The organism is Chitinimonas sp. BJB300 (assembly GCF_002735695.1).
Classification (GTDB): Bacteria; Pseudomonadota; Gammaproteobacteria; order Burkholderiales; family Chitinimonadaceae; genus Chitinimonas.
This window is the reverse complement of the sequence record NZ_PDZH01000021.1, coordinates 1-47,116: the sequence shown is the minus strand read 5'-3', so window position 1 is coordinate 47,116 and position 47,116 is coordinate 1. Positions and strand designations below refer to the sequence as shown.

Genomic DNA, 47,116 nt, shown 5'->3' with positions numbered 1-47,116 from the left:
CCATCGCCGACAAGCCCGTTGCTGTCGCCGCACCAAACGTGCTCAGCAAATAGTCGGTGTACAAATCGAGTTCTTTGTTCTTCATGGCGACAGGTTATCGTATGCACTGCGTAACATCAGTTATTAAGGTGGTCGAGGTATTCTTTCCACCCATCTAGGATGTTTTGCTCTTTACTGCTTCTACGGTGGATACCAAGAGTTTGTTCACCATAGAATACGAGGTCGATCATATTTAGAGCACGCACATGCTCTGGCGCAATTCGTCCAGCTCTGGTAGCCATAAGTGTTCCAAATAGTTTGATTTTTCTAGCTCTTTTTACTCGGAATGTCTCTACTGCCTTTTGTGCTTGAACCGCTAATATTGGGCCTAGAAGCGTTGCGATTAATACAGCCCAGTCTTTAATCTCTAAATTGAAAAGCAGCGTTGATTCCATGTCAAGCAGCCTCTATAAGTTGGTTGCAGATTGGAACTTAGCGCATTAATCCAGAGCATTCGTCAAAGCTCTCAATCTCTAGATAGACTATTGCGTGGTATTTAGGCCCTTGGGCAGCGAGAACACAATGCCTTCAATCCGGCCATCCATCTCGCGTACGTCCTGAGCGCCAAACTCACTAATACGGGCAATGACTTCCTTGACCAACACTTCAGGGGCAGAGGCCCCCGCTGTGACGCCAATCCGGCTTTTGCCGGCAAACCATTCGGGCTTGAGTTCGCTGGCGTTGTCGACCAGGTAAGCATCAAGCCCGGCATTGCTGGCAACTTCGCGCAGGCGGTTGGAATTGGAGCTGTTGACCGAACCCACCACGACCACAACGTCGGTTTCCGTAATCAACTGTTTGACGGCATCCTGGCGGTTTTGCGTGGCATAACAGATGTCGTCTTTCTTCGGCCCGACGATATTGGGAAACCGTTTCTGTAAGGCATCGACTACGATCGCGGCGTCGTCCACACTCAAGGTGGTTTGGGTGACGTAGGAGAGCTTGCTCGGGTCGGTGACGACCAGCTTTGCCACATCGGCCACGTCTTCCACCAGGTACATGCCACCGTTGGACTGGCCCATGGTGCCCTCGACTTCCGGGTGCCCTTTGTGGCCGATCATGACGATCTCAAAGCCGGTTTCGCGTAGCTTTTTGACTTCCAGATGCACCTTGGTGACTAAAGGACAGGTGGCATCGAATATCTTGAGGCCGAGCGCTTCCGCATCGCGCCGCACTGATTGGGGCACACCGTGGGCCGAGAAAATCAAGGTTGCACCGGCGGGTACCTCGGCCAGGTCTTCGATGAAAATGGCCCCTTTTCGTTTGAGGTCTTCCACCACAAATTTGTTGTGCACCACTTCGTGACGCACATAAATGGGTGCGCCGAACTGCGATAGGGCGCGCTCTACAATGGCGATGGCGCGATCCACCCCGGCGCAAAAGCCGCGGGGATTGGCGAGAATGACTTGCATGGTGCGCATGGCAGTATTTGGTTGATTGGCCTCGAAAGGACTGATTTTACCGGATAGTCTGGCATGGCTCGCATCAAAGTCGGCCAAAATCTGCAGATACCCATGCGGATGGTTGATTCCCATGGCGTTGCATACCGCCCCAAACCCTTGACGAAAGGAGCACTACACCGATCGAACCTGTATTTCCAGTAGTACCTGAAGCCAATAAAAAAATTAATCAAAACAACAACGACATGAGTGACAACATGAAGCTGCAACACATCCTGCTTGCCAGCCTGCTGGCAGGTGCATTACCCGGGTTTGCCGCCACGGAGCAAGCCAAATCCAGCACTGCCGTATTATTCCAGAGCTTCCATTGGCATTCAGCCAATGGCGCGTTTTATGGCGATTTACAATCGAAAGCGGCCGACCTGAAAGACCTGGGCATCACGCACGTTTGGTTTCCACCGCCCTCCGACGCCGGCTCGCCGGAAGGCTATCTGCCCCGCCAATTGAACAAGCTTGACTCTAGCTACGGCAGCGAAGGGGCGCTCACGTCGGCAATTTCAGTACTCAAAGCCCAAGGCATAGAGAGCGTGGCTGACATCGTCATCAACCATCGCATCGGTTCAACCGACTGGGGCGACTTTACCAACCCCACTTGGGACTGCCGCGCCGTGGTTAAGGAAGACGAATGGACCGGCAAGTGCGGCAACAAGGATTCGGGCGATGGTTTTGACGCAGCCCGCGATATCGACCATAGCCAAGCCTTTGTACAAATCGATATCAAAAGCTGGCTGGGGACGCGGCTCAAGGGCGTGGGTTTCACCGGGATACGGTTCGATTACGCCAAGGGCTATGCGCCGCGTTATGCAGGTGGCTATCACGACGCCATGCGGCCCAATTTCTGTGTGGGCGAGGTGTGGACTGACCTGGATTTCAATGCGGTCGATGCGCATCGGCAGGGCTTGCTGAAATATGTTGAAGGTACCGGTGGCAAATGCGGGGTATTCGACTTCACTACCAAAGGCCTGCTGAACCAGGCGTTGCGTTACAACGAATACGGTCGGCTGCGCGACAGCGCCGGCAAGCCCGCGGGTGGCATAGGCCGCAATGCGCAGAAAATGGTGACCTTTGTCGATAACCACGACACCGGCCCATCCGAAAGTTGTGGCGTGGGCCAGAACCATTGGCCGGTACCGTGCGACAAGGTGATACAAGGCTATGCCTATGTGTTGACCCACCCAGGGATTCCCAGTGTATATGCCCCACATGTGTATCAATGGCGGCTGCGTGACGCCATCAAAGCCTTGATTTTGCTGCGCAATGAACAAAGCATCACTTCAACCTCAGAAGTAGCGATTCAGCGTGCTGAAAGTGGCCTTTATGCGGCGATTGTCGACAATAAGGTTGCTGTCAAGATCGGCCCGGCCGATTGGTCACCCGGCGCAGGTTGGACGTTGCGTACGTCTGGCAACCAATATGCTGTGTGGACCAAGGGCAAGCTGGCGGAATGCACAACGGTGCCCGTCAGCTTCAGCATTGCCAATGCCGCAACACTGGCTGGGCAAAATCTCTATGTGGTTGGTAACCAAACGATATTGGGCGACTGGACACCTGCCCAGGGATTCAAGCTCAGTAGCCAGGGCGGCGACAACAATGCCACGTGGCACGGTACTGTGGAGCTGCCGCCCGCTACGCTGGTGCAATACAAATACGTGAAATGGGACGGCAGTACGGCAAGCTGGGAGAGCCAACAAGCGTCAGCCAGTGGCAACCGGGAAGTCAGCACACCGGCTTGTGGCAGTTCGGCAGTGCCTAGTGCTGACAACTTCCGCTTCTAGCATTCGTTAGGTTGGTATTGATCGCCATCGGTGGGTAGAGGCAATGAAGGTTTGCCCACCGATGCGTGGCGATTTGAGTCGAGAGAATTAGTGGTTGGCTACTGCACCAGCTTTGCGTAAGCGCTCGGCCAGCGCTTCGGCCAGTTGGCGGTAGCCTTCGGCATTGGGGTGGATAGGGTCGCTCTTGAGCTTGTTGTCCGCCAGGATGCGCACCAGCGACTCTGATTCGAGAGGCAGCTGATATTCCTTGGCAAGCTCAGCGTAGAAGTCGGGCACTTTCAAACCCAGCGCCAGCTTGGGCGTCGCCACAAGTAACACGGGCAGATTGCGGCGTTTGGCTTCGTCCAGCATGGCACGCAGGTTGGCGATGGTTTCCTCTTGCGGCTTGCGCTGCAAGAAGTCATTGCCGCCTAAGCATAATATGACCAAGCGCGGTGGCGTGGCATCCAGCGTGGCAGCGAAACGGGTGAGGCCGTCGGCTGTGGTGTTGCCTGGTACGCCAGCATTGATGACAGGCCGTGCAATCAGGCTCGCCAGCATGGTGGGGTAACTGGTCTCCGGTGTGGCGCCGGTGCCAAAGGTCAGCGAATCGCCAAATGCCAGTATCGTCGCGTCGTTTGCAAGGCGGTTAAGCTTGGGCTGTTTGCCACAGCCAAATAGCAGCAGAAGGGCAATCAGTATCAGCGTGCTTCTTCGTGTCGTCATCTTCTCGATCTTTATCAGCGGTTCAGTCTCGATCGTAGCAGGCGGGCTGTCATCGTTTACAATCCGCTGCTCTTACACCATTGGATTGCCTGCGTGCGCCTTACCCACGTCAAACTTGCCGGCTTTAAAAGCTTCTGCGACCCAACAGCTATTCCAGTGCCGGGTCAGTTGGTGGCTGTTGTCGGGCCCAACGGTTGTGGCAAGTCGAATGTAATCGACGCGGTACGCTGGGTACTGGGTGAGTCTAGCGCCAAGCAGCTGCGTGGCGAATCGATGCAGGATGTGATCTTCAATGGATCGACCAGTCGTAAGTCAGTCAGTCGCGCCTCAGTCGAATTGGTATTCGACAATGCCGAAGGCCGGGCGGCGGGTGCCTGGAGCCAATATGCCGAGATCAGCATCAAACGCTTGCTGACCCGGCAGGGCGAGTCGTCTTACTACATTAACAACCTTCAATGCCGCCGCCGTGATATTGCCGATCTTTTCCTGGGCACGGGCGTGGGCACCAAGGGTTATGCCGTGATCGAACAGGGCATGATCTCGCGCATCATCGAAGCCCGGCCGGAAGAACTACGCGCCTTTTTGGAAGAAGCCGCGGGCATATCGAAATACAAGGAACGGCGCAAGGAAACCGAGGGGCGCATTGCCGACACGCGTGAAAACCTCGAACGCGTGGATGATATCCGCCAGGAACTCACGGGCCAGCTGGAAAAACTGGAAACCCAGGCCGGCGTCGCTGCCCAGTTTCATGAGATGAAAGCCCGCTTGGCCGAGAAGCAGAATCTGTTGGCCCTGCAACGTAAGCTCGATGCCGAGCGTGATGAAGCCACTTTCCGGGCCGAGATTGCTGCCGCCCAGACCGGTTTGGAATCGCAAACAAGCCGCCTGCGCGACACCGAAGCCACCATCGAATTGCTACGTGAGCAGCATTACGACGCGACCGACCGCGTCAGCGTCGCCCAAACAGCCCTGGCGGATGCCAGCGCCACGGTGGCACGTATGGAGCAAAAGCTGCTGCATCTGCGTGAAACCCGCCAGCGATTGACCCAGCAGCAGCAGCAGGCGCGTCAGCGCCTTGATGAGCTGGGACGTGCGCAGCAGACGGTAGCGTCTGAGCAGGAAGAATGGCAGTTCAAGCACGATGAAGCCGCATTGGCGCAGGAAGAAACCCAGGCTGATCTGCTGGCCGAGCAGGATGCGTTGCCGCGCCTCGAAGCCGATTACAAGTTGCACGACAACGCGCTGAGCGAAGCGCAACTGAGTTTTTCCCACGCACGTCAATCGCGCCAGCTGGCCGAGCAACAATTGCAACATCTGGAACGTAGCCTGGGCCAGTTGCAACTACGGCGTGAGAAATTGGCGACCGAAGCGCGCAACCTGCCGGTGCCCGACGCCGACGTCTTGGCGGACAAGCGCCTCGAATTGGAAGAGCTGACCCTGGCGTTGGAAGAAGCCCAGAACCGGCTGGGCCAATTGGAAGGGCTGCTACATGGTGTGGAAGCAGCTCGGACGGATCATCGCCACGAATTGGAAAAATTGCGTGCGGAGCGAGCAGAACTTAGCGCCCGCCACGATGCGTTGGACAAATTGCAGGCGCAAGCCGGTGCCGACAAAGCGTTGGATGCGTGGCTGGCCAGGCAGGGCCTTTCCGACGCGCCACGTTTTTTCCGCCAGTTAACCATTACGCCGGGTTGGGAAACCGCCGTCGAAGCAGTGCTGCGTGAACGCATGAATGCGGTGATAGGCCAGACTGCCGAAGCCGCTGCAATTGCACCGGCGCGTCTTACCGTATTGTCGGCGGGGGGCGGGGCGACGGCTGCCCAACCGTTGGCCAATACGTTGTTGCAACATGTGCATAGCAGCAATGTGGCCGTGCAAGCTGCGCTGCAGGATTGGCTCGCCATGGTGCACTGCGTTACCCAAGACGCCGAGTTGGCTGATATGCAAAGCCAACTCGCGCCGGGCGCATTGGTTGTGGCCCGTTCCGGGCATTCAGCCAGCCGGCACGCGATGCATTTCCATGCGCCCGACAATGCGCTCGCCGGGGTATTGCAGCGTGAAAAGGAGTTGGCGGACTTGGCAGCTAGGCTGGCGGTGATTGGCCCCGCTTTGGAAGCGGCGGGGCAGGCTTTGCATGCCGCAGAGCAACGGCTGGGTGAACTGCATAACGAATTGAAGCATGCGCGCCAGAAGCTGGATGTAATGCGCCAGCAGCGCGGCGAGCGGCAAGTTGAAGTTGCGCGCCTTATTCAGGCAGCCGAACAGGCCCGTGTCCGGCTGGCAGACCTAGAGCGTGAACAGGCCGACCTCGCAGAAGAGGCAGCTGAGTTGGCGTTGGAGCAGGAAGCCGTGCGTGACGAGGCGGAAGTCGCAGGCCGCGACCAGCCAGCCCTGGAACAACGTGTGCAATCAATCCGGCTTGCCAAGACGGAGGCCGAGACTGCGTTGGAAGCGCAGCGTGGGCGTTTGCGACAAGCGGAGCGACAAGCGCAGGAAACCAGCTTTGCCCGCCAGTCTGCCCATGCACGGCTTGCCGAGCTGCAACGACGCAGCCAAGAGCTGGCCAGCCAACTGGAAGAAGCGCACTTGCGGTTGGATGAGGTGAGCTTTGACCTGGAGGGCATCGACGAAGGTGAGTTTGATGTTGGTTTTCAAGATGCCGTCAACCAGCGCGCGGAAATGGAGCGTCAACTGGCTGCCACGCGTGATGCCGCGAATGCCACGACCAATGCCCTGCGCGAGAAGGAATTGGAAAAACAGCAGATCGAAACCGGTTTTGATCCGTTGCGCGAGCGAGTGGGCGAGCTGCGGCTGAAAGAACAGGAAGCGCGCCTGGCGCTGGAGCGGTTTGAGCAGGAGTTGTTGGAGGCGCAGGCGGATGTGGCGGCATTGTTGCCCCTGATCGGTAATGGCCTGAAAGTTACCAGTTTGGTAGCAGAAATTGGCCGGCTGGGGCAGGGCATCAATGCGCTGGGTAATGTAAACCTTGCCGCGCTGGATGAACTCAATGCTGCCCGCGAACGTAAGACGTACCTGGATGCCCAGGCAGATGACCTGACGCAGGCGATGGATACGCTGGAATCCGCCATCCGCAAGATCGACCGGGAAACACGCGTTATGCTGCAATCGACCTTTGATGCGGTAAATGGCAGCCTGCAAGAGCTCTTTCCCTTGCTGTTTGGTGGGGGGCACGCCGAGTTGATTCTGACGGGTGAGGAAATTCTCGATGCCGGTATCCAGATCATGGCGCAGCCGCCGGGTAAGAAGAACGCCACGATTCATCTGCTGTCGGGCGGGGAGAAGGCGTTGACGGCGCTGAGCCTTGTGTTCTCGTTATTCCAGCTTAACCCTGCACCGTTTTGCCTGCTGGATGAAGTGGATGCGCCACTGGATGACGCCAATACCGGGCGCTTCTGCGAAATGGTAAAACGCATGTCCAGCCGTACGCAGTTTTTGTATATCAGCCACAACAAGTTGACCATGGAAATGGCTGACCAGCTGATTGGTATCACCATGCAGGAGCAGGGCGTGTCTCGTGTGGTGGCCGTCGATATTCAAGAAGCGTTGCAAATGCGTGAGATGTCGGCTGTGCAGTAAGATCGTAAACGGGTTCTAAGCGCCTATTAGGTGGAAGCGGTTCGAACAATCGACTATATCGCTGTGGGCAGAATGCCATTTGGCTTGGCGCATGTCCCGTCATCCGCTAAGCTCGGGCTCCATGTCCCACAGGACTCTTTAAAAAGAGTTTGTTTACGATCTGTAGCAAGCGCCCTTCGGTGAAGTGCAATGCCTTCCCCGATGGCAGCGCAGCAAGATCTTAAGCAGGTTCTCTAAGCCACGCCCTGATCAGACAAGCAAACATGACCGAATTTCACTTCATCACCCTTGGCCTTGGCGTTGCCCTCGTTGTTTGTGTGTGGGGCTTCAATGCCTGGCAGGAATGGCGCTTCAAGAAGCGTGCCGCCGCCGCGTTTGCTCGCAGCCATCCTGACGTTTTGCTGGAAACGCCGAAAAACATGGTCCGCCAGGGCGAAGGCGGTGCGCGCATGGAACCCTCGCTGACCGGTGCCGCCGCATTTGTGCCTCCGCCGGCAGAGGTCGCCGCCAGCGCGCCCCCCGAATTGGAGTTGACTGATTCCCTGGCCTTGGCTGTGTCGATACTCGACCCCGCGCTGGACTATATTGCCGAGCTTCATCCCGGCGACACCATCGAATTTGCGGACATCACGGCGATTGAGGTTGGGAAACGTGTGAGGACATTGGGTTTGTCCACGTCGGACGAATGGGAAGTGATCCGCCCGGGCGGCAGCTATAGCGAGTTGCGCATCGGTCTGCAACTGGTTGATCGGCAGGGGTCGCTTAGTGAGGCGCAGATGATGATGTTCAGCGAGCAGGTGACGGCCTTGGCCGAACAGGCCGGGGGGGTTGCCACCTTCCCGCGCCGGGAAGACAAGCTGCGCGTCGCCCAGCAGTTGGATGCTTTTTGTGCCGAGGTCGATATGGTGATCGGGCTCAATATCGTTTCCAGCCGCAATCCGTTTGCCATCAGCCGTATATATGGCATGGCGGAAGCCGCCGGCATGGTGTTGGAAAGCGATGGGGTTTTTCACTTACGGTCTGAGTCGGGCAAGACCTTGTTCAAGTTGGCGGATCGCCATCATCGCCCACTCGATGCCCTGGAAGAGACACCCTCGATAACCCTGTTGCTGGACGTGCCGCGTGTTGCCGGTGGTGAGGAAGCTTTCGAGCGCATGACCGACCTTGCGCAACAAATGGCTCTTACCCTGGGTGGTGATCTTGTCGACGATGAAAACCGTTCCCTTAAACCAGCCGACCTGGCTGCCATCCAAAAGCAATTGATCGTGATCTACGACCGCATGGACGAACGCGGCATTGCCGCAGGCAGCATGGCGGCCTTGCGTCTGTTTGCTTAGATATGTCCTTACCGAACCAACGCGCAGCCGAGCTGCGTGAACTGCTATGCCGTTATGGGCATGAATACTATGTCCTGGATACGCCCAGCGTAACCGATGCCGAATACGATCGGTTGTTCCACGAGCTTGAAGCGCTGGAAGCTACCCACCCTGAACTGAAAACCCCAGATTCTCCTACCCAGCGCGTAGGGGGCCGTCCTGTCGCGGCCTTTGTACCGGTGCAACATGCTGTGCCGATGCTGTCGATACGCACGGAAACCGATGCCGGTCCTGCCGGCGCTGAGCATTACGATGCCAAGGTGCGCCGTGACCTGGGCTTGCCGGCTGATGCGCCGGCAGTGGTGTATGCCGCTGAGCTCAAGTTTGACGGCTTGGCCATCAGCCTGCGTTACGAACATGGCCTGTTGGTGCGTGCCGCGACACGGGGCAACGGCGAGACTGGTGAGGAAGTCACCCAGAATATCCGCACCATTGGCCAGATTCCTCTGCGCCTTACCGGGCAAGCACCTGCAGTGTTGGAAGTGCGGGGTGAAGTCTATATGCGCCGTGACGCATTCGATGCATTGAATGCCCGCCAGCGCGAATTGGGTGAAAAGACCTTCGTCAACCCGCGCAATGCGGCTGCCGGCGCGGTGCGCCAACTGGATTCGAAAATCGCCGCCAAGCGGCCATTACGCTTTTTTGCCTATGGGCTGGGTGAAGTAGTCGGTTGGGAGATCCCTCCAACCCATAGCGGCATGTTGGATGCATTGGGGGCTTTTGGCCTGCCGGTGTGCAGCGAACGGATTGTCGCGGAAGGTGCGGTGGGCTTGATCGCCTTCCATGCCAGCATTGCCGCCAAGCGCGATAGCCTGCCATTCGATATCGACGGCGTGGTCTACAAGGTCAATAGCCGTGAATTGCAACAGCAGCTCGGGTTTGTGAGCCGAGAGCCCCGCTGGGCTGTGGCGCACAAATATCCGGCTCAGGAAATGCTGACCACGGTGGAAGCCATTGATGTCCAGGTGGGCCGAACCGGCACCATCACGCCGGTCGCCCGGCTGGCCCCGGTGTTTGTCGGCGGCGTCACAGTGACCAATGCCACCTTGCACAATATCGACCGGATTCGCCAGTTGGACCTGCGTGTCGGCGACACCGTCATCGTGCGTCGGGCGGGCGATGTCATTCCTGAGGTCGTTGATGTCGTGCTCGATCGCCGGCCGATGCAAGAAGAAGCGGTTGACCTGATCGAAACCCGCCAAGTACCAAAGTACGCACCCTTCGAAATGCCAAGCAACTGCCCAGTGTGCGGCTCGCACGTAGTGCGCGAGGAAGGCGAAGCTGCGTATCGTTGCACGGGTGGGTTGGTATGTACCGCCCAACGTAAGCAGGCGCTATGGCATTTTGCCAGCCGGCGCGCCATGGACATCGAAGGCTTGGGCGACAAATTGGTGGACCAATTGGTGGACGTGGGCCTTGTACGCACGCCTGCCGATTTATACCGGCTGGGCATACTCAAATTGGCCGAGCTCGACAGGATGGCAGAGAAGTCGGCAGCCAATTTGCTTGCCGGAATCGACAAGAGCCGCACAACCACACTGGCGCGGTTAATTTTCGCTTTGGGCATACGCAATGTGGGCGAGACCACCGCTAAGGATTTGGCACGCTTCTTTGGCAAGCTCGATGCGCTGATCGACGCGGCTTGCCGCGAAGATGAGCTGGCAGCGCTGGCGGTATTGCAGTCGGTGCCCGATGTGGGCCCTGTGGTAGCGCAGTCGATTCGTGACTTCCTGCAGGAGCCGCATAATCGGGAGGTCATTGAACAGCTGCGTGCCAATGGCGTCAGCTGGTCTGAATTCGAGCCCAGCGAAGCCGTGCCAATGGGCCCCTTATTAGGCAAGACGCTGGTCATTACCGGCACGTTGCCCACATTGAGCCGCGATGATGCGAAGGCGTTGATTGAGGCGGCGGGCGGCAAGGCGGCTGGGTCGGTTTCCAAGAAAACCGATTACCTGGTGGCGGGGGAAGCCGCCGGTTCCAAGCTTGATAAAGCACAGGAACTAGGCGTCCGCATTCTGGATGAGGCCGGACTGCTGGCCTTGCTTGCAACGCAATCCGAACAATAAGAAGCCGGCCATGCCGGGTAGGAAGAACCTATGCAAAAGGTCACCAAGGCCGTCTTTCCGGTAGCGGGTCTCGGCACCCGCTTCCTGCCGGCCACCAAGGCCAGCCCGAAGGAAATGCTGAATGTGGTGGATAAACCGCTGATCCAGTACGCGGTGGAAGAGGCCGTAGCAGCCGGCATTACCGACATGATTTTCGTGACGGGCCGTAACAAACGCGCGATTGAAGACCATTTCGACAAAGCCTACGAGCTGGAAACCGAGCTGGAAGCCAAGGGCAAGCATGCGTTGCTGGAGTTGGTGCGTAATATCCTGCCCAAGCATGTCAGCTGCGCCTATGTTCGCCAGCCCGAAGCCCTGGGGTTGGGCCATGCTGTGCTGTGTGCCCGTCCGCTGGTGGGGGACGAGCCATTCGCTGTCATCCTGGGCGACGACCTGATTGCCGCCGAAAAACCGGTAATGCAGCAAATGGTTGAGCTGTACGACGAAACGCACAGCTCGGTGATTGGCGTACAGGAAGTGCCGCGTGAAGACACGGCGTCCTATGGCATTGTTGTTGCCAGCCGTAATGGTGGTGGTTACCTCAAAATCAGTGGTCTCGTCGAAAAGCCGAAGCCGGCAGATGCGCCATCTACCTTGGCTGTCGTCGGGCGCTATATCCTCAGCCCACGTATTTTCCGCCATCTGCAAACCGCGCAACCGGGCAAAGGGGGGGAAATCCAACTGACCGACGCCATCGCGGCCTTGCTGGAAGAGGAGCGCGTATTGGCGCTGCCGTTTGAAGGGATACGCTATGACTGCGGCTCCAAGCTGGGCTATTTGCAGGCTACCTTGGCGTTTGCCACCCAACACCCCGAAGTAGGCACCGATTTCCGCGCCTTCTTGCGCCAATTTTGTGCCAGTGAGGGTTTCTGATGCAGGTCTACCAACTGCAACCGGGTGATGACCTTGAGGAAGCCAGCCGGCTTTTTGATGCTTACCGACAATTCTACAAATTGACCAGTAACCAGAGTGCAGCGCGCACCTATTTGAGCATGCGCCTGCAATCCGGGCAATCCGCCGTGTTTCTGGCTGAAGCCCAGGGTAAGGCGGTGGGCTTTATGCAGCATTACCCAAGCTTCTGTTCACTCGCCATGGCGCCAATCTGGTTGCTGTACGACCTTTATGTCTCGCCCAGCGCGCGAGGAGCTGGTGTGGCTGGTACTTTGATGGATATTGCGCGCGACCATGGCAAATCCACGGGCGCAGCCTATCTGCAGCTTTCTACTGCGCATGCTAATCACACCGCCCAGGCTTTGTATAAAAAGCATGGCTGGCAGCTTGACGAAACATTTCGTTACTACACGCTTTCCTTAGAAACCGCGATATAACAGGCTTGTACCAGAGCCGCGGCTTGTGGATTTCGCCACAAGCCGCGGCCTGCTTGCTTCTCAGCCGGCTTTCACGCCTACAATGAGTCATACCAAGTAAAAGAGGAAGAGGCGTATGCTGGCCATTATTGGAGGAACCGGGCTGACCCGGCTTAAGAACCTCAAGATTACACACCGCCAGGTTATCCGCACGCCTTACGGTGAACCATCCGGTGCGCTTACTTTTGGCGAAATCAACGACCATCACGTGGTGTTTATCGCGCGCCATGGCTACGGCCATACCATTCCACCCCACGAAATCAACTACCGCGCCAATATCTGGGCGTTGGCGGAACAACAGGTGTCCCGGATAGTCTCTGTCTGCACAGTAGGCGGCATACGCGAAGACTTGGCACCGGGAATGCTGGTGTTGCCCGATCAGCTGATCGACTACACCTACGGCCGTCGCCATACCTTTTTTGAAGGTGGCGACAAACCGGTTACCCACAGTGACTTTACCGAGCCTTATTGCCCGAAGTTGCGCCGGCGCATTCTGCAGGCGGCTAAGACCAGCCGGCAGACCTTGATCGAGAGTGGTGTCTATGCGGCGACCCAAGGCCCACGGTTGGAAACCGCTGCGGAGATCAATCGTATCGCCCGCGACGGTGGCGACATGGTGGGCATGACGGGTATGCCGGAAGCCGCTTTAGCGCGTGAATCCGGGTTGAGCTATGCCGCCATCGCGGTGGTCTCGAACTGGGCGGCAGGGCGTGGCAATAGTCTGCACAAGGTCGACCTCGCCGCGGCTGAGACCATATTTCAGGCAGCCATCGAGCATGTGCATCGCATGCTGGAGGCCTTAGTGAAAGTAGAAGGAGTTTGAAATTGGCAGTACGCGACATAGTACTAATGGGTAATCCAATCTTGCTGCGAACCGCAGATCTGATCCGGCCGGAAGAGTTCGGCACACCGGCCTTGGCTGCGTTGATCAAGGACCTGCAGGACACCATGGTCGCCATGAGCGGGGCGGGCATTGCCGCGCCGCAAATCGGTGTGTCCAAGCAGATCACCATTTTTGGCGGCTTCAAGAGCCCACGCTACCCCGATGCGGAAGCCGTGCCCTACACCATTCTTTGCAACCCGGTGCTGACGCCATTGAGCGATGAGATGGCCGACGACTGGGAAGGCTGCCTCAGTGTACCGGGCCTGCGCGGCGTCGTGCCGCGCTATGAGCATTTGCGTTATCAAGGCATGGACGAGAACGGGCAGCCGATTGATCGCCAGGCGAGTGGCTTCCATGCCCGGGTGGCGCAGCATGAGTGCGATCATCTGTTCGGCAAACTTTACCCAATGCGCATCACCGATATGAGCAAGTTTGGTTTTACCGAAGTGTTGTTTCCCAATCAGTTGCCCCCGGAGGATTGAGGCCTTAATGCAATTGTTGTGACCTCTGGTGAGGTGTTCTGCCAAGCTGTGATTGATGTGGGCGCGCGCAGCTTCTAAGGTTGATTGCATAGTGATTTGACGCGAGCCATGCGCTTCAAGTGGTTGCTATGCGAGAACGTCAATCTGAAACAGAAACCGAGAGTGAGCATGTTTGACAACAAAGCCATTCTGATCACCGGAGGGACTGGGTCCTTCGGCAGGGAGTTTATCCGCACGCTGCTCGAACGCCACAAACCCCGCCGGGTAGTGGTGTTTTCGCGTGATGAACTGAAGCAGTTCGAAATGCAGCAAGTGCTCAATGCTTCCTGTATGCGCTATTTCCTCGGCGATGTGCGCGACGCCGACCGGCTGCGCCAAGCCATGCGTGGCATTGATTATGTGGTGCATGCCGCAGCCCTCAAGCAAGTGCCCGCCGCGGAATACAACCCTACCGAGTGCATACGCACCAATGTGTCGGGCGCCGAGAACGTCATCAATGCCGCCATCGAAAACGGCATCGAAAAAGTGATTGCGCTGTCTACCGACAAAGCCGCCAGCCCGATCAACCTCTACGGTGCAACCAAGCTGTTGTCCGACAAGCTGTTTGTTGCTGCCAACAATATCGCCGGCACCCACAAAACCCGTTTTGCCGTGGTGCGCTATGGCAACGTGGTCGGTTCACGTGGGTCTGTACTGCCCTTCTTTCGCAAGCTGATCAACGAGGGCGGTAAGTCATTGCCGATAACCGATCCACGCATGACACGGTTCTGGATCACCCTGGACCAGGGCGTGACGTTTGTTATGGAGAACTTCGCCCGTATGCATGGCGGTGAAATCTTTGTGCCCAAGATTCCATCAGCCCGCATCGTCGACCTTGCCACCGCCATGGCCCCACAGTTGCAGCAGCATGTCGTGGGTATCCGTCCTGGCGAGAAGCTGCATGAGATGATGATTTCACGCGACGATGCGCTGCATACCTTCGAGTTTTCGCGCCACTATGTCATTGCGCCGGCCATCAGCTTTATTGTGCAGGACGATTACCAGCATGATGGCCTGGGTGAGCGTGGCCAGCGGGTGCCGGAAGGCTTTGAATACGTGTCGGATACCAATCCACACTATTTCAGCATTGCCGAACTTACCCAACTGGACCGCCAGACACCATGATCCCTTACGGCCGCCAGCAAATCAGTCCTGAAGATGTGGCAGCGGTGGTGGAAGCGCTGGAGTCCGACTGGCTGACTCAGGGGCCGGCCATCGAGCGATTCGAGCAGGCGTTGGCAGCCCGTTGTCAGGCGCGTCATGCGGTGGCCGTATGTAATGCAACGGCAGCGCTGCATTTGGCTTGTGTGACGTTGGATCTTGGACCTGCCGATACTCTGTGGACCAGCCCCAATACCTTCGTCGCAAGCGCCAACTGCGCCCGGTATTGCGGTGCGAAAGTGGATTTCGTCGACATCGACCCTGCTACGTGGAATCTGGATGTCGACAAGCTCGAAGCCAAGTTGGTCGACGCCAAGCGGGCGGGGCATCTGCCACGTGTCCTGGTTGCCGTGGCGTTTTCCGGCCAGAGTTGTGACATGGCGCGCATCGGGGCGCTGGCCAAGGCGTATGGTTTTGCGGTGATCGAAGACGCCTCACACGCCGTCGGGGCCAGCTATTTGGGACGCCCGGTCGGGTGCGGCGACTATGCCGATATGACGATCTTCAGCTTCCACCCGGTCAAGATCATCACGACGGGTGAAGGCGGGGCTATTCTGACCAACCGTACCGACTTGGCCCAGCGCCTGCAACGCCTGCGTAGCCATGGTATTACCCGTGACCCGGCGCAGATGCAGGGCAACAGCCATGGACCTTGGTACTACCAGCAGATAGAGCTGGGCTACAACTACCGCATTACCGATGTGCAAACGGCGTTGGGTTATTCGCAGCTGCAACGCCTCGATGACTTCCTGGTGCGCCGGCGCGCATTGGTGGCGCGATATGACCAACTGTTGGCGGGGCTGCCGTTGCAGTTGCCCACCCGCCAGCCCGGTGCAGAGTCGGCCTGGCACCTGTATGTCGTGCGTCTGCAGTTGGACCGTATTACCCAGAGCCATCGAAACGTGTTCGACGCGCTACGGGCTGGCGGCATCGGCGTGAATGTGCATTACATTCCTGTGCACTTGCAGCCTTATTACACCGCCTTGGGGTTTCGGCCCGGTGACTTCCCTGAGGCCGAGCGTTATTACGCTGAAGCGATCAGCCTGCCTATGTATGCGGGTCTCACCGATGCACAGCAAGATGAAGTGGTGGTGCAACTGCGTGCGGCGTTGCGGCCATGAGTAATGTTGCCATTATTCCGGCGCGCGGCGGCAGCAAACGGATTCCGCGTAAGAACATCAAGTCATTCCACGGCCAGCCGATGATTGCCTACGCCATCAAAGCAGCGCGTGCGGCAGGGTTGTTTGACCGCATTGTGGTCAGCACCGACGACGACGAAATCGCTGAGTTGGCGGCATCGCTTGGGGCTGAGGTGCCGTTCCGACGGCCTCCCGAATTGGCTGATGACCATACCACCACGATCGCCGTCATCCAGCATGCGATTCAGGTGCTGCAAGCCGAAGGGGAGGCAGTCTGCATGGCCTGTTGCCTCTACGCGACTGCGCCCTTTGTCCAGCCCAAATACCTGCAAGCCGGCTTCTACGCGCTGTCGGCCCAGCCCGATAAGGCCTATGCGTTTTCGGTGACCAGTTTTCCCTTTCCGGTGCAGCGTGCCATTCGAATCACCACCGAGGGTTGTGTGGATGCGCTTTATCCGCAGTACCGCAATACCCGCTCGCAAGACCTGGAAGAGGCGTTTCACGATGCCGGTCAGTTTTATTGGGGGCGGGCAACGGCTTGGTTGAACGGCGAGGTGATTTTTTCGCCCGCCGCCCTGCCAGTGATTTTGCCGCGCCATCTGGTGCAGGATATCGATACCCCGGAAGATTGGCTGCGGGCTGAATACCTATACAGCGCCTTGCAAGCCAGTGGCGAGTTCGTGTGAAGGTGTTGATTCGGGCGGATGCTTCACTGGCCATCGGTTTTGGCCATGTGGCACGGTGCTTGACGTTGGCGCAAGCCTTACGCAAGGGTGGCGCAGTGGTGACATTTGCCTGTCGCAGCTTGCCGGGCAATGCACTGGCACAGATTGCCGAGCAAGGTTTTCCGGCCATCGGGTTGCCAAGTCATTATCCGCAAGACCCTGTCCCTTCCGATATAGAAGCATCCATCGACTGGCAAGCGGATTTTGCGGCCGTGCAAGCAGCGTTTACCTCACAGCCAGCATTTGACTGGCTGCTGGTTGACCATTACGGCTTGGATGCACGTTGGCAGCAGGCTGCGCGGTCTATGGCGGGCCATATTGCCGTCATCGACGACCTTGCCAATCGCCAGCATGATGCTGATTTGCTGCTGGACCAAAATCAGACTGCGAATACGGCGGCCTATGCCCGCTTGATACCTGCACAATGCCAAGCACTGCTTGGCCCCCATTACGCGCTGTTACGGCCGGAATTTACGGGTGAACCTATCGTCATTGCCCCACAGATTCGCCACGTTGTCGTGAGTTTTGGCGGCGTGGATGCGGGTGGTGAAACCTTCAAGGCGCTCGATGCGCTGGCCGCTTTTCCCCAACTGGAAGTGGACATTGTGGCCGGAGCGGCCAACCCCGCTTGGGCGCAGTTGCAGCAGCGTGCCGCTGGCCAGACGCTGTGGCGATTGCATCGTTTTGTCAGCGATTTTGCCGCATTGATGCGCGAGGCCGACCTGTTTATCGGCGCAGGGGGGGGCACCAGTTGGGAACGCGCCGCCCTGGGGCTGCCGACGATCTGTATCGCCGTTGCTGCAAACCAACACGCCAATGCCGAACAACTGGCCTTGATGGGTGTGCACCGCTATCTTGGGCTGGCGGAAACTGTCAGCGTGCAGCACCTGCAACAAGCCATTGGTGAGATGTCTGCCGACATCAACGTCCGTCGGGGCTACGCCCAGCATTCGCGCGCGTTGGTCGATGGGCAGGGTGCCCGGCGTGTCGCTGCTGCCTTGTTGACTCGGTGTTTGCAGCTGCGGCGGGCAACGCTGGATGATGCGCAATTATTGTTTGATGGCCGCAATGCACCATTAGTTCGGCGTTGGTCATTGGATTCGGCCCCTATTGCTTGGGAACAGCATCTAAGCTGGTTGACCCGTACCCTGCAACGGCCGGACCGGCTTTTGCTGATCGGCGAGGGGCCCGGGGGCTCGGTTGGCATGCTGCGTTATGACCGGTCCGCCACTCAAGCTGAGCGCGCCGAGGTGTCGATCTATTTATTTGCAGGGCAGGAGGGCATGGGTTGGGGGCAAGCTTTGCTGGCGATGGGCGATAGACAGCTTACCCAGCACTGGCCGGATGTTGTTGCTATCGATGCAACGGTCCTGCCGGGGAATGCGGCTTCGATAAAATTGTTTCGGCAGGCAGGTTACCAGCAGGCCGATACGCACTTTGTACGTATTTTGTAGCGGAAGAGGTGGTTTGGGGCAGTATCCGTAGGTCGATATTCGTGCCGAAAGGGATGGGATCCATGCATAGCTTCAAGATTGGCCACCGCACAATAGGTGCCGATGCAGCGCCCTTTGTGATCGCCGAGATGAGCGGCAACCATAACCAATCGCTGGAACGGGCACTGGCGATTGTCGAAGCCGCCGCCCAAGCCGGTGCGCATGCGCTCAAGCTGCAAACCTATACGCCTGAAACCATGACGTTGGACCTGGATGAGGGCGAATTCCATATTGCCGACCCTAATAGCCTATGGGCCGGCACCTCGCTGTACAAGCTTTACCAGGAAGCCTACACCCCGTGGGAATGGCATAAGCCGATCTTCGAGCGAGCCAATGCGCTGGGTATGTTGGCGTTTTCGACACCGTTTGATGAAACCGCGGTGGACTTTCTTGAATCCTTGAATGTACCGGCCTACAAGATCGCAAGCTTTGAAAATACCGATATCCCTTTGATTCGCCGGGTGGCCGCTACGGGCAAGCCGATGATCATTTCCACCGGCATGGCCAATGTGGCGGAGCTCGATGAAAGCGTCCGGGCGGCGCGTGCTGCGGGGTGCAAGGATTTGGTCCTGCTCAAATGCACCAGCACCTATCCGGCTACGCCTGCGAATACCCATCTGCGCACCATCCCCCACCTGCGTGACTTGTTTGACTGCCAGATTGGGTTGTCGGATCACACCATGGGTGTAGGCGCGGCGGTGGCAGCCGTGGCGCTGGGGGCTACGGTGCTGGAAAAGCACTTCACCTTACGCCGTGCAGATGGTGGTGTGGATTCGACGTTTTCGCTGGAACCGGAAGAAATGGCATCGTTGGTGGTCGAAACCGAACGGGCATGGCAGGCGATGGGACAGGTGCAATACGGTGCAACCAGCGCCGAGCAAAAATCTTTGGTATTTCGCCGCTCGCTCTATGTGGTGCAGGACATCGCAGCAGGCGAAGTATTCACTGCTGACAATATCCGCGCTATCCGGCCTGGGCTGGGCCTGCCCCCAAAAACATTGGAAATCGTGCTGGGCCGCAAGGCGGGTAAAGCCATCAAGCGCGGTACGCCGCTGGCTTGGGGGCTACTGGCCTGATGACTCAGGGCGATCTGCGCGCAGGGCTGATCGGCTGTGGCCGCATCGGTTGTGAGTTCGATGATGATGCCCAGCGCATCGGCATCTACACCCATGCCGCGGCGTACCGGGCGGCTGCGGGCGTTGCGCTGTGGGCGATTGCCGACGCCGACCCAGCCAAACTGACCAATTGCGGCGACCGCTACGGCATCCCGCTCGAACGACGTTACACCAACGCCCAAGCCATGCTGGCGGCAGGGCAGCTTGATTTGGTCAGCATCGCTGCGCCCGATGCCTTGCATTTCCCGCTGGCGAAAGCGGCGTTGGCCACACCCGGTGTGCGGGGCATATTGCTGGAAAAACCGTTGGCGCTGTCGGTTGAAGCGGGGCGTGAGCTTGTTGACTTGGCAGCAACACACCAGCGTGCACTGGCTGTAAATTATTCACGCCGATTTTGCCCGGCGCATGCACGCGTTCAAACCGCCCTTGCCGAAGGCGGGCTGGGTAACATTCAACAAGTGAGCGGCTATTACGGCAAAGGCATACGCCACAACGGCAGCCATTGGCTGGATTTGCTGCGTCAATGCTTCGGCCCTATCAGCCGTTTACAAGCCTGGGCCAGCAGTGCGCCAGATTTCGAAAGCGACCCCAGCCCGGATTTACGGATTGAACTGGCATCGGGCCTGCGTGCCAGTTTGCTCAGTACCAACCACCTTGCCTACAGCCTGTTCGAACTGGATATCGTGGCGACGCTAGGCCGGGTACGGATAAGCGACAGCGGGCATCGCATCGATTGGTACACGGTGCAAGACAGCCCTTTTTACTCAGGCTATCGCCTGCCGCAGTTGCAGGAAACCGACCAGAGCGGCATGCGTGATCTGCTGCTGGCGGCAGTGGAAGACCTACGTGACGCCACGCTAACAAGACGGCTGCCACGCTGTACGGCGGAAGATGGGCTGGCTGCTTTGTTGGCAGCGGAGACAGCGATTCAATCGCTCGCCAGCGGTAAAGCGGAGCGCTTGCCATGAATCCCCTTGCCGTGATTGCTGGCGACCCGGGTGGGGGTAACGCCCTGGCGCCGGTAATTGAGCAATTACGTGCGCAACACTGGCCGCATCGACTGTTCGCCTACGCCGAATCTGCACGCTTGTGGGCTGAACGCGGTTGGCTGGTAGAGCCAGCAGAGGCCATCACGTTAAGTAATAGCGTCGGTGTGCTATGCGCAACATCGGTCAACCCGCATCAGCACGAATTAAGTTGGATAGCCGCGGCGAAGGAAGTGGGGTTGCCCAGCCTCGCCTTGCTTGATTTCTGGAGCAACTATCAACCGCGCTTTTTACGGGGTGGGCAGCGCCACTGGCCGGATTGCATCGCGGTGCCAGACCAGTTGGCCTGCGACGAAATGGTGGCGGCAGGGTTTGATGCCAGCATGCTGCAGATTACCGGCCAGCCAGCCTTGGATGTGATTGCACAAGGGGCAGGGCGGCTCAGTACGGCGGCGCGCACGGCCTTACGCGCCGAATGTGGGCTTCAGCCTGATGAAAGCCTGTTGCTATTTGTCTCGCAACCGCTACGTCAGATGGCCCGGCAATTGGGGCATCCGCCAGCGATTGATGAGCAAGCGGTGCTGCGTGATGTTGAAGCTGCCTTGGTGACGCTGGCACGGCCCATTGCATTACGCATCAAACCGCATCCGCGTGAAGACCTGGCTGATTTTACTGGCGCGGGTCAGATGTGGACGAATACACGGATAGCGCCGTCTGCATTGGCTCATGATTTGCTTAGTTGTGCCGATATGGTGGTGGGCATCCATTCGATGCTGCTGCTTGAAGCGTGCTACCTCGGTTGTCGGGTACTGAGTTACCAACCCGGCGGCCTAGCGAGCGACCCCTTACCCTCGAATCGTTCAGGTCTCAGCCACCGCTGCGACGATGCTGTCCGGTTGCCGCAAGCGTTGGTCGATACATTGACCGGGCCCAGGCCGCAAGCACCCTCGCTTGATGGCTTGTCGGCCCAGCGCGTGCTGGATGTGCTCACAGTGCTGTTGGCCTGAATGGGAAGTGTCCGGATGGTACTGGTATGACGCAACAACTTGCTTTGTTGGGTGGCCAAGCCGTGCGCAATGCGCCGCTTCCTGCCTACAACACCTTGGGGCCGGAAGAGCGGGCTGCCGTCAATGCGGTGCTCGATAGTGCGGTGCTGTCACGTTTTCTGGGAGCATGGACCCCGGATTTCTATGGTGGCGACCGGGTACAAGCGCTGGAGCGCGCGTGGGAAAGACATTTTGATATTCCCCATGCCGTATCGATGAATTCGGCCACGTCCTGCCTGTATGCCGCAGTGGGCGCGCTGGGCATCGGCCCAGGTGATGAAGTCATCGTATCGCCCTACACCATGTCGGCTTCAGCAGTTGCCGCAGTGGTATATGGGGCGATACCGGTATTTGCCGATATTGACCCTGACACCTTCTGCCTGTCGGCTGCCACGATTGCAGCGCGGATCACACCGCGTACCAAGGCGATCATTGTGGTGGATATCTTTGGCCAGCCTGCTGACTTCGAACCCATCATGGCCCTCGCGCGCCAGCATGGCCTGCGGGTGATTGAAGACAACGCCCAGGGACCCGGTGCCCGATATCAGGGCCGATATAGCGGTACTTTGGCTGATATCGGCGTGTTCAGCCTCAACTACCACAAGACCATCCATTGCGGAGAAGGCGGTATTGCCGTGACTGCCGATGCCGATCTTGCGGAACGGATGCGGTTGATTCGCAATCATGCCGAGGCGGTGGCCAAGCCCAAGGCTGAAACCAACCTCGTCAATCTGGTTGGTTTCAACTATCGGATGACGGAAATCGAAGCGGCGATTGCGGCAGAGCAACTGAAAAAGTTGCCGGCCCTGCTTGCCACCCGGCAAGCCAATGCCGCTCGGCTAAGCCAGCGGTTGGCGGGTTTGCCCGGTATCAGCATACCGGTGGTTTCGCCCGATGTTGAGCATGGTTGGTATGTCTACGCCATTAAATATGACGCCCATAGCAACGGTGTTTCACGCGTGCGGCTGGCGCAGGCACTGCGGGCTGAAGGGATTCCGGTCGGCGAAGGCTATGTCGAGCCAATTTACCTGCAACCGATGTACCAGCAGCGGATCGCTATTGGCCGTGATGGCTTTCCGTTTACATACCCAGGTTACCAGGGCGAGTTGAACTACGCGCGTGGGCTGTGCCCAGTTACCGAGCGGATGCATTTTGAAACACTGCTTTATGCCGACTATGTGCATGCCAGCCTTACGCCAGCCGATGTCGACAGTATCGCCAATGCCTGGGAGAAGGTTTTGACCCAACTTGATAGCCTGCGTGAGGGAAAAGCATGAGTGCCGCACCACCCTTTCTACGTGGCCCGCGAGTCCACCTGCGCGCACTGAGCGAAGCCGATGCCGATGGCCATTACGTTACGTGGCTGAACGATGCGGAAGCCTGTGCTGGCAACAGCCACCATGTTTTCCCCTTCAGCCGGGAAGCCGCACGGGAATTCATCCGCAGTAATCAAAACCGCCAAGACAGCCTGATGCTCGCCATCGTGATCGCCGAAAGTGGCCGCCATGTTGGCAATATCGTGCTCAACCAGATTCATCCACGCCATCGTTCAGCCGAGTTCGCCATCTTGCTGGGGGATCGCAGCGTGTGGGGGACCGGCATCGGTTACGAGGCCAGCCTATTGTTGATCGAACATGGTTTCAAGGCACTGGGCCTGCACCGCATCTACTGTGGCACCTATGCCAACAACGTGGGGATGATGGCATTGGCGTTCAAACTGGGCATGCGAGAAGAAGGGCGCCGCATCGAGGCTGCCTGGAAAAATGGGCAGTTTGTGGATGTCGTGGAATTCGCCGTACTGAGCGCTGCGTTTCTTGCAGTGTAGATGACCCATGAAATGGGTCATGCCCAGCCAGGCCCCAGAACAGCGGCAAGGCGATAAAAGTGCCAGCCTGCAGTGAACTGAAAACCAAAGACGGGAACGCAAGATGAGTGAAAACAAGCAAGCGTTGATCGATTGGAAGACCGATGCCTGGAAGGATGCCAACATGGTTTCGTGGTATTCCAAGCGCATGTTTGAGAATACCGGCACCAACCAGCTCAAGCATCAGCTGGAAATGCGCTATATCGAACGCTATGCCACCGGGAAGCGCGTGCTGGATGTCGGGATAGGCACCGGGCGTGGTTCCATTCCTCTGGCACAGCGCGGTATGGACGTGACTGGGATCGACAGCTCGCAGGCCATGCTGGATGAGACCAGGCGGTTGGCGGGTGACGCGCCGATGACGTTGCTGCCCGGTGACGTAGCCAGGCTGCCGTTGCCCGATGCGGACTTCGATTTTCTGCTATCGCTCAACGTCGTTGTGCACTTTCCGCATTGGCGCACCATCTTGCAGGAGTGGGACCGGGTGCTGAAGCCGGGTGGGCGCATTTTGTTCGATATCCACTCCTTGGACCATCTGGAAGCCGTTTACGGCGCGGGTGAAGCAACACAGCGCATGGTGGCCGAGGGCGAGGCTGCGTTTGGCAGCTATATGTCGCTGGCGCGTGCGCACGAAATCGTGGCCTGGGCCGATGACAATGGCTATTGCGTGGAAGCGATCACAGCGGTAGGCGGCTTTGTGGTGAGTACTCGCAACCACTGGCTCAATAATATCGAGACCAAACACTGGTGGAACCGCCTGCTGGGGTGGATGACGTCCGACCCCAAGCTGTTCGAGTTCGCGCTGTGGCTGGAAACCGAGGTGGTGTGGCAGTTGCCGACGACGGCGACCGGCCGCTACATGGTGGTGCTTGATAAAAAACCCGACCCGGCTGGCAACGCCGCTTGGCTGGCAGCGCAGGAGCAACTCAATGGATTATGGCGCGCTGGGGATATTGCCCAGACCCTGCCGGCCTTCCCTGAACAGAAAGTGGAACGCCTGCAAACGATGCTGATCCACCCACGCAATACCTATCTGCTGTTTGAGCTCCTCAAGGTTGTGCGCACCCATTTCCCGGGGATTTCGCTGAAGGATTATCTGCCGCAGGGGATAAGCGAACTGTTTGAGGACTGGCAGTTGCAGGAAGAGATTGATCTCTACGCCTTAAGGGTGGCGGGCGAATGGCGGCGCAGTGGTGATTTCGGCGCCAAGTTTGAACATGCCGGCGTGCCTTTCGGGCCCGGGATGGAATACAACATGATGAGAGATATCCTCGTCGACTATCTGAATATCTTTGCCCAGGGAGAACAACCATGAAGCAAGGCGCCATTCTCTCCCTGTTATGGCTGCGTTACAGCAAGGTGATCGAGGCATTCTGCGCCAACGAACCCGGCCTGATCATCATTTGCCCACGGGCCCACTTCGATGCGCCGTTGGCAGAACGCCTGCAACAGTCGGGTTCGACATTGATCGAACTGGAAAGCCTCTTGGATGACGCCGCGCAGCAACGTATTCACCAAGGTGTGAATGATGGCTTATCCAAGCTGGCGCACTACTTCACCACTACCGGTTGGGAAGACGGGTGCACCACGCTGGAGCTTGATGAAAAGCGCTTCCAGCCCCTGCTGAAAGCCCGTGCCGATGCCGAAATACCCGGTTTGGTGCACCTGTTGGAAAGCTTGCAGCTGGCGTTTGAGCAATTCGATATCCGCCTGTTGGTGACCAGCGAAGATCTGACTTCGGCTTCCAAGACAGCCGTCATCTGGGCCAAGCGCCAGTCCATCCCCAGCCTGCAACTGATGCATGGTGTGGCGTTGAGCAAACCTTATACCGTGCACGGGGCCTTGTTCGCCGACTCGTTGGCGGTGTATGGGCAACGTGGGCTGGAGAGCTATCTCGACATTGGCGTCGACCCCAAGCGCTGCTATGTCACCGGTAACCCGGCCTGGGATGGCTATCCCGCCCACATTGGTCGGCGGGCGGAATACCGCAGCAAGTTTGCCAAGCAACTTGGCCTCGATAGCCAGAAACCCTGGTTGGTGTTCGGTACAACCTGGGCCGCGAACCTGACGGCGCTGGGCGACCCTCAGGCGTTTGAAAGCGGGGTACGGCAATTTCTGGCGGGGGTCAGCGCCCTGCATGAAGCAGGAATCGCTGCCGAATATGTGATCAAGGACCGGCCCGGCTCGAATGTGGAGGGTGAGGCTGGGGTAGCACGGATCGCCCGTGAGCTTGGCCTGCCTGACAAAGCCTATTGCTATAGCACGGATGGGGCGGAGGAGTGGGTGGTGGCCGCCGATGTGGTGGTAGGGACTGATTCGAATATCCAGGTCGAAGCCATGCTGGCGGGCACGCCGGTGGTGAACCTCATGAATTGGATTGGCATGCGGCTGGGCCCAAGTTTCGATGCCGACAGCGGCGTGGTTGAAGTCGTGCCCAACGAGTTGGGGCCCATACTGGCGCATCTGGCCAGCAGTAACGAAACACGGCAGCACCTAGCCGGCAAGGTCAAGGCAGCGGCACCTCGATATAACGTGGGCGTAGATGGGCAATCGCATCAACGAGTTGCTGAGTTGATGCGGCAATTGCTGCGGCCCAACGCCCCCACCAAGTACCTTTGGCAGGAGCTGCTTGATGTCGAGCACATCGATGCGACGGGTTACCACGATGGCCGTCGTCCCGATTTGGTGGAGATGTTCACCAATGATCCCAAGCTGTTGCTGGATATCGGTTGCTCGGCAGGGGGAACCGGCTTTGCCTTCAAGCAAAAATACCCTGAAGCGAAGGTATGGGGGGTCGAGATCAACAAGTCGGCGGCGGAAAAAGCGGCCACCCGGCTCGACAAGGTGCTCAACGGTAAATTCGAGGATTTCGACATGGTCGCCGAAGGCATCGAGCCGGGTACGCTCGATGCGGTGATCATCGCCGATGTGCTCGAGCATATGTACAACCCATGGGATGTGTTGACGCGGCTCAAGCCCTTGCTCTCACCCAAGGGCCAGATTGTCACCAGCATCCCCAACACCCGTAATGTCGGCTTGATGGAAGACCTGGCGCGCGGCTACTGGCGCTACGACGCCTGGGGCCTGCTGGACATCACCCATATCCGCTTCTTCACCTACAAGGAAATCAAGCGTTTCTTCCACGAAACCGGCTATCACATTGTGAAGGCGGTCAATGGCATCGACCCACGCTTGCGCTCCCTTTTCGACCTGTTCTCCACCAAGGTCCCGTGCGATATCGACTGCGGCAAGATGGTGATGAAGAATGTGACGTTGGAGGAGTTGAGCGAGCTGTGCTCCTTGCAGTTCTACACGGTGGTGGAGCTTGGTGCCCAGCCATTGACCGACTACAACCCGATCGCCCAGCCGGCAATCCAGCCAGGCGAAGCCTACGAGCATTTCCTGCGCTCGCATCTGCTTACCAAGGTCGAGGTAGGGCATTACGAGAAGCGGATCGCCCAGTGGGGGCACCAGCCCATGGTCCACGCTGTGGTCGTGGCGAGTCCGGAAACGCTCGGCCAGATTCCGGTCACGATCCAGGCCCTGGCCAATCAGTTGTATTTCCGGGTTCGCTTTACCTTGCTGGCGCCCTGCGCCGTTCCGGAAGGGTTTGCAGAGAACACCCGCATGCAATGGCTGACCTATGAGGGCCAACCGAATACGGCAGTCAACCAGGTATTGATCGAAAGCGATGCCGACTGGGTGACGGTGCTGCAATCGGGTGACGAGATTGCACCGCAGGGGTTGTTATATCTGATGGAAGCGGCCTACAGCCATCCGGACTGGCGCGTTATCTACACTGATGAAGACCGGCGCGAAGAAGGAGGGCGCCATAGCTCGCCTTACTTCAAGCCTGACTTCTGTCCCGACTATTTCCTGGCCTTGCCCTACATTGGCGACTTCTTCCTGATTCGCCAGGAGAGCTTTGCCCAGTTGGGTGGCTATTCCACCGAGGCGCTGGGTGCGGGCAACTTCGACTTGCTGTTGCGTGTGCAGGAACAATACGGTAACGCGGCGTTTGGGCATGTCAGCGATGTGCTCTACCACCGTGCGGAAAAACGCAGTCTCGACACCTTACCCACCCAGGAAAGCATTGCCGCTGGCCAGGTCGCACTGGTTGATTCGCTACGCCGCCGCAAGGTGGATGCGGAAGTGGTAGGTGGCAGCCTGCCGGGTACCTATCGGGTACGTTATCGGCATGCCGGCCAGCCGCGTGTGTCCATCATCATGCTGACGCGTGAACATCTGGCCGACCTGCAACGTACGTTGGAAGGCCTGCTCAATAACACCGACTGGCCCGATTACGAACTATTGTTGATCGACACCGGGAGTGAAGACCAAGCCACCTTGGGCTATCTGTCGGATCTGGACCAGATGGGTGATGATCGCCTCCGGGTCTATCGTGTCACCGAGGATTTGAATTTTGCCAAGCTGCGAAACCAAGCGGCAGCCGAGGCGACCGGCGAATATTTGTTATTTCTGGACAACGACATCACACCTATCCAGGCGAGCTGGTTGCCAGAGATGATGGCAGAAGCACAGCGCACCGAAGTCGGCGTGGTTGGCCCACGACTGCTGCGGCCAGACGGTACGGTGGACGATGCCGGACGTATTCTGGGCCTGCTGGGTGTCGCCGAAAGTCCGTTTGTGGGCCTGCGTTTTGATGAGCCCGGGTACTACGGTCGTTTGCAAACCGTCCAGAATTATTCGGCCGTCTCGGGCAGTTGCCTGCTGATACGCCGAACCGTATTCCAGCAGGTTGGGGGAATGGACGAGATGTTTGATCTCTATCAAGCCGACCATGACCTCTGCCTGCGTGTCGGTGCTGCGGGTTACCGCATCATCTGGACACCCTATGCTAACTTGGTCCATACGCGGGGCACCAGCCTTAACGACGGTGTGTTGATACCCACAGCACAACGTGTTGAGCGCGAGCATGCCAACCAAGCGTTGCTGTACCAGCATTGGCTCAAGCAGCTGTCATTTGACCCGGCTTACAACAGTAATTTGATCCTGCAAGGCGGGGTGTTTGAGATCGAACCCCGGCCCCAGCTGACGAAGAAAGCATTGCCCTGGAAGCCACTGCCGCGGCTGTTGTCGATACCCGGCGATAACTGGGGTTGCGGCAACTATCGCATCATCCAGCCGCATTCGGCCGCTGTGAAGCAAGGGTTGGTCGAAGGCTGGAAGTCATTTGACCATTACCTGATGGTTGAGATTGGCCGGATGGAGCCTGACACCATCGTGCTGCAGCGGCAGATGATGGACCACCAGATCCCTTTCCTGCGTGAATACAAGTTGCAGCGGAATATCCGGCTGATCTTTGAAGCCGATGACCTGATGACGGAAGTACCCAAGAAGAGTCTCCATCGTCCCGATCTGCCCCGCAATATGGGGGAAAAGATGCGCAAGGCCTTGGGCTACTGCGACCGTTTTATTGTTACGACAGAGCCGCTCAAGGAAGCCTTTGCGGATATGCATGACGATATCCGGGTGGTGCCGAACAGCATCGACATTGACATATGGGGCGACTTCAAACCCCGACGTCGGATGGGGAAAAAACCGAGAGTAGGCTGGGCTGGCGGTGTAAGCCACGGTGGCGATCTGGAAATCATCTATGACGTGGTGCGCGAGTTAGCGGACGAGGTCGAGTGGGTGTTCTTTGGTATGGCGCCCGAGCCACTGCGTGATTTCCTGGCCGATATTCGGGTTGGCGTGTCGTTTGAGGAATACCCACGTCATCTTGCCAGCCTTAACTTGGATGTAGGTATCGCGCCGCTGGAACTCAATGCATTCAATGCGTGCAAGAGCAATCTGCGTGTGCTTGAGTACGGAATACTGGGCTACCCGATGATTGCGACCAATTGGACGCCTTACCAAGGCGATTATCCAATTACGTTGGTAGAGAACCGTACGGCGGATTGGGTGAAAGCCATACGCGAGCATATCCATGACCTGGACGAAGCGGCGCGGCGTGGTGACCGGCTCCGGCAATATGTAATAGACAACTGGCTGCTGCAAAACCGGCTGCCAGCATGGATGTCTGCATGGTTTGATTTTTAGGTGACGGATGGACCGGCAAAAATTGCTGCCTTTCTGGAAATTTTTGCCGGTCAGCCCTAAAGTTCCATCAGTGCTCGTCGATAAAGGGAGCAAGGCGTTGACCGCCTGGTTAATTTAACCTCAGCCCCTCAGAAGGAGACGAGATCATGCAAGTCATCAACACCAACATCCCGTCGCTCAACGCCCAGCGGAACCTAACCAGAACCACCGAAGGCTTGAGCACGTCGCTGCAACGTTTGTCTACCGGCTTGCGTATCAACTCCGCTAAGGATGATGCAGCAGGCCTGTCGATTGCTTCGCGGATGACCTCACAAATCCGCGGTATGGATCAAGCCCGTCGTAACGCAAACGATGGTGTTTCGTTGGCGCAGGTTGGTGAAGGCGCGCTTGGTCAAATGAGCGATCTGCTACAGCGCATCCGCGAACTCGCAGTGCAGTCCGCTAACGGTACGAACTCCGTGTCGGACCGGGCATCATTGAATTCGGAAGTTTCCCAACTGACGGCTGAGTTGGATCGGTTTGCGATCACGACCGACTTCAACGGGCAGAAGCTGTTTGATGGCTCTTTCGGCTCGGCTGCCTACCAGATTGGCGCAAACGCCAACGAGGTAGTCACTGCAACGACAGCCAACTTCCGCACCAATAACTACGGCACCTACCAAATGCGCAGCCAGCTGTCGCTGGCAACCTTCGCCCAGACCGGTACGGTATCCGGTACTGTCATCAGCGGCGGGACATCGGGCTCGGTGCTTGACTCGCGTAATGCGAACGGTTCAGGCGCCATCAGTATCAATGGCGGTAATGGCGGTGCAACTATCGCCAACCTTGGTTCTGGCTCATCAGCCCGTGATGTGGCAGCGGCTGTCAATGCGACCAACACCGGTGTACGCGCCAGCGCTCGCACCCAGGCGCTGATTCAATTCAACGTCAGCTCTGCCGGTGGTATCGGCGTCAGCTCGGGTACTACGGATGGCGTCAGCGGTAACGGCTTGTCGTATTCGGTCAACGTCACCGGTTCCAATACCCAGGTTGTCAACGTCACCTTCAAGGTGGGCGATAATCGCTCGACTTCCGGGTTGGCCGAAGCCGTGCAGGCGTTTAACGACCGGGCTTCACAAACAGGGATTACTGCCCGCTTGAACGACACTGGCAGCGCCATCATCCTGTCCAATGACGATGGTAGCGACATTGTGTTGCAGAGCGTCTCGACGGCTGTCGACACGGCCTCAACCGGTGTCATCTCTCTGGCTACTGGTGGTGCCGGTGGCACACCGATCTCTGGCGCTTACCACATGAGTGCGGTTGGCTCTGGTGGTTCGGCGGGTGGCGCAAGCCAGACATCGGGCTTCCTCCTCCGTATCGGTGGACAGGTTACACTGGACTCCGACAAGAGTTATTCGATTTCGGCTCTGAGCGGCACCACCTTCCAGTCGGGTGTGTTCGCATCGTCCGGTTCGACGCCAAATGCAACTTCGGGCCGCGCCCTGATCTCGGGGAACAGCCTGAGTTCCAACCTGGTGGCGGTGAACGCACTGGATGTGACAACGGTAGACGGCGCTAACCAAGCCCTGCGTATCGTAGACAGTGCGCTTTCAGTGGTGAACGGCCAGCGCGCCAAGTTTGGTGCCTTGCAGAACCGGTTCCAGGCGACGATTGCCAACTTGCAAACGGCTTCTGAAAACATCTCAGCTTCCCGCTCACGGATTCAGGATGCTGACTTTGCCTCTGAAACGGCAAACCTGACCAAGGCACAGATCTTGCAACAGGCTGGTACTGCGATGCTGGCGCAAGCCAACGCGCTGCCGAATCAGGTGCTCACTTTGCTCCGCGGTTAATCAGAACGATTCGATTAACGCAGAGACGATCCGCCCCGGCAGCGCCAACTGGCGAGCTGGGGCTTTTGCCTAGGAGAAGCCATCATGCAAGTACAAGCAGTCGGTGTTTCGCTGGTTCCGACCGGCAGCCAAACCGAGGCCCAGGCCGCGCGCAAGGCAACACAGGGCGAGCAGGAGGTGGCAGCACAACAAAGCGCCACTCAATCAGGTGCAGTGAATAAGCCTGAGCACGCCGAAGATAAACAACTGAGTGTTGAAGAGTCGGTTGAAAAGTTGAATCAAACGGTGGCGACGTTCAATCGCAGCCTGCAATTCAGTATCGATAAAGATACGCGGATGAATATCGTCAGGGTCGTGGATGTGAGTTCGAAGGAAGTTATCCGGCAGATTCCATCCCAGGAAGTCGTAGAGATTGCCAAGGCAATTGATAAATTGCAGGGCCTGCTGTTGAGTGACAAGGCTTAGCGCGGGACCTGCGGTGCGACCAAGTGTCGCGGATCGGAGGGTAATACGATGGCGCTTACATCCACCGGCCTGGGGTCTGGGCTGAATGTCGAAGATCTGGTTACCAAACTGGTTGCAGCTGAGCGAGACCCCGCGCAGAAGCAGCTGACGGCAAAAGCCACTACCGCGACCGCCAAGCTCACTGCATTGGGTACCGTGCGTGGTGCGCTGTCTTCGTTCCAATCAGCGGTGCAGGCGCTTGAAAGTGCCTCAAAGTTCGTTACCCCTGTTACCAGTTCCTCAGATTCTACCAGTGTTACGGCTACCGCTACGGCTTCTGCCCCTTTGGGTAGCCATGCCATCTCTGTTTCACAGCTGGCGCAAAACCAGCGCGTGAAAACCGGTGTGTTCAACAGTGTTGATGCGGTTATCGGTACAGGCAAACTGATCATCGACTTTGGCACTATCGCGGATGCCACAACGGGCAATGCCACGACGCCCGATGCCAGTGGTAACTACAGCAATGCCAAGTTCACCACCAACACCAAGCGTTCCACCGCTACCATCAATATTGACTCTCAGCACAATACCCTTAGCGGTATCCGTGAGGCGATCAATTCGGCCGGTGCTGGCGTAACCGCTTCCATCATCAATGACGGCAGTGGTTTTCGTTTGGTCTTGTCTTCTGACGCCACAGGCGAGTCGAATTCGATGCGCATTACGGTAGTCGACCCTGACCTCAGCAGTACGGATACCAATGGCCTATCGAAGCTGGCTTATGACGTGACCCGTCCCAGCGCCAGCGGGCAGAATCTAGCTGAGGTGCAAAGCGGTAAGAGCGCCAAATTGAAGGTCGATGGCGTCGATGTCAGTTCAGAATCCAATACCCCTTCAGACATATTGTCCGGGATTGCGCTGAACTTGCAGAAGATCACCACCGCGCCGGTTACGATTTCTGTCGGGCGAGACCCAACCAATACCAGCAAGTTGATTGACAGTTTTGTTACTGCCTACAACGAGTTGAGCAAAACAGTCAGCGACGTCAGTTATTACGACAAGGCAATCGGTAAGGCTGGGGCATTGCAAGGTGAGACGTCGATTCGTTCGTTGCAATACTCACTACGTAGTGTGATGAATAGCCAGCTTACCGGTGGGACATTCACCCGCTTGGCTGATGTCGGTATCGGTTTTGCCAAAGATGGCACCATGACCTACGACAGCAGCAAGTTCAACGCTGCCATCGCCAAAGATTCTGCTTCTGTGGCCGCCTTGTTCGGCAGTTACGGTGTCGCCACGGACACCCAACTTTCCTACGTCAGCTCCACCGGGTCGACCAAGCCGGGTAAATATGACGTATCCATCAGCCAGATGGCCGCCCAAGGGGCGTTGACTGCTGGTGCGGTGGTCCCTTCGGCCACCAATATCAACCTGACCAGCACAACCAATACCTTGACGGTATCTGTTGATGGCACAACGTCGGGCACGATTACGTTGAATGCTGCGAACTATGCAACAACTGCGGATTTGGCGGTTGAACTCCAGGCCAAGATTAATGGCGACCCAACCATCAAAGCGGCTGGCGGGGGTGTATCGGTTAGTTTTGATGTCGGGACGCAGAAATTTGCCATTACGTCGAATCGTTACGGGGCGACTTCGTCAGTTGCGATCAGTTCGATCAGTACCGACCTGAATACAGCGCTCGGTTTTGCAACATCGGATACCGGTACCGCTGGTTCGGATGTGGCAGGCTCAATTGGTGGTAACGCCGCGACAGGTAGCGGCCAGTATCTGACCGGTTCTGGCGCTGCGATAGGCCTCAAGGTATTGATTTCAGGCGGTGCCGCCGGCGCACGTGGTACGGTGTCGTATAATCGCGGTTTTGCCTATCAGCTTGACGATGCGATCAATGCGCAGACTGCCACTACCGGTATGATTGCTGGGCGCGCCAATACGCTTAATAGCTCGATCGATGCCATGAATACGCAGTTCACCAAGCTCAATACCCGCATGAATGAATTGGAAAAACGTTATCGAGCGCAGTTTACACAGCTCGATATCACGATATCCAAACTCCAAAGTACAAGTAGTTACCTTTCCCAGCAGTTGTCGGCCCTGTCTTCGCTGAATTCGCGGTGACGTGCCCGTAAGGATGAGTGGCGTATGCCCGCCAATGTCAAAAACGCGTTGAGTGCCTACGGACAGAGTAGCATTGAGCAGGATGTTGAACATGCCTCGCCGCACAAGCTGATCTGTCTGTTGTACGAGGGTGCCATCAAGGCCCTGTTCATGGCCAAGATGCATATGCAAAACCATGAGATTGGGCCTAAGGGGTTGGCGATTTCCAAAGCAATTGCCATTATTGAGGAGGGTCTTCGTAATAGTCTGGATGCAGAAAAAAGTGGTGATATCGCTGCGAATCTGGACACTTTGTACGATTACATGAGCCGACGCCTTCTGGAAGCTAACTTCCATAATGACGTTAATGCGCTTGATGAAGTGCAGTTATTACTTTCCCAGCTGAAGGAATCCTGGGAATCGATTGATAAGACAACAGAGGCGAACAAACCAGCGGAAGAACCGCCGGAGACGGGTCGCCAACCTTTGAGCTATGGCCGTGTCTGATACCCGATTATCCGATTACACACACTTGTTGGAATTAACCCAGGCCTTGCTGGCATTAGCCCGTGCTGAAGCGTGGGATACATTGCTTGACGCGATACCGGCGCAGCAAGCGGCCATGGCCGCCACCCTTCGGGGCAATGATGCCTTATCGAATTGTCCTGCCGACATACGGGCGGCATTGACCGCACTAATCAAACAGATCGACACTGCGAATCGAGAAGTACTTGAGCGCGTTACCGCTTGGCGTACTCAAGTTTCAGCTATCCTTGAAGAAATCAATGCAACTCGGCAAAACGGCAAGCGCATCAGTCGTGCCTATGGTGGCTGATTACGGTGAGTCCCTGAGTGTGGCTTCGATGGATATGGCAACATGACTGCTTTTTTCTCTCTGGGATGGCAGTGGCTAGTAAGCGCCACACTGTTTGTGGGGTGCTTGGTGTATCTCATTTTGCTCTCGCTGCGGGTTACTCAGAACAAGCAAGTTACTCGGCAATTGCTTGAGCGCATAGAATATCTGGAAGATCAGCTGCAAATCATTCGCCGCGAGTTGTCCGGCGTCGCGGAACGTAGTCACCCCCCAGAATCACCCGAACCCGTAGGTGAGACCGCCTATGCGCAGGCAATGCGTTTGGCCGGCCAGGGGCTGGACTCGTCTGCCGTTGCCGCAGGTTGCGGTATTTCGCGTGGTGAGGCGGAATTGATCGTTGCCCTTTATCGCGCGTCGCAGCGCCCTTGATACGGTAGGCGGCCATGATTCCCGCCAACGCAATTGCCTCTTCGCTCCAAGTCTATGTAAAACCAGCAGAAGCTCCGCTTATTCAAGCGGTTGATGCGCTGCAGGAAATCCAGAAGCTATTCACGGTGGGCGAGCAGGTAAGGGCGCAGGTGACCGGTATGTTGTCCAATGGCCGGTATGCTGTATTGGTCAAAGACCAGTTGCTGGATCTAAACCTGCCGCGCAATACTGAAGAAGGCGAAACCTTCGACATGCGCGTGTTGGCCAACTCGCCGCGTCTTACCTTCCTGCTGCCACGCCTTCAAGCGAATCCCAATGCGCCCACCTTACCACAACAGACATTGCCAGACTCCTCAAGCAATGTGGAGATAAGCGGCACAGCGCGTTTCCTCGGCGAGTTGATTACAGAAACCACGACAGAGCAAGCGGATGGGCCAGCAATGGCCCGCCTGCAACCCACTTTGCAGCCATTGGCGCCGGAAAGTGGAAAAACGTTGGATACCACCAAACTGGCGGAATCTCTCAAACAGGCATTGAGTGAAGGCGGGTTGTTCTATGAATCGCATTTGGCTGAATGGGCCGAGGGGTCTCGTTCTTTGAGTCAGTTGCTGGGGGAGCCGCAAGCACGTTTTGGCGACCAAGCCAAAGCCTTGCTAGATGCCAAGCGCGCTGAAAAACCCAGTGCCAAGGTACTCGGCGACAAGGGCGCAGATCAGGTATCAGATGTTGAGCAAGAGGATGATTTGCGCAATCGCCCAACCGCTCAGGGGGGGCAGCATGAGGGCGTATTTAATGATCTGGATGACATGCCTGCAGCTGCACGCCAATTGATTCAGCAGCAGTTGCAGCTGCTCGACCAGCGACAGCTGGTATGGGAAGGCTTTGCATGGCCCGGCCAACCGTTGCGCTGGGGTGTCGATGAGGATGGCGGCAACCGTGGTAATGAAGACACCAGTGTCGAAAAGGTCTGGCGGACCCGTTTGCAACTGACGCTGCCCCATATGGGGCAACTTGAAGTAGCCATTAGCTTGCATGGACAAAACCATGTGGAAGTCGGTTTTTTGGTGAAGCAAGCCGAAACCGCGTCGATGATCCGCGATGCCCAGTCACGTTTACAGCTGCAATTTGAAGCCGCTGGGTTGGCGTTGGACGCCAATCAGGTGCTCGTTGACGAGGATGAGCAGTAACTATGGCGAAGTATCGCCGCGCACCCGTACCCGAAGCCGTTGCGTTGGCTTATCGCGACGGTAGCAACGCACCGCGCGTTGTTGCCAAGGGACGCGGTATATTGGCGGAAACCATTATCGAAAAAGCCCGTGAGGCAGGTGTTTTCGTCCATGCTTCGCCGGAGTTGACGTCGCTATTGATGCAGGTGGATTTAGACAAGCAGATTCCGACCGAGCTATATCGTGCAGTAGCTGAATTGCTGGCCTTTATTCATTTCCTTGAGAACGGTGTTGAAGCAAAGGCGCCAGTATTTATCCCGCCAGCGGTTAATCCGGACGATGCCGCGGCTAATGAAGGCTAGGTGTGTTTCACCTTTCCCACACGTACTCATTCCCATACCCCCAATAAAGCCTGTGCCAGAGATGTAAAACCAAGTAGGCCACATCCTCTTTTTTCTTGGCGGCAAGTTATTGCCGCCATTATTTATTTAGGCGGCAAGTACTGCCAGCCACTTGCCGTTCCCCCTTATCTTCTGGGGAATGCTTCTTTGGTTTTACGCCAAATCCCCGCTGTTTATTACGCATAGCAAGGCCATTCCTCAAGAACCAACCGCCAAGCCACCAAAACCCAGGTAGAAATTCCTCTGGCATACCCCTTGCTGATAGACCTGTGTCCAAACCGTCAAGGGCATATGGAAATGATGTGCTTAGACCGAATCACAGTCAGGAGCTTCGTCGTACGCGCCGCATCGTCGGCCGTAAGGGGCTTGGACAAGACGCAAAAGCGGGGTGGGGTATGAATGGACATTAACAACCACCGTACTCCCCACGCAAGGGATTTGCAGGCTTTATCCGTTGCGTCTTGTAGTCGGTTTGTTGCCCGGGGGCAAGGGTAGCAACCGTGGGGAAATGAAAGCATAAAAGCCACGTTTCCATTCGGTGATCGACATTGACCGCGTCCTGCTACCCAGGGCACACGGCGAAGGAGAGCAATCATGCAAGTAATCAACACCAATATACCGTCGCTCAATGCGCAGCGGAATCTGGACGGTTCAAAGGGCAGTCTGGAAACCTCGTTGCAGCGACTTTCAACGGGATTACGCATCAACTCGGCACGAGATGATGCAGCAGGCTTGGCGATTTCTGAGCGTATGACTTCACAGATTCGTGGCTCAGACCAAGCCCGGCGAAATGCAAACGACGGCGTATCGCTGGCCCAGGTGGGAGAGGGCGCGCTGACGCAGATGGGCGACATTCTGCAACGTGTGCGTGAATTGGCTGTGCAATCAGCCAATGCCACCAACTCCGCACAGGATCGCCAAGCGCTGAATTCAGAAGTCAACCAACTGGTTGCCGAACTTGATCGCTTCGCGGTGGTTACCGATTTCAACGGCCTGAAGCTGTTTGATGGCACTTATGGCAGTTCAATCTATCAGGTTGGCCCCAACGCCAATCAGACGATTACAGCCACAACAGCAAACCTGCGCACTAATAATTATGGCAGCTATCAAATCACCAATATGGCGCAGCAAGCCATGTTTGCGATTACCGGTAGCTATACGGGTACGACATTTGGCGGGCAGATAGCCAGTGGCGGCTCAGTGGTTGCGGGTTCGGGTGGCGCCTCCGGTAGTCTGGCAATCAACGGCGGTAATGGTGGGGCTTCGCTCTCTACACTGACTTCTGCGTCAACGGCACGGGATGTCGCGGCCGCCATCAACTCTTCCAACAGTGGTGTGCGGGCTACAGCGCGCAATGCTGCCAATATCCAGTTTGCAAACACAACGGGCCTTTCCTATTCGCTTAACGTCACGGGCGCAAATAGCACTCCGGTGAACGTCACCTTCCAAGTGAAAGATGCACGAACTTCGGCCGGTTTATCTGAAGCAATCCAGTCGTTTAACGACCGTGCTTCGCAAACAGGTATCACTGCGCGCCTCAACGACACAGCAACTGGCATTGTGCTGACCAATGATGATGGTAGCGACATCATATTGCAGGCGGTTGCAACGACTCAAAATGGTGCGGTTTGCGGCACGATTTCATTATCGACCGGGGGGATAGGCGGGCTGGCACTGGCGCAGGCGTTCACTATTACCGCCAATGGTTCGGGTGGTGCAGCAGGCGGGGCGACGGCGACTTCTGGCGATGTGCTCAAGATCGGTGGGCAAGTCACCCTTGACTCGGACAAGAGCTATTCGATATCAACCAGCTCGATCGGCTTCCAAAGCGGCACCATCGCCTCTTCCGGCACCACAGCGAATGCTACGTCAGGGTTGTTCCTGAATTCCGGTACGAGCCTGGGTTCCACCCTGGCGGCTGTCGCCGTACTCGACGTGGGTTCGGTCGCCTCATCCACACAAGCACTGCGTATCGTGGACAGCGCCCTGGCAACCATCAACGGCCAGCGTGCGGCATTCGGCGCCTTGCAAAATCGCTTCATGGCGACGATCGCGAACTTGCAGGTTTCTGCCGAGAACCTCACGGCTTCTCGTTCGCGAATCCGTGATGCTGATTTTGCGCAGGAAACGGCGAGCCTGACACGTGCACAGATTCTTCAACAAGCGGGTACGGCGATGTTGGCACAGGCCAATGCCTTACCTAATCAGGTCCTGTCGCTGCTGCGTAGTTAAGCCCCCGGACACTGGGCAGCAGTATTTTCGGCCAGCGGTTAATTCCGCTGGCTTTTTTGCGCCTGGTTTATTGCTATCGGAACGTATTCAATCTGCCAGTTGTTCCAGCTGAAATGAAGCCGTGTCATCCAGCGCCAGAGTGTTGCACAACAAGGGCAGGGTGGCGTTTAGCTCGTCATGCAGCATCCAAGGTGGGTTCACAATAAACAGCCCACTGCCATGCATGCCAAAACCATCATCACGTGGTCTATGCACACTCAAGCTGACTTGCAGCCAACTTTTGGTGGGCAGTGCCTTTAATTGGCTGAGCATAGGGCGTAATTCTTGGCGTTGCAAAATAGGGTACCAAAGCGCATAAACCCCGGTCGGGAAGCGCTTCAATGCATCCTCAAGGGCTGTCACCACCCGTGGATAGTCTTGTTTGTCCTCATACGGTGGGTCGATCAGGACCACAGCACGGCGAGGTGGGGGTGGCAACAGTGCTTTCAGGCCGGCAAACCCATCACCTTTCTGGACCAGTGCCTGACGCCCCGCATTGCGCATGTTTTCTTCCAAAAGCGGGAAGTCTGTCGGATGTAGTTCGAACAGGCGTAATTTGTCGGCTGGTCGTAATAAGTTACGCGCTACCAGGGGAGAGCCCGGATAAAGCTTGAGCGCGCCATCGGGATTCAAATCCCGCACCAGTTGAACATAGTCGGCTAACCCAGTCGGCAAATCCTGCCGTTGCCACAGTCGGGCAATGCCGGTTGCGTATTCGGCGTTCTTGGCGGCATAGCCACTGTCGAGTTGGTAGCAGCCTGCACCGGCGTGGGTATCGATATACCAGTAGGGTTTGTCCTTTTGGTTTAGATAGCCAAGCATCTGGGCAAGAACATAGTGTTTGAGTACGTCGGCATGATTGCCGGCGTGGAAGGCATGGCGATAACTGAGCATGGCAAGCGGATTTGAAGGAATAGGGGGCGGATTTTATCCTGGCCACCAATAACGCGCCGACTTGATAACCATATGCCTATTTGTTTTTTAGAATAAAGCTTACTGTCTGGTAAAAATATAAGTAGCAACGATGCTGTAGTAGCGTAAGCGAACCTACTTACCAGTAAATCGGCCATGCCGCCCTCTTGAGCCGGCCTCTTAATCAAACGATTGCATCGAATGACCACACTGCTCCCCAGCCGGCTAACCCACTTGAAGCAATTGGAAGCCGAATCCATCCATATCATCCGTGAAGTGGTGGCCGAATTTGATAGCCCGGTGATGCTCTACTCGATTGGCAAGGATTCGGCGGTGATGCTGCATTTGGCCAGGAAGGCATTTGCACCGGGGAAACCGCCGTTTCCGTTGATGCATGTCGATACCACCTGGAAATTCCAGGCCATGTATGCATTGCGGGAAAAGCAGAAGGCAGAGGGGTGGAGCCTGATTACCCACGTGAACGAAGCCGGGTTGAAAGCCGGCATCAATCCATTCACGGCAGGCTCGGCCAAGCATACCGATGTGATGAAGACAGAAGGCTTGAAGCAGGCGCTGAACCAGTATGGCTTTGATGCAGCCTTTGGTGGTGCACGCCGGGATGAAGAAAAGAGCCGCGCCAAGGAAAGGGTTTACTCCTTCCGTGACAAAAACCACCGTTGGGACCCAAAAAACCAACGGCCGGAGCTTTGGAATAGCTACAACGCCAATATCGATAAGGGGGAGAGCATTCGTGTTTTTCCGCTGTCGAACTGGACGGAGCTGGATATCTGGCAATACATCTTTCTGGAACACATTGAAATTGTGCCCTTGTACTTTTCGGCCGAACGCCCGGTAGTGAATTTGAATGGCACGCTGGTGATGATCGACGATGACCGTATCCTGCAATACCTGACACCGGAGCAAAAAGCCCAGATCGAAACCAAGTCCGTCCGTTTTCGCACCCTTGGTTGTTACCCGCTGACCGGGGCCGTGGAATCGACCGCTGTCACGTTGCCAGAAATCATCCAGGAAATGTTGCTGGCCACGACCAGTGAACGGCAAGGGCGCGTTATCGACCATGATACCAGTGGGTCGATGGAAAAAAAGAAGATGGAAGGGTATTTCTGATGTCGCACCAGTCCAACCTGATCGCCAGCGATATCCTGGCTTACCTGAAGCAGCATGAAAATAAGGACATGTTGCGCTTTATCACCTGCGGCAATGTCGATGATGGTAAATCCACCTTGATCGGCCGCTTGTTGCATGACTCGAAACTGATATTCGAAGACCAGCTGGCCGCTATCCAGCGTGACTCGCAGAAGTACAACACCACCGATGGCGAGATCGACCTCGCCTTGCTGGTCGATGGTCTGCAGGCAGAGCGGGAGCAAGGCATCACTATTGATGTGGCCTATCGCTATTTCAGCACAGATAAGCGCAAGTTCATTATCGCCGACTGCCCGGGCCATGAACAATACACGCGCAATATGGCTACTGGCGCGTCAACCAGCAATTTGGCCATCATCCTGATCGACGCACGTCGTGGTATGCAGACCCAGACGCGACGGCACAGTTATATCGTCAGCTTGCTGGGTATCAAGCATGTGATCGTGGCGGTCAACAAGATGGATCTGGTTGATTTTGACCAGGCTGTCTTCGAGCGGATCAGAACCGAATACCTCGATTTTGCCGAACAGTTGGCGATATCTGATATTCGCTTTGTGCCGATTTCGGCCTTACGTGGCGACAATGTCGTGAACGCCTCAACCTATGCGCCTTGGTATGCCGGACCCACGCTGATGAAGCTACTGGAAACAGTGGAGGTGGATCATGACGTTCACCTCGGTGCTTTTCGATTGCCGGTGCAATACGTCAATCGTCCCAATCTGGATTTTCGCGGCTTTTGCGGCACCATCGCTGCGGGTGTCGTGCTGCCGGGCGATACTGTGGTTGCCCTGCCGTCCGGTAAGCAAAGCCGGGTCAAAACCCTTGTCACCTATGAAGGTGAGCAGACCCAAGCGCAGGCAGGACAGGCGATTACATTGACATTGGAAGATGAAATCGATGTTTCGCGTGGCGATATGTTGGTCAAGCTCGATAAGACATTGCCCAGTGTATCGACGGCATTTGACGCTCATATCGTTTGGATGAATGAGCAGCCGCTGCAAGTGGGGAAGGAATACGTTTTCAAGTTGGCGGGCAAGCAGGTATTTGGCCGGATTGAGCAAATTCTGCAACGTGTGGATGTAAACAGCTTGCTTGCGTCAGAAGCCCATCAACTCACCCTTAACGAAATCGGGCTATGCCGGGTATTTGTCAATGCGCCGGTGGTGTTTGATGCATACCGCCAGTGCCGCGGCACCGGTAGCTTCATTATGATCGACCGCCTCACCAACGCCACCGCCGGGGCCGGCATGATAACGGCGGCAGCCACTCCCCAAGTAGAAGCCGTATCCGAGTTGGCGCACTTGCGTGCCTTTGAAGTGGAATTGAATCAGTTGGTGCGTAAATACTTCCCACATTGGGAGGCAAAAGATATCAGCAAACTGTTTGGTCGCTAAACCCATAGCTGCTTGTAGGTAAGCGACTATGGGTAAGCCGCACCAGCTTACTGGATAGTGAACATATTCTGAAACTGAGCCATTTCGAAGACTTGTTTGACAGGTGCATGGCAATTAGTCAGGACAACATTTTTCTTCTGCATCGCTGCGCGCTCTTTCAATAAAAGTAGCATCCCCAAGGCGGAACTATCCAAGGATGGTACTTGGTCGAAATCAACGCGGATTTCCTGGACCTCGTTGGCATCCAGAAGCTCTTGACTGGCTTGGCGAAAATCCCGATGTTGTTGAAAATCAAACTGGCCCAATAACATCAGTCGGCCGACTTTCCCCTCAATTTTCACGATGGGTCGCATGGTTCCTTCCTCCGGTTTTGGCGGTAGAGATGTCGATCCTGAAATCAACGCCGCCATATATCCTATGAATAGAGTGTGTAAGCCATTTCCCCTCGGGACCTGTCTCAACTAAAACGAGGGGTATTCTTTTTATGGCAGAGGAGAAGGGTATTACAAGGTGACCGTGTACAACGAGACCCTTGTTTGAATTAGATTGAAAAGCAGCGTATGACTTAGAACCTGTCTAAAGTCTCGCGAGCTAAGGCAAGATAAGGCGAAAACAGCCGAGGAAGCGGAGTTTACACCGAGTAAATGAGCATTCCGAGGTCGTTTTCAACGCCATATTGCCGACGCGTAGCAGACTTTAGACAGGTTCTTACAAGCACCTCATATGATGAGGGCACTGTTGGCGTTACAACCGCAATGTCTCCAACAAGTCTGTTTCCAGACGTACCAATGACTTGGGGTCGGCCAATGCCGGGCCGGATAGGGTGAACGTGTCTTCCGCTCGCTCGCCCAGGGTCATGATCTTGGCGGAGTGAATGGCGACTGCATGAGCTGATAACACACGAGCAATCCGCGACAGCAAGCCCGGCCGATCGCCGGCCACCAAGGAGAGGATATGCAGCTTCTGCTTGTCGTCTGCGCGTATCAGTACCTGAGGGGGCAACGGAAAGTGCTTGAGCGCACGGCTCAATCGGCCATTCGGGGGTGCCGGTAAGGGGGAGGGGTGTTGCAGGAGCTGTCCCAATTCAAATTCGATATAGCCAATCAGGTCACGGTATTCAGTATCACGGCCATCTGCGATATCGACATAGAAACTGTCCAAGGCGTAGCCCTTGAGGGTGGTATAGATCTTGGCATCGAAAATACTGTAACCCCCACGCTCGAAAAAGGCGCAGATACGGGCGAACAGGTCTGGCTGATCGGGGCAGTAGACCAGTACTTGCAAACCGGCCTCGCCTTCCGTGGGGCGTGCGCGTACTACGATTTCCGCTTTATCGAAACGGCCCCAAAGGATGCGGCCGTGCCATGCAATTTCCGAGGCATCGTGACGTAGGAAGTAGACTGGGTCTAGTGTCTTCCACAATAGCTGGTGGGCGTCGTCACGCAAGCCCCGTAACCGCATCAGCCGCTGGGCTTCTTCACGCCGCTCGTCCAACGCATCGCTGGCATTGAGCGTGGCCCCGGTGAGATAGCGCCGGGTCGCCCGAAACAGGTCTTCCAACAGCTTGGATTTCCAGGCATTCCAAACCTTGGGGCTGGTACCGCGTATATCCGCCACCGTCAGCAGGTACAACGCAATCAAATGGCGTTCATCGCCTACCAGCTGAGCGAAGCTGACGACGGTATTGGGGTCGTAGACATCCTGCTTCTGTGCCACGTTGGACATGGTCAGGTGATGCTCGACCAGCCAGGCCACCATGTCGGTATCCTCTGCCGGCAGGCCATGGTTCTCGCAAAACTCGCGGGCATCCACCTTACCAAGTTGAGAGTGGTCTCCACCACGCCCTTTACCGATATCGTGGAACAGAGCCCCCAGATAGAGCACCTCGGGACGCACAAAGGTTTCGATCAGTTGCGAACAGGCCGGATATTCATGGTTGAAGGCCGGTGTAGCGAAACGACGCAGATTGCGTAATACCATCAGGATATGCTCATCCACGGTATAAACGTGGAAGAGGTCGTGCTGCATCCGCCCGACAATCTTGCCGAACGCCGGGATATACCGCCCCAATACACCGTATTGATTCATCCGCCGCATCACGCGCGTCGTACCATAGGGCTGGCGGACAATCTGCATGAACAATGCCTTGTTATCCGGGTCACGCCGAAAGGCAGCATTGATATGGGGCCGGGCATGCCACAGCGCCCGTAGCGTACTGGCGCCGATGGTGGTGAGTTCGGGGTGTTGTTGCAGGGTAAGAAAGGTTTCCAGGATTGCCGAGGGGGTTTGCTCATAGACCTCTGGATGGGCGATCTCCAAAACGTGGCCGTGCGCCACAAAATGCTCGCTCAATATCCTGGCGGCGATTGGCGCTTCGCCATAAAGCCGCTTACGGAGCGATTGAATCAGCAGCGGCTGCAACTGCGCCACAATCCGGGCGGATAGATAATAAACAGCCATCAGCTGTTCGCTGGCACGGCTGGCGGTGGTGTCCTCATAGCCAAAGCGTTTGGCCAGGGTGTTCTGGAAGTCGAACAGAATGCGATCTTCCCGTCGTTTGGCTACCAAGTGCAAGGCAATGCGGAAGGAGCACAACATTTGCTCAGCGCGTTTAAGCTTGCGCATTTCCTGGCCGGTCAGCATGCCGGCCTTGTGCAGACTGTTCCAGTCGTGGCCCAGGTTACAGGCGCGCGCCAACCAAAGAATCATATGCAAGTCGCGCAGGCCGCCCGGGGCTTCCTTCACATTGGGTTCCAGCTTGTTGATCGAGCCCTGGTGGCGATCGTACCGCTGTTGTTGCTCCAGCAATTTTGCTTCGAAGAAGCTGGCCGGGCTGAGATGTTGGAATACTGCCTCCACCAGCGCCGAATAGGCTGCACCGTTGCCGGCCAGCAAACGGGTTTCCAACAATGTGGTCTGCACTGTGATGTCGCGGCCGGCTTCAGTCAGGCACTCTGCCTGTGTGCGCACGCTGTGGCCCACTTCCAAGCCTAGATCCCACAACCAGCCGATAAAGCTTTCCACTTGGTCCAGCGTCGTTTGCGTTGTCTCGTCGGGCAGCAGAAACAACAGGTCAGTGTCTGAGCACGGAAACAACTGGCCGCGGCCATAACCGCCAACCGCAATCAGTGCGACGGCCGGGTCCATTCCACGCTCACGCCAGCGTTCGATTAGAAAGGCATCGACCAAACGGGCTTCTTGCTCCAGTAGTGGCAGAGCGTGTTCAGGGTCATGGTAATCGTTATGTATCGCCGCACGCGCGGCCTGTAAGTGTCGGCGGAGTTCAGCGCTAGTAGGGGCACATGGTTTGATCATAGAAGGCTGTAAAGCAGGCAAATGGGTTGTACTCATGGGAGCCGCAAGTCTGTAGACCGGTTCTAAGAACCTGTCTAAAGTCTGCTGTGCGTCAGCAATACGGCGTTGAAAACACCCTTGGAATGCTCATTTACCAATCGTAAACGCCGCTTCCTCGGCTGTTTTCGCCTTGTCTAGCTCTAGCTCGCGAGACTTTAGACAGGTTCTAAGACAGCATGGCGCTTAACCACGCTGCATTGCAATAAGCATCAGCCCATCGGGCAACCGTGTTTCGCTGACCAGGCGAAAACCATGGTTCTCATACAGCGTAATAGCTGGCGTATTGGCAGCAGCGGTCGAAACACGAACAGCTTGTTGGCCTGCCTGGCTGATGACGGCAGTCAGCAATGCGCGTGCAATGCCGCGCCGTTGTGCATGTGGGGCAACAACCAGTCGGCAAATCTCTAATGTTTCTTCCTGGGTGAGCAAGCCCACGGCACCCAGCAGCTCGCCATCTTCTCGCCAACCTATCAGGGTTTCACCGCAATCCATCAAATCGGACAAGGTTTCGCGCAACGGCGGCAGGTTGGCATAGCCGATCAGTTCCGCCTCCTGACGGTAGGCATGCCGTTGCACATTCAGTAACTCGCCGGCTTGCAAAGCATCAGCCAGATCCAGCTTGATCAGCATGCTGTGGCTCCCGGATAAAAATTCGACCTATCAGTGTCTGGATGACACTGCGCTTAAACAGTAAATATTGGAGAGGGTATGAACAACAACATAGAACGTTTCATTGTGCTCACAGGCGGGCCTGGATCAGGGAAAAGTACGCTGCTTGATCGTTTGGAGCAAGCGGGCTACGTACGTTCTGACGAAGCAGGTAGAGGCATTATTCAGCATCAAGTAGCGATTGGTGGTCATGCTTTACCCTGGTGCGATCCAGCTGCTTTCGCCGAACAGATGCTGGCTTGGGATATGCGCTCGTATCAACTTGCACAAAACAAGTCCGGTCCCGTTTTCTTTGACCGAGGGGTGCCCGATGTGGTGGGTTATCTGCAACTGGTTGGCTTGCCGGTGCCGGCGCATATGGAAAGCGCGGTAGAGATTTTTCGCTACAACCCACGTGTTTTCATTACACCGCCTTGGCCCGAAATATTTTGCCAGGACAACGAGCGAATGCAGAGCTACGCAGAAGCTGTCCGTACCTATGAGTCCCTGGTAAAGACATACCTAAAGTATGGCTACGAACTGATTGAACTGCCACGTCTACCTGTTGATGAAAGGGCGCAGTTTCTCTTGTCGGAAGTATGATGATGAAATAGGCAAATAAATCGGCATAGGGGCGACCAGATGTTCTGGCCGACCCCTGCCACACCACCCGGCATGCGGGTCCGCACCGGGCGGTTGGAGCAGTTGAGGTCAATCTGCCTCCAATTGATGCACATCGCCCGGTT

The 47,116-nt window shown here is 56.7% G+C and carries 38 protein-coding genes; 31 read left to right on the top strand and 7 right to left on the bottom strand.

What is annotated here, in order from left to right; all coding sequences use genetic code 11:
- Positions 1–116: 116 nt before the first annotated feature.
- Both CSQ89_RS05570 and ispH read right to left on the bottom strand, forming a co-directional pair.
- Positions 117–434 (bottom strand): DUF6680 family protein, encoded by a 318-nt coding sequence (locus CSQ89_RS05570; RefSeq protein WP_099405195.1) that lies wholly within the window; start codon positions 432–434, stop codon positions 117–119.
- Between the two features lie 87 nt (positions 435–521).
- A complete protein-coding gene (ispH, locus tag CSQ89_RS05565) occupies positions 522–1,460 on the bottom strand; it encodes a 4-hydroxy-3-methylbut-2-enyl diphosphate reductase (protein WP_199065238.1) in 939 nt (312 codons plus the stop codon).
- A 236-nt stretch (positions 1,461–1,696) separates the two neighbouring features.
- Between ispH and CSQ89_RS05560 the strand changes: the two genes are divergently transcribed.
- Positions 1,697–3,274, top strand: a complete 1,578-nt coding sequence (locus tag CSQ89_RS05560) for an alpha-amylase C-terminal beta-sheet domain-containing protein (RefSeq protein ID WP_099405194.1) — start codon at positions 1,697–1,699, stop codon at positions 3,272–3,274.
- A gap of 87 nt (positions 3,275–3,361) precedes the next feature.
- On the opposite strand, the gene CSQ89_RS05555 is transcribed toward CSQ89_RS05560, so the two are convergent.
- Complete coding sequence (locus tag CSQ89_RS05555; RefSeq protein WP_099405193.1) at positions 3,362–3,979, bottom strand: arylesterase; 618 nt, start codon at positions 3,977–3,979, stop codon at positions 3,362–3,364.
- A 93-nt stretch (positions 3,980–4,072) separates the two neighbouring features.
- Between CSQ89_RS05555 and smc the strand changes: the two genes are divergently transcribed.
- The 27 genes from smc (at position 4,073) to CSQ89_RS05420 (ending at position 38,856) form a co-directional block, all read left to right on the top strand.
- Positions 4,073–7,576, top strand: a complete 3,504-nt coding sequence (smc, locus tag CSQ89_RS05550) for a chromosome segregation protein SMC (protein ID WP_099405192.1) — start codon at positions 4,073–4,075, stop codon at positions 7,574–7,576.
- 263 nt (positions 7,577–7,839) lie between these two features.
- Complete coding sequence (locus tag CSQ89_RS05545) at positions 7,840–8,913, top strand: cell division protein ZipA C-terminal FtsZ-binding domain-containing protein (RefSeq protein ID WP_099405191.1); 1,074 nt, start codon at positions 7,840–7,842, stop codon at positions 8,911–8,913.
- A 2-nt stretch (positions 8,914–8,915) separates the two neighbouring features.
- Positions 8,916–11,018, top strand: a complete 2,103-nt coding sequence (ligA, locus tag CSQ89_RS05540; RefSeq protein ID WP_099405190.1) for an NAD-dependent DNA ligase LigA — start codon at positions 8,916–8,918, stop codon at positions 11,016–11,018.
- Positions 11,019–11,048: 30 nt separating this feature from the next.
- The gene (gene galU / locus CSQ89_RS05535) at positions 11,049–11,930 is read left to right on the top strand and encodes a UTP--glucose-1-phosphate uridylyltransferase GalU (protein WP_099405189.1); all 882 of its coding nucleotides are present in this window, start codon (positions 11,049–11,051) and stop codon (positions 11,928–11,930) included.
- On the top strand, positions 11,930–12,385 hold the full coding sequence (locus CSQ89_RS05530) for a GNAT family N-acetyltransferase (RefSeq protein ID WP_099405188.1): 456 nt from the start codon (positions 11,930–11,932) through the stop codon (positions 12,383–12,385). The genes galU and CSQ89_RS05530 overlap by 1 nt, the downstream gene beginning before the upstream one ends.
- 115 nt (positions 12,386–12,500) lie before the next feature.
- Complete coding sequence (locus CSQ89_RS05525; RefSeq protein ID WP_099405187.1) at positions 12,501–13,247, top strand: S-methyl-5'-thioinosine phosphorylase; 747 nt, start codon at positions 12,501–12,503, stop codon at positions 13,245–13,247.
- Positions 13,244–13,789 (top strand): peptide deformylase, encoded by a 546-nt coding sequence (locus tag CSQ89_RS05520; protein ID WP_308418118.1) that lies wholly within the window; start codon positions 13,244–13,246, stop codon positions 13,787–13,789. The genes CSQ89_RS05525 and CSQ89_RS05520 overlap by 4 nt, the downstream gene beginning before the upstream one ends.
- A gap of 168 nt (positions 13,790–13,957) precedes the next feature.
- The gene (gene pseB, locus CSQ89_RS05515) at positions 13,958–14,953 is read left to right on the top strand and encodes a UDP-N-acetylglucosamine 4,6-dehydratase (inverting) (RefSeq protein ID WP_099405185.1); all 996 of its coding nucleotides are present in this window, start codon (positions 13,958–13,960) and stop codon (positions 14,951–14,953) included.
- Positions 14,950–16,110: a UDP-4-amino-4,6-dideoxy-N-acetyl-beta-L-altrosamine transaminase gene (gene pseC / locus CSQ89_RS05510; protein ID WP_099405184.1), complete on the top strand. Its 1,161-nt coding sequence runs from the start codon at positions 14,950–14,952 to the stop codon at positions 16,108–16,110. The genes pseB and pseC overlap by 4 nt, the downstream gene beginning before the upstream one ends.
- Complete coding sequence (gene pseF / locus CSQ89_RS05505; protein WP_099405183.1) at positions 16,107–16,814, top strand: pseudaminic acid cytidylyltransferase; 708 nt, start codon at positions 16,107–16,109, stop codon at positions 16,812–16,814. Before pseC ends, pseF begins: the two co-directional genes overlap by 4 nt.
- Positions 16,811–18,307, top strand: a complete 1,497-nt coding sequence (gene pseG / locus CSQ89_RS05500; protein WP_099405182.1) for a UDP-2,4-diacetamido-2,4,6-trideoxy-beta-L-altropyranose hydrolase — start codon at positions 16,811–16,813, stop codon at positions 18,305–18,307. Before pseF ends, pseG begins: the two co-directional genes overlap by 4 nt.
- A 62-nt stretch (positions 18,308–18,369) precedes the next feature.
- The gene (pseI, locus tag CSQ89_RS05495) at positions 18,370–19,422 is read left to right on the top strand and encodes a pseudaminic acid synthase (protein WP_099405197.1); all 1,053 of its coding nucleotides are present in this window, start codon (positions 18,370–18,372) and stop codon (positions 19,420–19,422) included.
- Complete coding sequence (locus CSQ89_RS05490; RefSeq protein ID WP_099405181.1) at positions 19,422–20,429, top strand: Gfo/Idh/MocA family protein; 1,008 nt, start codon at positions 19,422–19,424, stop codon at positions 20,427–20,429. The genes pseI and CSQ89_RS05490 overlap by 1 nt, the downstream gene beginning before the upstream one ends.
- Entirely contained in the window at positions 20,426–21,454 is a 1,029-nt protein-coding gene (locus CSQ89_RS05485; RefSeq protein ID WP_099405180.1) for a hypothetical protein, read from the top strand. The genes CSQ89_RS05490 and CSQ89_RS05485 overlap by 4 nt, the downstream gene beginning before the upstream one ends.
- A gap of 26 nt (positions 21,455–21,480) precedes the next feature.
- Entirely contained in the window at positions 21,481–22,770 is a 1,290-nt protein-coding gene (locus tag CSQ89_RS05480; protein ID WP_099405179.1) for a DegT/DnrJ/EryC1/StrS family aminotransferase, read from the top strand.
- Positions 22,767–23,318, top strand: a complete 552-nt coding sequence (locus CSQ89_RS05475) for a GNAT family N-acetyltransferase (RefSeq protein WP_099405178.1) — start codon at positions 22,767–22,769, stop codon at positions 23,316–23,318. Before CSQ89_RS05480 ends, CSQ89_RS05475 begins: the two co-directional genes overlap by 4 nt.
- A 103-nt stretch (positions 23,319–23,421) precedes the next feature.
- Positions 23,422–24,672 (top strand): class I SAM-dependent methyltransferase, encoded by a 1,251-nt coding sequence (locus tag CSQ89_RS05470; protein WP_099405177.1) that lies wholly within the window; start codon positions 23,422–23,424, stop codon positions 24,670–24,672.
- Positions 24,669–29,420 (top strand): glycosyltransferase, encoded by a 4,752-nt coding sequence (locus CSQ89_RS05465; protein ID WP_099405176.1) that lies wholly within the window; start codon positions 24,669–24,671, stop codon positions 29,418–29,420. The genes CSQ89_RS05470 and CSQ89_RS05465 overlap by 4 nt, the downstream gene beginning before the upstream one ends.
- Before the next feature lie 146 nt (positions 29,421–29,566).
- Positions 29,567–31,255: a flagellin N-terminal helical domain-containing protein gene (locus CSQ89_RS05460; RefSeq protein WP_199065235.1), complete on the top strand. Its 1,689-nt coding sequence runs from the start codon at positions 29,567–29,569 to the stop codon at positions 31,253–31,255.
- Positions 31,256–31,339: 84 nt separating this feature from the next.
- A complete protein-coding gene (locus CSQ89_RS05455) occupies positions 31,340–31,720 on the top strand; it encodes a flagellar protein FlaG (RefSeq protein ID WP_099405174.1) in 381 nt (126 codons plus the stop codon).
- A gap of 48 nt (positions 31,721–31,768) precedes the next feature.
- Positions 31,769–33,835: a flagellar filament capping protein FliD gene (fliD, locus tag CSQ89_RS05450; RefSeq protein WP_099405173.1), complete on the top strand. Its 2,067-nt coding sequence runs from the start codon at positions 31,769–31,771 to the stop codon at positions 33,833–33,835.
- A 24-nt stretch (positions 33,836–33,859) separates the two neighbouring features.
- Entirely contained in the window at positions 33,860–34,321 is a 462-nt protein-coding gene (gene fliS / locus CSQ89_RS05445; RefSeq protein ID WP_099405172.1) for a flagellar export chaperone FliS, read from the top strand.
- Positions 34,314–34,649: a hypothetical protein gene (locus tag CSQ89_RS05440; protein WP_139023026.1), complete on the top strand. Its 336-nt coding sequence runs from the start codon at positions 34,314–34,316 to the stop codon at positions 34,647–34,649. Before fliS ends, CSQ89_RS05440 begins: the two co-directional genes overlap by 8 nt.
- A gap of 42 nt (positions 34,650–34,691) precedes the next feature.
- Positions 34,692–35,057: a DUF2802 domain-containing protein gene (locus CSQ89_RS05435; protein ID WP_099405170.1), complete on the top strand. Its 366-nt coding sequence runs from the start codon at positions 34,692–34,694 to the stop codon at positions 35,055–35,057.
- A gap of 14 nt (positions 35,058–35,071) precedes the next feature.
- Positions 35,072–36,244, top strand: coding sequence for a flagellar hook-length control protein FliK (gene fliK / locus CSQ89_RS05430; RefSeq protein WP_099405169.1), 1,173 nt, complete (start codon positions 35,072–35,074; stop codon positions 36,242–36,244).
- A gap of 2 nt (positions 36,245–36,246) precedes the next feature.
- On the top strand, positions 36,247–36,585 hold the full coding sequence (locus CSQ89_RS05425; protein WP_099405168.1) for an EscU/YscU/HrcU family type III secretion system export apparatus switch protein: 339 nt from the start codon (positions 36,247–36,249) through the stop codon (positions 36,583–36,585).
- A 633-nt stretch (positions 36,586–37,218) separates the two neighbouring features.
- On the top strand, positions 37,219–38,856 hold the full coding sequence (locus CSQ89_RS05420) for a flagellin N-terminal helical domain-containing protein (protein WP_308418117.1): 1,638 nt from the start codon (positions 37,219–37,221) through the stop codon (positions 38,854–38,856).
- Between the two features lie 87 nt (positions 38,857–38,943).
- On the opposite strand, the gene CSQ89_RS05415 is transcribed toward CSQ89_RS05420, so the two are convergent.
- Entirely contained in the window at positions 38,944–39,789 is an 846-nt protein-coding gene (locus tag CSQ89_RS05415) for a 23S rRNA (adenine(2030)-N(6))-methyltransferase RlmJ (RefSeq protein WP_099405166.1), read from the bottom strand.
- A gap of 219 nt (positions 39,790–40,008) precedes the next feature.
- On the opposite strand from CSQ89_RS05415, the gene cysD reads away from it, so the two are divergent.
- Both cysD and cysN read left to right on the top strand, forming a co-directional pair.
- The gene (cysD, locus tag CSQ89_RS05410; protein WP_099405165.1) at positions 40,009–40,935 is read left to right on the top strand and encodes a sulfate adenylyltransferase subunit CysD; all 927 of its coding nucleotides are present in this window, start codon (positions 40,009–40,011) and stop codon (positions 40,933–40,935) included.
- Positions 40,935–42,368, top strand: coding sequence for a sulfate adenylyltransferase subunit CysN (gene cysN / locus CSQ89_RS05405; RefSeq protein ID WP_099405164.1), 1,434 nt, complete (start codon positions 40,935–40,937; stop codon positions 42,366–42,368). The genes cysD and cysN overlap by 1 nt, the downstream gene beginning before the upstream one ends.
- Positions 42,369–42,415: 47 nt before the next feature.
- Here the strand turns inward: cysN and CSQ89_RS05400 are convergent, their stop codons facing one another.
- The 3 genes from CSQ89_RS05400 to CSQ89_RS05390 form a co-directional block, all read right to left on the bottom strand.
- A complete protein-coding gene (locus tag CSQ89_RS05400; RefSeq protein WP_186293359.1) occupies positions 42,416–42,721 on the bottom strand; it encodes an STAS domain-containing protein in 306 nt (101 codons plus the stop codon).
- A gap of 391 nt (positions 42,722–43,112) precedes the next feature.
- Positions 43,113–45,683 carry a [protein-PII] uridylyltransferase gene (locus CSQ89_RS05395; RefSeq protein WP_099405163.1) on the bottom strand — a complete coding sequence of 857 codons (2,571 nt, stop codon included), beginning with the start codon at positions 45,681–45,683 and terminating at the stop codon, positions 43,113–43,115.
- Between the two features lie 222 nt (positions 45,684–45,905).
- Positions 45,906–46,352, bottom strand: coding sequence for a GNAT family N-acetyltransferase (locus CSQ89_RS05390; protein WP_099405162.1), 447 nt, complete (start codon positions 46,350–46,352; stop codon positions 45,906–45,908).
- A 78-nt stretch (positions 46,353–46,430) separates the two neighbouring features.
- Here CSQ89_RS05390 and CSQ89_RS05385 point away from each other — a divergent pair, with 78 nt between their 5' ends.
- Positions 46,431–46,973, top strand: a complete 543-nt coding sequence (locus CSQ89_RS05385; protein WP_099405161.1) for an AAA family ATPase — start codon at positions 46,431–46,433, stop codon at positions 46,971–46,973.
- Positions 46,974–47,116 lie beyond the last annotated feature (143 nt).

What these genes read in the sequence shown, in the direction of transcription:
- CSQ89_RS05570 (WP_099405195.1), bottom strand. Translation starts at nt 434, where the DNA reads ATGGAATCAACGCTGCTTTTCAATTTAGAGATTAAAGACTGGGCTGTA.
- ispH (WP_199065238.1), bottom strand. Translation starts at nt 1,460, where the DNA reads ATGCGCACCATGCAAGTCATTCTCGCCAATCCCCGCGGCTTTTGCGCC.
- CSQ89_RS05560 (WP_099405194.1), top strand. Translation starts at nt 1,697, where the DNA reads ATGAAGCTGCAACACATCCTGCTTGCCAGCCTGCTGGCAGGTGCATTA.
- CSQ89_RS05555 (WP_099405193.1), bottom strand. Translation starts at nt 3,979, where the DNA reads ATGACGACACGAAGAAGCACGCTGATACTGATTGCCCTTCTGCTGCTA.
- CSQ89_RS05545 (WP_099405191.1), top strand. Translation starts at nt 7,840, where the DNA reads ATGACCGAATTTCACTTCATCACCCTTGGCCTTGGCGTTGCCCTCGTT.
- ligA (WP_099405190.1), top strand. Translation starts at nt 8,916, where the DNA reads ATGTCCTTACCGAACCAACGCGCAGCCGAGCTGCGTGAACTGCTATGC.
- galU (WP_099405189.1), top strand. Translation starts at nt 11,049, where the DNA reads ATGCAAAAGGTCACCAAGGCCGTCTTTCCGGTAGCGGGTCTCGGCACC.
- CSQ89_RS05530 (WP_099405188.1), top strand. Translation starts at nt 11,930, where the DNA reads ATGCAGGTCTACCAACTGCAACCGGGTGATGACCTTGAGGAAGCCAGC.
- CSQ89_RS05525 (WP_099405187.1), top strand. Translation starts at nt 12,501, where the DNA reads ATGCTGGCCATTATTGGAGGAACCGGGCTGACCCGGCTTAAGAACCTC.
- pseB (WP_099405185.1), top strand. Translation starts at nt 13,958, where the DNA reads ATGTTTGACAACAAAGCCATTCTGATCACCGGAGGGACTGGGTCCTTC.
- pseC (WP_099405184.1), top strand. Translation starts at nt 14,950, where the DNA reads ATGATCCCTTACGGCCGCCAGCAAATCAGTCCTGAAGATGTGGCAGCG.
- pseF (WP_099405183.1), top strand. Translation starts at nt 16,107, where the DNA reads ATGAGTAATGTTGCCATTATTCCGGCGCGCGGCGGCAGCAAACGGATT.
- pseI (WP_099405197.1), top strand. Translation starts at nt 18,370, where the DNA reads ATGCATAGCTTCAAGATTGGCCACCGCACAATAGGTGCCGATGCAGCG.
- CSQ89_RS05490 (WP_099405181.1), top strand. Translation starts at nt 19,422, where the DNA reads ATGACTCAGGGCGATCTGCGCGCAGGGCTGATCGGCTGTGGCCGCATC.
- CSQ89_RS05485 (WP_099405180.1), top strand. Translation starts at nt 20,426, where the DNA reads ATGAATCCCCTTGCCGTGATTGCTGGCGACCCGGGTGGGGGTAACGCC.
- CSQ89_RS05480 (WP_099405179.1), top strand. Translation starts at nt 21,481, where the DNA reads ATGACGCAACAACTTGCTTTGTTGGGTGGCCAAGCCGTGCGCAATGCG.
- CSQ89_RS05475 (WP_099405178.1), top strand. Translation starts at nt 22,767, where the DNA reads ATGAGTGCCGCACCACCCTTTCTACGTGGCCCGCGAGTCCACCTGCGC.
- CSQ89_RS05470 (WP_099405177.1), top strand. Translation starts at nt 23,422, where the DNA reads ATGAGTGAAAACAAGCAAGCGTTGATCGATTGGAAGACCGATGCCTGG.
- CSQ89_RS05465 (WP_099405176.1), top strand. Translation starts at nt 24,669, where the DNA reads ATGAAGCAAGGCGCCATTCTCTCCCTGTTATGGCTGCGTTACAGCAAG.
- CSQ89_RS05460 (WP_199065235.1), top strand. Translation starts at nt 29,567, where the DNA reads ATGCAAGTCATCAACACCAACATCCCGTCGCTCAACGCCCAGCGGAAC.
- CSQ89_RS05455 (WP_099405174.1), top strand. Translation starts at nt 31,340, where the DNA reads ATGCAAGTACAAGCAGTCGGTGTTTCGCTGGTTCCGACCGGCAGCCAA.
- fliD (WP_099405173.1), top strand. Translation starts at nt 31,769, where the DNA reads ATGGCGCTTACATCCACCGGCCTGGGGTCTGGGCTGAATGTCGAAGAT.
- fliS (WP_099405172.1), top strand. Translation starts at nt 33,860, where the DNA reads ATGCCCGCCAATGTCAAAAACGCGTTGAGTGCCTACGGACAGAGTAGC.
- CSQ89_RS05435 (WP_099405170.1), top strand. Translation starts at nt 34,692, where the DNA reads ATGACTGCTTTTTTCTCTCTGGGATGGCAGTGGCTAGTAAGCGCCACA.
- fliK (WP_099405169.1), top strand. Translation starts at nt 35,072, where the DNA reads ATGATTCCCGCCAACGCAATTGCCTCTTCGCTCCAAGTCTATGTAAAA.
- CSQ89_RS05425 (WP_099405168.1), top strand. Translation starts at nt 36,247, where the DNA reads ATGGCGAAGTATCGCCGCGCACCCGTACCCGAAGCCGTTGCGTTGGCT.
- CSQ89_RS05420 (WP_308418117.1), top strand. Translation starts at nt 37,219, where the DNA reads ATGCAAGTAATCAACACCAATATACCGTCGCTCAATGCGCAGCGGAAT.
- CSQ89_RS05415 (WP_099405166.1), bottom strand. Translation starts at nt 39,789, where the DNA reads ATGCTCAGTTATCGCCATGCCTTCCACGCCGGCAATCATGCCGACGTA.
- cysD (WP_099405165.1), top strand. Translation starts at nt 40,009, where the DNA reads ATGACCACACTGCTCCCCAGCCGGCTAACCCACTTGAAGCAATTGGAA.
- cysN (WP_099405164.1), top strand. Translation starts at nt 40,935, where the DNA reads ATGTCGCACCAGTCCAACCTGATCGCCAGCGATATCCTGGCTTACCTG.
- CSQ89_RS05400 (WP_186293359.1), bottom strand. Translation starts at nt 42,721, where the DNA reads ATGCGACCCATCGTGAAAATTGAGGGGAAAGTCGGCCGACTGATGTTA.
- CSQ89_RS05395 (WP_099405163.1), bottom strand. Translation starts at nt 45,683, where the DNA reads ATGATCAAACCATGTGCCCCTACTAGCGCTGAACTCCGCCGACACTTA.
- CSQ89_RS05390 (WP_099405162.1), bottom strand. Translation starts at nt 46,352, where the DNA reads ATGCTGATCAAGCTGGATCTGGCTGATGCTTTGCAAGCCGGCGAGTTA.
- CSQ89_RS05385 (WP_099405161.1), top strand. Translation starts at nt 46,431, where the DNA reads ATGAACAACAACATAGAACGTTTCATTGTGCTCACAGGCGGGCCTGGA.